The sequence below is a fragment of the Flavobacterium daejeonense DSM 17708 genome, assembly GCF_000425425.1.
Classification (GTDB): domain Bacteria; phylum Bacteroidota; class Bacteroidia; order Flavobacteriales; family Flavobacteriaceae; genus Flavobacterium; species Flavobacterium daejeonense.
This window is the reverse complement of the sequence record NZ_AUDK01000006.1, coordinates 1-57,671: the sequence shown is the minus strand read 5'-3', so window position 1 is coordinate 57,671 and position 57,671 is coordinate 1. Positions and strand designations below refer to the sequence as shown.

Sequence of the window (57,671 nt, the reverse complement as noted above, 5' to 3'; positions counted from 1 at the left end):
TTTTTAGTATACAAATGAAATTCGTTAGTGATATTATGAAGCAACCGCATATCATCGATAAAGAAGGAGATGTCTTCAATGAATGCATCAGTAAGTTCTAAATTGAATTTATTTCTTTTCCTTAATAAAATCTCACTTGAATTAGACGAGTTGATTATAGGTATTACGGGAATAATAAAATCAAAGAATTTGGTACGTTCTTTGTCTGTAAACATATTATCTCTTACAGCGTATATGAATACAATATCTTTTTTCTTTGTTTTTTTGGAGTTGTTTAGTAGTAAGTTAAGTTCTCTTAACTTGGTGAATATTTCGGTTTCTTCGAAACGGTCTAAATCTTCGATAATGACTACATTATAAGGGCAAACTGAGAAAAAATAGAGCAACTCATCAATGTGATGGTTAAGAATTGACTTATTTAAACTATCGCCAATACTTATTTCAGCATTTTGAATTTTAAGTTTACTAATTGTAATAGCGCTTATAAGTCGAATTGATTTTCGAATTATAAAATAGATTCCAATAATAATTATTACGATGCTAGTATAATGAATAATATCGCATACAAAATTGTTTATTGGGAAATCCTTTAGAATGCTTTGAATAAAATAGGGATTAAAATAGTTGTAAATAGCAACTATAAAAAGTAAGTATCCGATTGAAGTTAAAAACAATGTTGTTTTACTAAAGCTTTTTATTTTTTTAAATTGGGAATCGGGAATCTTGCTGTCCTTTTCGTGAAAAAAAATTTGTTCTAGAATACTTATTTCTATTAAACGTAATAAGTCAGCCGTATTACCATTCTTGCCATTATATTTGTTTTCATTTTTATCTTTTTTCTCTTCTGGTTGGTCATCGATTTTTTTCTCTTCCTTGAAAGTAGCTAAAGAAATATTCAAAAATTTTAAATCGCAACCATTATAATTTTTTTGAAAGGTTTTAAGAATACTACTTTTTCCAGAGCCATAGGGTCCTGTTAAGGCAATATTTTTAATATCTTCTTTTTTTCTGTTTTTTAAGGCCCAAAGTAATGCTTCTGAATATTTACCGTCTTCATCACTATTATCAATAGGAGATAATGATGAGTATGCGTTATTTTCCAGTTTGTCATTAGAAAATGAGGAATGAATGGATTGTAACCAAGCAATTGTTGTATCTAAAAAAGTTAGAAATAAAACTTTAAAAGAAAATTTTTTGAAAAATGATTTAACCCATTCGAATATTCTTTTAAAAAAGTTGATAATCTTATTTTTCATAAATTATAATGGTTGGTTAGTATTTTTGTTGGTTCAGCTTTTTTAATTCAACTCTCCCTTAAACGCCCGTTGCAACAAAGACTGAAACAAGGCTTCACTTTTTACCAAAGCTTCTTGGGCTTGTTGTTTTTGGGTTTCTATTAATTGTGCTCGTTCTGCAAATTGGTTTTGGAGGTTAACAGGAGGAAGAATAGTTTCTTTTGATTGCAATTTAGCTTTTGAAATATTAGGCATTGAGCCAGAAGTCCCAGAGGCTAAAGATTGTATTTCAGCACTAAATTTATTGTGATTAAGAAGATAATATAAAAATAAAGGATTTGCTTTTTCTTTTAGATAAATTAGTCGAAATACTGTGTCAGGTAATAATAATCTAGGTTCTGTATCGTATACAAACACAGTTGTTCCCACCATGTGATAGGTGTTTTTTCTAGTAAATAATAAATCACCTTTTTTAACTTCGCAATCTAACTTCGCAATTGGAACTTCAAATTCATATTTTTTGTTCTCTTTTGAATTATAGGTACCGTAAGAAACTGAACCAAGTTTTAGTACTGCCCATTCATTATTGTTATTTCTAGGCTTATTTTCGCATACAGGACTCCAACCACTTTCAATTTTAGATAAAATTTTTGAAAATGTAGTAATCTCCCAACCCTTCTCATTCTTCACAGGATCGCCAAACATCTCCAAAAACAAGCTTTGTGTTAGCGCATCGTATTTCTCGATGAGTTTTTTGTTGTATTGGCGCAGTTCATCAGCTTTGTCTAGGATGGTGGCAATTTTTTGTTGGGTTGGGAGAGGAGGGAGGGGGATTTCTAAGTCTTTTACTATTCCTAATGAAATATTAGCCAAAGCCGCTCCAACTGCTCTGTTTAATAATTGTTCTTTTATTGTTGTAAACCAAAATCTAAGATACCTAATATCCAATTTTGTTTCATCTTGAATGTTTATTCCTAGAATTGCTTGATTTGTAGATAAATCAATTTTAGCAATTGCTGTTTTACCAACAGAACCATACATTGCTAAAAGAAGTGTGCCTTTTTTGAAAAAACGATTATTTATTGATTTTAAGCCTTCGGTAGATATATGTTCTTCAGTTTTATAAATGTAGCCATCATTACTTTTCTCTAAATCACTAATTTTTGACCAAGGAATAGTTCCTTTGTAATATTCTGATTTGCCTCTTGAAGGAGTCCCTCCACTTTGCATATTACAAAGTTGATTTAGTTTAACTTTCTGCATTAATTCTATATTTTGTATATTCGTTTTTGTTAATCTACTCAAGATTAATTAAAATTTCTTTGACTTGGAGCATTCCTGTTTATAGCGGAATTGTTGGTCGTAGTTTCGAATCCTTCTGGGATTACAAAGGTTAGCGGTTTGCCCATTGACAAGCTCAGGGTGACTGTCAAGATCACCAACTAAAATTAGGGTTTCTGTTTCGAACCCTGCCGCGGTCACCGCTAGTATTGTACTACCAGAGGCGCAGGATTCATAACCCTGAGGTTATCTTGGATTCGAATCCCTTCTTCTCTGCTATTTCCCGGGGTGGAGAATCCCTCTTACTCCGCATCACTATCCTAACATTTTTTCTAAATCCAACATCGCTTCCATGCGTTTTTGGTCGATTGCCTTGATATCTGCAATGAGCGTTTGTGGTTTTTCATAAATTACTTCGTCATAAATGATTTCCTTGTATCGATTGATGCTTAAATCATAGTCATTAGCTGCAATGTCAGCTTTTGGTATCAGGAACGATTTTTGGGTTCTGTCAGCAAAGTTGTCGGCTGGTCGTTTTTCATTGATGCTTTTCCAATCCAACAAAATGTTTGGGATGTCACATTTTCCTTTAAACTCTTTTAATACACTTTCAGGGTTAGTAAAGCATTGCTCAAAAACTTCTTCTGAAATTTGAGCGTTGCGTTTGTCGTCCAGACTGAACCCATCGGTTTGCATATCGTAAAACCAAACCTTATCGGTACCGCCTGAGTTGGTTTTGGTAAAGAGTAGGATAGCGGTACTTACTCCGGCATAGGGTTTAAAAACCCCACTAGGTAAGGATATAACACCTTGTAATTGTTGATTTTCTACCAATTCTTTACGGATGTTTTTGTGTGCGCCTGAGCTTCCAAACAATACACCATCAGGTACGATTACGGCAGCTCTTCCTCCTAATTTTAACATACGTAAAATCAGCGATAAGAACAATAATTCCGTTTTTTTGGTTTTGGTAATTTGCAACAAACTACTTTCTACTTCATCATAATCTAATGCGCCTTTGAAAGGTGGATTGGCTAGTACTAACGAATACTTTCCGTTAATGGTATTGTTTTCCGCCAACGCAGAACCGCCCACTAATTGTGGGGATTCGATACCATGTAATTGCAAGTTCATAGAAGCAATACGCATCATCGAAGGGTCAATTTCCAGACCGTTAAACATGTTGGTATTGTAATGCTCACGGAAGGATTTGTCTAAAAATAACTTATCGTGTTTATCGTGAAAGTATTGTCCAGCCGCTACTAGGAAACCTGCTGTACCTAATGAAGGGTCACAAATCGTATCGTCTGCTTTGGGTTGGGTTAGTTCTACCATCATGCGAATGATGTGTCTTGGTGTACGGAATTGCCCGTTGGTACCCGCTTCGGCAATTTTGCCCAGCATGTATTCGTATAAATCGCCTTTAGTATCGCGATTGCTCAACGGTAGTTTGTCAATTTGTTGTACTACTTTGTCTAACAACTTAGGCGTGTCTATCATAAAGGTAGCACCTTTGATGTATTCGGTAAACTTACCGCCATCAGCCCCCAAGGTTTTCATAAAATCAAAGGCTGTTAAATCGTTCAAATGGCGTTGTGGCTTTCTGAACAAATCAAACATCACCTCTGGATCTTTGTCTTTGAAATAACTCCATCGCAATTCCTTTTGGCTTTCGGCATAAATCATTTTCTTGGTAGTTCCTCCAAGCATTGCAATTTCTTTCTCGATAAGAATTTGCTTGTCGTCCAATTGTTTTAGGAAGATGAGGTAAGTAAACTGTTCGATTACAGTCAATGGGTTGGAAATTCCTCCTGTCCAGAAGTCGTTCCATATACGGTCAATTTGAGATTTTAAGTCGCCTGTTATCATGGGATGTTGATTTATTTTGTAAAGTTATGGTTTATGTGTGCAGTGGAAGTGCGTTAATCTAATTTTATGATTTCTTTGATATGTAATTTAGATTTATCAGGACTTGGTTCTGTTCTAACTTTCAGTCTATCTTCCTCTTTGATATTTTCATTTCGAACTGTGCTATGATGGATAGTTATTGTTTTAAAACTATTATCAGGTTTGAATGTACCAAAATTGTCTTCAGAAATTCTTATTACAGTACCTTCAAACCATTCACTTTCACTTGAAGATGATTGATTTTCATTAATATCATTCCAGAAGCTTTTGTTAATTGAACTATCATTATTTTCTTTTATGTAGTTATCATACCAAACAAGTAAGTCACAAACTACAAAAGTTAATTGATATAATAGATATGGTGTTTTTACACTTTTTCTATACTCCTGATAATCCATATTCTCTGCTGGATCAACATCAGAAGTATGTGAAGCTGCTCCTGTTATAAAAATAAGATTTTTGATATTTTCAGCCATTATTTTAGAAAAGTGTGCCTTAGTGCATCTTACATTTAGACGTTTTGTGTTTTCACCGGCTAAAAACAAACTTGATTCAGCCAAATTTACTTGGCCTTTTTCATTTATGCATTTTTCGTGCAAAATATTATATTTAGCAGCATCTCTAAAGACATATTCAATATACATTCTTAATTGTGTAAAATACAGTGATGGTTCTAGGTCATTTGCATAAGTTTGAATTGACTTGAATATATTTACTAAATTATTTATGTCCTCATGTGGAACATTAATTTTGTTAGCAATTTGGAAAACGTGCTTATGCTGTAATTGAATTTGAGAATTTTCAAGATTATCAATTTCGGTTTTGATATCTTGTAATAACTCTTTCTCATGCAGGGTTTTAGTATAATAACAAAGTTCAGTTCTTCCAAATTTATAATCTTCCTGGTAAACAGATATTTTTTCTAAGAAGTCTTCATCACTCAAGTTTTTAGGATGGCCTGTATAAACAAACCAAGGTATGACTCTACTAGATTTTAATTCACTCAATGTTTTTAAAGAATAGTATAATCCTGAGTTTGTCATTTTATCTTCATCAGTATCAGAATTTTTGAAACCAAAGGCATCTAAAATAACTGCTTGAAATTCAAAACTAGAATCTTTTTGCAACATCTCTATTCCTTCAATATGGTATTTTACACCAACTAATTCAATATTCCCCATTTTAGCCATTTTTTTGATTGCTTCCAATGAAGCATCAGTATGTCTATCATCTATCAATAAAACTTTATAACTCATAAAACAATTTGTAATTAAATTGAATAGCTACTTCAAAAGTATAACCACCTGCTTCCTCTACGGTGTAATTATTTTGAAACACTTTACCATTATTACGTTCTGCTAAAACTTTAATAATGTGACCTCCTTTTCCTGAATTTGACGAAGAACCTGCTTTACCACCATCAGCAAAATAATCTAATTCACTTATTTTTGATGGCTTACCATTATTTAAAATTGCAATTGAAATAATCTCTTTTTTATGATCTAATGACAACTCAATTTTAATTTTGTTAATTTGACTAGATTCTCCAAAACCACTATGTCTTACAGCATTTTCAAAAATGTTCGTAAAAATTCTATTCAAGTCGTTTCTATTTACCAAAACAACTAAATCAATTATATCAAAATCAATCTTAATTTTTTCAATATCAGAATAATCTATTTCGAATAAATTACCATTATTTCCTAATTGTTGTTCGCAGAAATCTTTCAGAAAAATAAGTATATCAATATCTTCTTTTACAGAAACATTATCCGAAGTATCATATAAATCCGATAATATTACAGCCAACTTTTGAACGCTATTATATATCTCTTTAATTGAAGAAACTATTGTTGTATCACTTTCTTCATCAATTATATGATTAAAAAATTGAGGATTAGCATCTGCATACATTTCCAAGGCAATAATCTGACCTTTTAAATTCAATAATTCACCATTACGAAGATCATGTAATTTCCATTGGAAATCATTCATTCTTTCTTTAAGTAATGTGTCTATTGTATTTTGAAGTTGAAAAGCTTCAATTTTACCTTTATCCGATTGAATTTTGGCACCTTCAGCTAATGCCTTTTGTCGTATAATAGACTCTTGAGTACTTAAATTAGGGACAATTACTTTTATTTTTAAAATATCTTGTCTTGACAATGATGGCATAGTAGAACCTACTGAGAATGATTCTGCTTGTTTTGAAACATAATCAGTATTTAATTGTAAAATCAAATAGGATAAATCAATTCTATCATTTGAAATACAAAATGCTTCTATGTCAGGAGAAATAAATACAGGATTATCAACACTTGCATCACAGAAACTTGGTTTCAGTTTGTTGAATCTTTTGGATAATAACAATGTAGGTTTTACAATCTTGTAAAAAGTTTTATTTACATCAATTTTAGTAAGACTATCCAAAGAAATTTGATACAAAAATGTATTGTCAGACAAATCAGAAATTCTAACAACTCGTCCAAAATCATTTTCAGTTCTAATCTTTGGAACTGAAACTAACAAGTCATTCAACTCTACTAATTTAGAATCTTCTGGAATTTGAAAATCATCAGTATTAGATAAATATCTAGGGATATTTAAGTTATAATCATTTTCAATTATTTCCGCTTTTGAAATAGATTTTGAAAATTCAGGTAATTGAATTTGATTTGACCAAGTCTCAATTATTTTATTAACACCATAAGCTGTTAACTTATTGGTGAAATTATCTTTTACAAATTCTGAACTTGCATCAATAAGAAAAACACCATCATTTTTATCAATTTCACTTTTTTCTAAAACCATCATACAAGAAGGTATTCCTGTACCAAAATAAAGTTTACTTGGCAATCCAATAATCCCTTTTAAATAGCCTTTATGAATTAAATGTTTTCTAATATTTAGTTCAGAACCACCTCTAAAAAGAACACCATGTGGAATAATCACTACAGCTTTGCCTCCAACTTTTAAAGATTCTAAAACGTGTAATACAAATGCTAAATCTGCATTATTATTTGAAGGGATCCCTGTATTTGAATTCCAACGATTGTAATCATCAAATTCATTATTTCTGTTCCAATTTTTAACCCCAAATGGAGGATTAGAAACTACATAATCAAACTTTTTCAGTAGATTATCCTTTTCTAAGAATTTAGGATTATTTAAAACGTCTCCTTCTAAAATTTCAAAAGATTCAATTCTATGAATAATTAAATTCATTCTAGCAACACTAACTAATTCATAATTGATTTCTTGACCAAAGAAATTAAAATGATTTTTATAATTTTCAGCAATAGAAATAAATGAATTACCATTTCCACATGTTGGATCATATATAGATATATTATCCTTAGTTTCCTGTATATTTAATAATTTTGAAATTACTAAATTTACTTCTTTAGGTGTTGTCAAGTCCAAGAACGACTTACCACTTAGCTCTGCAAACATTAAAACAATAGAGTCAAACAAATTTGCCCAAATGTTAGTTTCGTATGAATTATTTAAATCAAAGATCTTATTTGATGAATTTATTAATAATATCAAATCGTAAAGAGCTTCAGTGTTTGTTCTAATATCTCCTACACTAGTAATGTCATTAAAATCATTGAAATCAATAACATCTTTAAGTGTTGGGTGTAACTCAACAATACCTCTCAGCTTATTATTAATTTCGTTTCCTAAATATTGATTATTTGCTAATTCAATTAAAGAATCAAAATTCAATTCAGCAGGAAGATTATATTGAAAATCTTCATTCTTTTTTGTTTCATCAGTAATAAATTTTAAAAACACTAGAGTCAATAAATAGTTTTTTAATCTACTTATTTCAATTATACCTCTAAAATTGTTTAACGAATTCCAAAAATAACTTTTCACTTTACTTGAAGTATTTAACATAAAAAATTGCTTAACTAATTATTCTGCAAATGTATTTTTAATTAGTGCATTACAACTGCACTAATAGTTATTTTTCATTTTTTCAATTCTCATTCTCATCTTTTCTACAAAAGAAGCAGGTTCTAAAACCTGTAAACTTTCACCATAGGAGAGTAGTAAGGATTCTAATTCATAATTCGGAATTACTTTTATGACAATACGATGCATATTGTCTTCAAATTGGTAGGCTTGGGTAGGGTGTAATGGTTTAGTTTTGATATAGGGAACTAAACTTTCAGCGATTTTAATTTTTATGATTTCGATTGGTGCATCTGGAATAGTAACCCCCACAATATCATCGAAATATTCATTAAAATCTATAGTACTGCTTACATAAGCTTTATCTGTTTCTTTTATTGAAATAATTCTATCTAAAGCTAAGTTGGTAAGTGTTTCAAAATTGAGTGATTTTCCAAAAAGAAACCAACGCTTGTTATATTGTTTCAAATGATAAGGACTCAACTCGTAGGTTACACTGTTTTCATTTTTAAACGTTTTGTATTCAATAGCTACTACTTTTTTATAAATGATAGCGTTGTATAAGTCAGAGATATAGGGTTTACCTTCTAAGAACTCATTTTCTTCAAAACTCATCACTTTTTCAGAGTTTTTATTTAATTTGAATTCGGCATCTAATCGTGTCTCTAATTCTTCAATCCAATCGTATTGTGGCATTCCTTTGAATCGACTCAAAGTGAGTAAAGCTTCTTTTAGCTGAATCGCTTCGGTTTCATTTAATGGTTTATTTGATATAGAAAAAAGAGGATTTGCATAACGATAATACACTTTTCTACCATCTTTTGTTTTCTCTAATTCAATGGACCATCCTTGTTCGCTTTCCATGAATCGGATATCGTCATATAATTGTCTTTTCTGGATACCTTCTTCTTTACCAGTAAATTCATAAATAGCCTCATTGCATGCAGCCACTAAATCGGCAATAGCAAATCTTTTTCCAGAATTTCTAAAACACTTATCAAGTGTGTTATATCGAATTTGTGCGTGCTTATTAGTTGCCATTTAATTGTTTATTGAAGTTGAATTATCTTTTTTTATTAATTCAATATTCTGGTAAAACTAAATATTTTAGGTATTAAAACCTATTCATTTTTGAACTAGTTTATAGGAATTTATCCGCTTACTTTTAAATCATTAGTCGTATTATTTAGTCTTTGATGATTTGAAATCTTTCTTCTCCAATCGCATATTGCGATTTGCGATATTAAAATGTTTGTTTGCTCAAATTGAGTTTTTTTATTATCAAAAAGTAAATTATCACGTCTTCTTCTGCCAAATAACTCCACTTAAGGACAACTCATTAATAGGTTCCTATTTCCATAAGACATTTGCTCCAAAATCTTGCAATGAGCAGGAATGTCTAACAAATTAATTCATTTTAATCATGGAAAAACAAAAAAAGAAAGTTTTGCTGATGGCTATGTCCATGCTGTCAGCTTTTAGTGTGATGGCACAAGGAAACGGTGCTGCAGGAATCAATGAGGCGACTCAGATGGTCACCTCTTATTTTGATCCTGCCACACAATTGATCTACGCCATCGGAGCGGTAGTTGGTCTAATAGGAGGGGTAAAAGTGTACAACAAGTTCAGTAGCGGTGATCCCGATACCAGCAAGACCGCAGCGAGCTGGTTTGGAGCCTGTATCTTTCTGATTGTATCAGCTACAATCTTGCGTTCCTTCTTTCTTTAATCTTTTGGCTGATGAATAATTACAACATCAACAAAGGCATTGGGAGGACGGTAGAATTTAAGGGTTTGAAAGCGCAATACCTGTTACTCTTCGCTGGTGGATTGCTTGGGATTCTTATTCTAGTAATGATTTTGTACATGGTCGGAGTCAATTCCTTCATCTGTCTATTTCTGGGAGCTGGTGGTGCTTTGCTAATTGTATGGCAGACTTTTTCGCTGAACAAAAAGTATGGAGAACATGGATTAATGAAAATAAGTGCTTATAAACGGCATCCTCATTACATTATCTGTCGCAAGTCAGTACGCCGCTATTTCAAGTTTAAAACTAAATCCAAACGAGCATGAGGAATAAATCAAAAGCGACTACGTTGGAAAGTAAGTTTCCATTGTTAGCGGTAGAAAATAATTGCATTGTCTCAAAGGATGCAGATATTACAGCTTGTTTTCGGGTTGAGCTTCCAGAGCTTTTTACGGTGGCTTCTGCGGAATATGAAGCGATTCATTCTGCCTGGTGTAAGGCTATCAAGACTTTGCCCGATTATACTGTGGTACACAAACAGGATTGGTATATCAAAGAAAATTACGCTCCAGATATTGCTCAGGAGGATTTAAGTTTTTTGGCAAAATCCTACCAACAGCATTTTAATGAACGCCCATTTCTGAATCACTATTGTTATTTATTTCTAACTAAAACGACTAAAGAGCGTATGCGAATGCAGAGTAATTTCTCTTCGCTTTGCAAAGGGGTACTTATTCCCAAAGAAATAAGGGATAAAGTAACTATTCATCGTTTTATGGAAGCCGTAACACAGTTTGAACGAATCGTAAATGAGAGTGGTTTTGTAAAACTGGAACGATTAAGTGAAGAAGACATCATCGGAACAGATGATAAGCAAGGAATATTGGAACAATACCTGACGCTTTCAAGAGAAGCAGGAACGCCCATGCAAGACATTGCTTTGGGAGCAGAAGAAGTACGCATTGGAAACAAAAGACTTTGCCTGCATACTTTGTCAGATACTGATGATTTGCCTGGAACGGTTTCGGCAGATACTCGTTATGAAAAACTGTCCACAGACAGAAGTGATTGTCTTTTGTCTTTTGCCGCACCAGTAGGATTGTTGTTAAGTTGCAATCACATCTACAACCAGTATTTGTTTCTGGATAACAGTGAAGACAACCTGCGTAAGTTTGAGAAATCAGCAAGAAACATGCACTCGTTGGCACGTTATAGTAGAGCGAACCAAATCAATAAGGAATGGATAGAACGCTATTTGAACGAAGTACATTCTTTTGGGCTTTCATCTATTCGGGCTCATTTTAATGTGATGGCCTGGTCAGAAGATCCTGCTGAACTAAAACAGATAAAGAACGATACAGGAAGTGCTTTGGCATTAATGGAATGCAAACCAAGGCATAATACCACAGATGTAGCCACACTTTACTGGGCAGGAATGCCAGGTAATGCAGGAGATTTTCCGAGCGAAGAAAGCTTTTACACCTTCATAGAACCCGCACTCTGTTTTTTTACCGAAGAAACCAATTATCAAAGTTCACTATCACCTTTCGGGATTAAGATGGCTGACCGGTTAACAGGAAAACCCATCCATTTGGATATTTCCGATTTGCCAATGAAGCGAGGCATTATCACCAATAGAAACAAGTTTATATTAGGGCCTTCAGGTTCAGGAAAATCATTTTTTACCAATCACATGGTTAGGCAATATTATGAACAAGGTGCTCATGTGTTGTTGGTAGATACCGGGAATTCTTATCAGGGATTATGCGAACTCATCAAAGGAAAAACAAAAGGAGAAGATGGTGTTTACTTCACTTATACGGAAGACAATCCTATAGCCTTTAACCCTTTCTATACCGATGATGGTGTGTTCGACATAGAGAAAAGAGAAAGTATCAAAACGTTGATATTAACCTTATGGAAACGGGATGACGAGCCACCAACCCGCTCAGAAGAAGTGGCATTATCCAATGCCGTGAGTGGTTACATTGAACTCATCAAGCAAGAGGATAAATCTCCTTCTTTCAATGGGTTCTATGAATACGTGAAGGTTGATTACAGAAAGGTACTGGAAGAAAAGCAGGTAAGAGAAAAAGACTTTGATCTTGCCAACTTTCTCAATGTATTAGAACCTTATTACAAGGGCGGTGAATATGATTACTTATTGAATTCCGAAAAGCAACTGGACTTGCTTTCCAAACGATTTATTGTATTCGAAATTGATGCCATAAAGGATCATAAAATTCTTTTTCCAATTGTAACCATCATTATAATGGAGGTTTTTATCAATAAAATGCGTCGTTTGAAAGGAGTGCGAAAGTTAATCTTAATTGAAGAAGCCTGGAAAGCTATTGCAAAAGAAGGAATGGCGGAATACATCAAATACCTTTTTAAAACAGTAAGAAAGTTTTTTGGAGAAGCCATAGTAGTAACTCAAGAGGTAGATGACATTATTCAATCACCTATTGTAAAGGAAAGTATTATCAATAATTCGGATTGTAAAATACTGTTGGATCAGCGAAAATACATGAACAAATTTGATGAAATACAAGCCATGCTTGGCCTCACTGAAAAAGAAAAAGCACAGGTACTTTCCATCAACATGAATAACGACCCCAGACGATTATACAAAGAAGTTTGGATTGGGTTAGGAGGTACTCATTCGGCAGTATATGCTACAGAAGTAAGTCTTGAAGAATATTTAGCATATACGACAGAAGAAACCGAAAAGTTGGAAGTGATGCGACTTGCTGGAGAACTCGATGGAAATGTAGAACAGGCTATCAAACGGATAGTCCTTCAGAAAAAAGAAAACAAATAGTAATCATTTTAAAAATTGAAAACAATGAAAAAGTTAATGTTTATGGTGTATACAGCGTTGCTATTTGCTGTCACACCAACAGCGAAAGCACAATGGGTGGTAACAGATCCTTCTAATTTGGCTCAGGGGATTGTCAATACTGCGAGACAAATTGTACAGACTTCTACCACAGCGACCAATATGATTAACAACTTTAAGGAAGTCCAAAAAGTGTATAATCAGGGAAAAGAATATTATGACAAGCTAAAGGCGGTAAATAATTTGGTGAAAGATGCCCGAAAAGTACAACAGACTGTACTACTTGTTGGAGATGTTTCTGAGATTTATGTAAAGAATTTTGGCAAAATGATGAACGATCCTAATTTCAATGCTCAGGAACTTTCAGCAATTGCTAATGGATACTCCGTCTTATTGAATGAGAGTGTATCACTTCTGAAAGAGCTTAAACAAATTGTAAATGCTTCCACTTTATCCCTGAATGATAAAGAGCGTCTGGATATTATTGACGGTGTGTATAAGGAAGTAAAGGAGTACCACAATCTGGTTCGCTACTTCACCAACAAAAATATTTCAGTCAGCTATCTCAGAGCTAAAAAAGCCAATAACAGTAAAAGAGTATTGGAACTTTATGGAACAGCTGACCAAAAATATTGGTAATCATGGAATTCAGTAACCTTCATGAAGTATTACGCACCCTCTATGATGAGATGATGCCATTGTCAGCTGATATGGCAGCAGTAGCTAAAAGTCTGGCAGGATTAGGCGCATTGTTTTATGTAGCATTAAAAGTCTGGCAGGCACTTAGCAGTGCAGAACCAATAGATGTCTTTCCACTTCTTAGACCTTTTGCTTTGGGACTTTGCATTATGTTTTTCCCAACGATGGTGTTGGGGACACTCAATGCAGTATTGAGTCCTGTGGTTAAAGGGACACATAGTATCTTAGAAAATCAAGTTTTGGATTTGAATGCCTTACAGCAACAGAAAGACCAACTGGAAAGAGAGGCAATGCTTCGCAACCCTGAAACCGCTTATTTGGTTTCAGATGAAGAGTTTGATAAGAAACTTGATGAACTGGGTTGGTCTCCTTCAGATTTGGTTACCATGTCTGGAATGTACATGGAAAGAGAAATGTACGGAGTCAAAAAAGAAATTCGTGATGGTTTTCGGGAGTTTTTGGAAATACTGTTTCAGGCTGCTGCGCTGGTCATTGATACGATACGGACTTTCTTCCTGATAGTCTTATCTATATTAGGCCCGATAGCTTTTGCCATTTCAGTCTGGGATGGATTTCAGTCCACACTGACGCAATGGCTTACCCGATACATCAGTGTATATCTCTGGTTGCCTGTTGCTGATCTTTTTAGTGCGATGTTGTCCAAGATACAATCCTTAATACTACAAAAGGATATCGAAAGTTTATCAGATCCCAATTTTATTCCTGATTCATCCAATACGGTGTATATCATTTTTATGATTATTGGAATCATTGGATATTTTACAATTCCTACCGTAACGGGTTGGATAATTCAGGCTGGGGGAGCAGGTAATTTTATGCGAAATGTAAACCAAACCACTACAAAAACAGGAAATATCGTAGGGGCTGGTACAGGAGCAGTTGCAGGCAATATTGGAGGCAGACTAATGAAGTAATAATATTAAATAGCAGTAAAATGGAATTTAAAACCTTAAGAAATATCGAAAATAGTTTCAGGCAAATCAGATTGTATGCCATTGTATTTGCATTGTTATGTATTGGAGTAACAGGATATGCGGTTTGGCAATCCTACCACTTTGCAGAATTGCAACGCCAGAAAGTGTACGTGTTGGACAACGGCAAATCGTTAATGTTGGCTTTGGCACAGGATGCGTCGGTCAATAGACCCGTTGAAGCCAGAGAACACGTCAGACGTTTTCACGAACTTTTCTTTACTCTGGCACCCGACAAAGATGCTATCGAAAGCAATATGAAAAGAGCCTTTAATCTCGCCGACAAAAGTGCTTTTGATTATTACAAAGACCTGTCTGAAAAAGGATATTACAATCGTATTATTTCAGGAAATGTGCAACAGCGTACAGAAATAGATAGTGTGGTATGCAATTTCGACAACTATCCTTATGCTGTAAGAACTTATGCCAAGCAGTTTATTATTCGATCCAGTAATGTAACCAAGCGTAATCTGGTAACCTCATGCTATCTCGTGAATTCAGTTCGTTCGGATAACAATCCACAAGGTTTTAACATAGAAAAGTTCAATGTAATAGCCAATAATGACATCGAAATTATGGAACGTTAAAAACAGCTAAGATGAAAAAACTACGAGAAAATATGGATACTTGGTTTAATAAGTTAGATATGCAATGGCGTACACTTCCTGTGCAGCAACAGTACAATTATCTTTTATACTGTTTTCTTGGGTATCTGATTCTAACTATAGCTGTTATTCTAAAAGTTTGGTATGATACAGGGAAATCCAATCACAGCCTGGTTATTGAGCATATTGAAAATCCAGTTGTCAAAAAGAAAGAATCAGCTGGATTGTGGCAGGATTCATTGTGAAAAATTATAAAAAATAAAAGACATGAAAGAAAATGAAAATAAAAAAAATACCGTCTTTGTAACAGATGGTACTCAAAATAAAACTTCGGATGTACTATTGGAAAGTAGTCTGAATAAACGCGATAAATTTAAAAAGCCAGTCATCTTTGCGTTGATGGGGATTGTATTTCTGGGATGTATGTATTTGATATTTAAACCATCTGAGAATATCAAAGTGACAGAAGATATAGGTATAAACGATTCGGTTCCTCAAGCTACTGATAACGGTTTGCAGGATGATAAGCAGGAAGCTTATGAAGAGGCCATGTTGGAGCAAAAGAATCTGGAAAAACGTAAATCACTACTGTCTCTTTCTGATTATTGGAAAGAAGACGATAATGATAGTACAACTTTAGTTCTTTCTGAAGATAGGAATGAAGCGTCTAATACTATTGCAGGAAACTCAAATCCTTCTTTAGATAGTTATCGTAATGCACAAAATGCAATAGGTACTTTTTATCAGAATGATAATTCGGAGACATTACAACTGCGTAAACAACTCAATGAGCTAAAAGAACAATTGGCTAAAAAAAGTGAGACACCGATTGATCCCGTGGAAAGCCAATTGGAATTAATGGAGAAATCCTATCAGATGGCGGCAAAATACCTTCCAACTAATGCGGTTTCAGGGGAACAGCAAAAAGAACAAAAAATAGTACTTTCTGGTTCATCAAACCAAAAAGAAACTTTTGTTGCGGTTACTCCAGCTCATAAAAATGTAGTTTCTTCTTTATATAGAGTACCCACGGATAGCACATTTATAGCTAATTGGAGTAAAAATCACAACAGTGTATTTTATATGATTGGGAAAACCGAGCAACAAATACAACCTAAAAATAGTATCCGTGCAGTTGTGCAACAAACACAGTTGCTAACGGAGGAGAGTAGTGTACGTTTGCGTTTACTAGAACCTGCCAAAATAGGAAATCATATTATTCCTCAAGGAACAGTATTGACTGCAAATTCAAAATTTCAACAAGGACGTCTCCAAATGAAAATTACGTCAATAGAACAGCAAGGTAATATTATTCCGGTTACTATTATAGTGTATGGACTGGATGGACAAGAAGGTTTGTTTGTGCCTTATTCTCCCGAAATGAGTGCTTTCAAAGAAATGGCTGCTAATATGGGACAGACTTCAGGAAGCAGTATTATGATGACAAATTCTGCCGGACAACAAATAGCAGGAGATTTGAGTCGTGGGTTGGTACAAGGTGTTTCGGGATATTTTTCTAAAAAAATGAGAACTCCAAAAGTAACACTCAAAGCAGGACATCAAGTATTTCTTGTTTCTAAAAAATAAATATTCAATTCTTTAAACTTTATGCAAGATGAAAACAACAATGAAAAACATACTAATAGTTTTAGCCTTAGTATTAGGTTATGCTACGCCATTTCAGGCACAACAGACTGTTCATAATATCACAAAGCTGGACTTGGGAAAAATAGAACCGTATAAGATAGAAGTAACTTACAGTAAAACTTCGCACTTGATATTTCCTGCTGCTATCCGCTACGTGGATTTGGGAAGTGATTATCTGGTTGCAGCCAAGGCGGAAGATGCAGAAAATGTATTACGAGTAAAGGCAGCTGTTCGTGATTTTGATGAAGAAACTAACTTTTCGGTAATTACCGAAGATGGACGTTTTTATAATTTCAATGTGCTTTTCAACTCTTTTCCAGTTACTATGAATTATAATCTTTTGGAAATGCAAAAGGGGATAAGTAGGGAGAACGGTAATGATGTTCTTTTTGAGGAATTAGGAAAAAATGCTCCATCATTAGTAGGTGAATTAATGGAAACGATTTATGAAAAAGACAAACAATTCATAAAAAATATTAAGATTAAAAGTTTTGGGATTCAATTTTTATTAAAAGGAATCTATATCCACAACGATAAATTCTATTTCAATACCGAGGTTCGTAATCTTACCAATGTGCCGTTCCGAATTGATTTTATTGATTTCAAAGTAGTAGATAAAAAGCTGGCTAAACGTACTGTAATACAAGAAAGAATGTTAACTCCATTGCGAATATATAAACCGCTGGATGAAATTATAGGTAATACAATAGAGCGAAATGTATTTCTGTTGGATCTATTTACTATTGCCAATGACAAAGTACTCCTTATAGAAATTTTCGAAAAAAACGGTGGCAGACATCAGGTATTAGAAATTGAAAATTCTGATTTGGTTAAAGCAAAGCTTATCAAGGATATGAAGTTAAAGATTAATTGATTTTAATAGAAAACATAAAAGGGGCTGTTTCACCATTTGGTGAGGCAGCCTCTTGCTATTTGTTGAATATATTTATTTCTTAACCTTTTAAAAACAATAAGTTATAGCTAAGAAACGTTTTTTAAAATTAAAAGAGTGAAATATAAACGTACTCATTATGAATCCAACATTGTTTTTAAGCATCTTAGCTTTGTTAAGTGGTTTTGGTCTTCGTTACTGGATTAACAGAAGAAAATTTTATCGAAGAAGCCCAATGGGAGCAGAAGGTTTTTCGAGTTATGAAAAATCAGTATTGATTTCTTTTCTGGAGCGTACCGGAAAATGGATTGCTTTTATTCTGATTGTTTTTGGACTTTTGTTCTTCTGGAGTTATTCAAGACAAAAGAAAGAAAAAGAAGAAGTGGTTTTAATTGAAAAGCAAAATCCAAAATAATCAAGCGGCATTCTTTTGCTTCTTTTCTTTGGCCGCTGATGTAGAAAGAAAAGAAGTTAAACCAAACCAATAAAGAGGATAATGAATATTCTCATGCAAAACCCGCAAGCTTTTTGGTAAAGTGGGAGTATTCACATTTTACCAAAGTGCTTGTACCTTTCTTCTGCAAAAAGACTTTCCTGACCATAGAAGGGAGTGTCTTTTTACTTTCCTGTCCTGAAAGAATGATATACAAAAAGATCTTCATAAAGAACACACTAACGTACCAAACGTGATTACAGTATCTCTTTAAAGCTTTAAAATTATTAGATAAATAGAGCTGAGTTTATAATGATTTTAGTTCTGTCAAATTATACTCCGAATCAGATTTACTTTCAAAATTTAATTAAAAAAAGAACATATAAACAAAAAAAAACAGTAGTAAACATGAGCTTACTACTGTCTAAAAATGATACTTTTTTCTTTATTAATCCTGTATCTATTTTTCAGAACTAGACATATTAATCATATCCAATGTTTTGATCGTATAGTTCTGGAGCAGCTAGAATTTCTTGTAACGGAATAGGATATATTAATGAGTTTTTGTTTATAGTGCCTAAATCATTTGAAGTATCTTCTAAATCTTTCCAAGCATTCATAATAGTTAAAGCATTACCGGATCTGATTAAGTCAAACCATCTGGTTCCTTCAGAGAAAAATTCTTTCCTTCTTTCATCAAATAATTGGCTTAAAGTTATATTTGAAGCATCTCTTGCTAAACCGGCGCGTTCTCTCACGTCGTTAACAATATCGTCAACATCGGCCTGAGTGCCACCTCCCCCATGAAGAGTACATTCAGCCATTAACATCAGTACATCTGTATATCTCATAACCATGAAATCTACACCCCAGTCTTCTCGACCAGCTGTTCCATATCTACTTGGGTCAATGTATTTCTTAAAAACGGGATAGTTGTGTATGCCTACATAAGTGCCTGAAGGAACAGTATAGGTGTCAGCAATTCCAAATATTGCTCTTTCATCATTACTACTAAACATAGCTCTAAATCCTTCAGATATAGGTCTTCCTTCTAAAGACCCTTGTTGAGATAAATTTAAAGATGCAAAATAAGGTTCGTAACCTACTTCTACCATAAAATTTCCACCAGCATTGTTTCCTGTACTTTGTGTATAAGGGATAGTTAATACATTTTCTTTGTTTGAATTACCTTCTGTTCTGAATATAGGGCTATAGGTTGGTGAAAAAATAAACAAACCACTCGTTTTTATGTCATTCAATTGTTGATATGCTTTGTCCCATTCGTTAAGCCCCAAAGTAGCTCCGTCTATATCATAAGTAGAACTAGAACGAGTCATGTAAACTAGAGCAAGTAATCCTTTTGCTCCATAGGTAGTTACTCTACCGAAATTTGCATTATCATAGGATGGTGGAAGATTAGGAATAGCTGCTAATAAGTCTGATAAAATTAAATCATAAACTTCAGTAACTGGAGCTCTTTCATAAGTACGTGCTTCCTGAGGGCTTACTGTTTTGTCTATCAAAGGTACTCTACCAAACCATCTAACCAAATCAAAATAACAGAATGCTCTAAGAAAACGAGCTTCGGCTATCATAGTACTCTTGTCTAATGGGTTAGTAAAAATTACATCTCCTTTTTCTGCTATTTTCTCTAGTAATTGATTGGCTTTGTAAATAGCATTGTAGTTACTATTATATGCTTCTCTAATGAATGAATTTGAACTAATTCCAGTTGAAAAGTTATTGATTCCTTCCCATTCTCTTGAAGCTTGAGTGGTTGCTAAGAAATTATCGGATCTTGTTTCACTCAAATTTAAGATTCTATTGGCATAGCCATAAGTTCCTGATCCATGAAAAGCTACCGCATAAGTGGCATTTCTGGCCTGAATAAATTCGCCTGATGTAGAATAAAAATTCTCTATAGTTCCTGTAGATAAAGGGATTTGATTCAGTTCATCATCGCAAGAAACCAGAGTAAATAATGCAAAGATATTTACTGCTATATATATATACTTCTTCATTTTATTTTAATTAAAATTAATATTTAGTCCTAAAACTAATGATTTAGCCATTGGTGCTCCACCGTAATCTACAGGAACAGAAAAGTTTGAATCGTTACTTCCTGCATTGTTTACCGCCTCAGGATTGTAGCCTACTTTATACTTATCCCAATAAAACCAGTTCTCAGCACTCACATATAGTCTGGCATTATCAATTCTTGAAACGGATTTTACTAATTTGCTAAGATTGTACCCCAGAGTTATATTTCTGATACTGATATAATCAGATTTGTATAACCAGTCAGTATTAGGTTGGAATCCAAAGTTCGTTTTCCAGTTTCCTCTTACAGCAGGATCTAAATCAATTGTGTTTTCGCCATAAGACATCCCTGTACGATCTATAGCTCTACCTATTAATCCATATACATAACCTCCGTTTTGACCTTGAACTAAAATATTCAAATCAAAGTCTTTGTATTTAAAATTATTGGTTATTCCCCATGTGTATTTTGGAGTAGGATTACCAACATCAACTCTATCGTCTGCATTAATCTTTTTGTCTCCATTTTGATCTATATACCTTGGGTCTCCAAGTACTAATGGATTTCCTCCAAAAGTAGTTCCTCCATTATCAATATCAGCCTGAGTAATAACACCATCTTGAACAACAGTAAAAATAGTATACATTGGTTTTCCTACTTCTAATTTTATAAAAGGAGTTCCACTATGTCCTGATGTAATTTCTATTTTATCTTGATTAGGTCCTAAAGCCAAAACTTTGTTTTCATTAAAACTTATATTCGCTGAAGTTCTCCATTGGAAATCTTTAGAAGCAATATTTATAGTATTCAATTCAAATTCCCATCCTTGATTTTGAACTTTTCCAATATTAGAAAGATAGCTGGTAAACCCAGATGCTGCCGGAACGGGTACCTGCATTAGCAATTCACTATTTTTCTTTCTGTAATAATCAAAGGTTCCTGAAATTCTATTTTTTAGTATGGCAAAATCAACTCCAACACCAATACTCTGGGATTCTTCCCAATGTAACTCAGGATTAGGAATAGAAGTATTTCCTTGACCTAAACCTGTTCCACCTCCTAGTGCATAATTAAAAGGTCCTAGTTTTGAAAATTGATCATAATTACCAATGTTGTTACTTCCGTTGATACCACCACTTGCTCTAAGTTTTAAATCGGTTAGCCAATCTACTTCTTTAACAAAGTTCTCTTCTTTTATTCTCCATCCTAATGACAAGGAAGGAAATAAGCCCCATTGCCTATCAGAGCCGAATCTTGAAGAACCGTCACGTCTGATACTGGCTGATAGCAAGTATTTCTCTTTATAATCGTATTGAACTCTTCCAAAATAAGAAAGTAGAGTATTCTTTTCTGAATTGGTAGAGCCTGTCGATCCGTTAGGTAAAGTTTCAATAGTAGGACTAGTATATAAGTTTCCAGAAGTAAGTGAAGATCTGGTAATTTGATTTGCACTGAAAGATTGCCCAATGAGGAAATTAAGATTATGATCCTTAATTGATTTAGTATAATTTAAGGTATTTTCATTAACAATATTTTGCCTTCTATAGGTGCTATAAGCCCCACGAATACTTAATAGAACATCGTTTGGAATATAACTTTCAGTCGTATTATCTGAATTATCAAAATTAATACTACTCTTAATACTTAATCCATCAATTATTTTATAATCAACAAAGGATGAGATAAGGTTTCTAAACATTGCATTTTTTCCTTTTCTAGCCAAATTGCTAAGCATATCAGTTGAACTGCCTCCCCAAGCGTATCTTGTGGTATATTTTTCTCCAGCACTATTTGCAGCACTTTCAAATACAGGAGTAGTAGATAGTACTCTGTGTAAGGTATTGTCTTTTCCTTCAACTCCGGGATCGTTTTTTATAGAATATGATGGAGCTATATTGATTCCTATTTTAACATTCTCTGATAATTTCAGTTCAACATTAGCTCTTGCAGAAAATAGTTCATAATCAGTTCCAATAATGTATCCTTTATTTTTTTGATAACTTCCAGATACATAATAATTTACGGCTTCTGTAGCTCCAGAAGCAGACAATTGGTAATTATTAAATTCCCCAGTTCGGAAAATTCGATCTTGCCAATCTACAAAATCCAATCCCGGATGTCCTGGAATATCCCATCTAGGGTCGTACATGTAACGAATATCAAAAGCCCCAGTAGCAATATCAGGATTTCTATTTAAATTGTATAAATCTCTTCGCTCATCAATTGTCTGCGAAGCTGTAGCACCTGGTATACCCGATGTAACCCATTGATTGTCGATGACTGTTTTTGCTCTTTTAATCCATTGTTCACCATCTAATACATCTACTCTTTTTCCCTCCTTAGATAATCCAGAATAGGTATTGAAAGTGAATTTAGGCTTCCCAGTTTTACCTCTCTTAGTAGTAATCAAGACCACTCCATTGGCTGCTCTAGATCCATAAATAGCTGCAGCCGCAGCATCTTTCAAAACCTCAATAGAAGCAATATCGTTAGGATTCATATTGTCTAAAGGACTTCCGTTTGCAAAATTTCCGTTGCTATTAGAGCCTTCTGTGGTAATTGGGAATCCATCAATAACATATAAAGGTTCATTTCCTGCGGAAATTGATCCAGTACCTCTGATGTTGATGCTAAAAGGCTGACCTGGTAAACCTGATGTTTGTTTTACCCTTACCCCAGATATTTGACCAACCATCCCTTGGTCAACTCTAGATATTGGTCTTTCCACAAAATTCTCAGTTTTTATAGAAGACAACGAACCTGTGGTTAATTTTTTCTTTTGAGTTCCATAACCAATTACTACCACTTCATTTAATTCTGATTGAGCTGGTACTAAAGAAATGTTGTAAGTGTTTAATTCTGTTACTTTTTGTTCAATGGTCTTGTAACCTACATAAGTAAAAATCATCGTATCGCCAGGTTTTGCCGATATTGAATAATTTCCATCCATGTCTGTCGTACTTCCCTTAGTAGTCCCTTTAATTACTAAAGAGACACCAGGAACAGGAAATCCTGATTCGTCAATAATCTTCCCTTTGACTAATTTTTCTTGAGCATAAGATGTAGTGCTAAGAAAAGCAACTAATATAAAACTCAACAAATAAAAAATTTTGTTTTTCATAAATTATAATTTAAGTTGTATAAAATATATTTGAACAATTAAAAAAACATCTGTTTTTTTTAATCATTTTAAATACATTACATTCATTTTGGTTAATATTTTCTAATTCAGTCGATTAAATTCAATAAAATGGTTTTTATTGTAGAATTTATAAATATGGTTTTTGCTTAAATTTGTTTTATAATTAAACCTTTTAAACTTTGAAAACACCGAAAAATTTTTTCAAGTGAAATTCATTTCATTCAATTTTATCTTTCATACATCGCCAAACTTTTCTATTGCATTGATTAAGGAGGAATTAATATCATTACAATATTTTGTGACAATGCAATATCTTTTATAGATAGAAAAATAGCATTGTCGATTAGCAGAAATTTAAATTTCTCTGACATATACTTACTGAAATATTCTAAATATTTAATGACTATTTTTTTGCTAACATAATTAGTATTCAAAAGGAAACTTTGAATTGTTAATACTGTATTTTTTTTCATAACCATCCATATAAATAACTACAGTTGTGCTCACAATAAGCATGATAACTTTTGTGAAACAACGGATCCAATTGATAAGTATTTTCAAAACGATTTTTAAGCGGATTTTTACAATATTTGACCGCTATCACTGATTTGCTTCTAGGTCAAACTATTTGGTTTTGAACAATTCAATCTTAAACTCTCCTACAAAAGGTTCTCCTGTATCTGTTTGAAGTTGTGGTATGGAGTCATCAGCTTTGCGCCCTTTTTCTGGTCTTCCTAAAACACCTGATAAAATATATACTGTTTCGGGTTTAACAGTATCATGTTCCATATAGCCTAAATTCGAAATGCGTACGCTACCAATTGTACCACTTTGTTCTAGCCAACGCATCGCCTTGGTTCCGGAAGTTTCTACATCTGTATTATGTCCTCCCCATACTCCTAAGATTGGAGCAGACTGCTTGTTAGGATAAGCGTCGTATGGCCCAAGTCCAAACCAATGCAAATTGTTTAGTTCTGGCACAGCATCGGCTGCCATTCCAACAATTGGAAGACAGGGCACCGTTACCTTGGTTTGAATTTGATAATGAACATCTAATTTCCCATCAGATCCAATTGAATAACTATAGATAATAGTGAATTGATTTTCAGTATCAATAAAATATTTTACAGTTGTACTTATAACGACGTTCGATTGGCTTTCTTCAATATTCCAAGCTATTACTGATTGGGTATAGCGATTTAGATCGGCTGCTTCACTAGTTTCTTTTTTACCGACTACCATAAGTTCGCTTCTATCCAATTTGCGCCATATTATAGGTCTCAAATCGTTAATTAGTACTTTGTCCTGAAAACTTGCTGAGATTAACTGACCCGTTTTAGGATTAAAAATGTAACAAGCTTCTCCAGCAAGAATCTTAACTGTTTCTCCTTTTATAACAGACAATTTCCCTTCAGAAATACTTTTTGGTAAAGACTCTAATCTTGGACAAAGTTCAACTGCTTTACGGTTTATCTCCATCCCTTCTGCATTGATAAAAATAAACCAAGCATAATATGTTTTTCCCTCGCCAATAGAAGTCAGTTTCTCTAATGGCAATTTAAAAATTGATTCAGCATGTGGTTGCCCCTCGATTATACCAGAACCTGAATCCAGTTCTTTTTCATCTTCTCGAATAGACCAAGCAATTTTTATGTTATGTAAATTCGTGAAGTCAAAATCATTTTGAATAGGAATATTTACCGAAGTCTCACTTGGAGTAAAGAATACCTTATTCATAGCAGGATAAACTTGAGCATAAACCGCTTTTGTTTCCCAATAGTCACGTGTGAAATTACGGTAGGAATCTACAATTCCATCCCAACCCGCTTCATCAATCCGAAGATAATCATTACCATCACTCAACTTTGATAACTTATCTTTAGTTCTCAAAACGGGTGTTTTAATTCCTTGGTCGGCCCACATCCAAATTGCAGCTCCAGCTCCAGAGGGATGTTTGGTCAATGCTTTCCAGCGAGCTTCTAAACCACCAAATCCATCAATACCAAAGGCATGTGTGTATTCGGTAGAAATGATTGGACGATTTGATCTGCTAGCCAATTGGTCATATTCCTGTGGTTTCCAATAATGAGGTGCTAAAATATCAACTTCTGTAGGAAGCCATTCTTCCGCACGCCAAGGCAATAAAATAGGACGAGTGTTATCTAGATTTTTAATTAATTTTATCGAAGCCATGTGCAATGTAGTCAATGCATCCTCATTTCCTATAGACCAATAAATAACAGAAGGTCTATTGATATCACGAACTACTGTTTCATACGAACTTTGTAATACCTCTGCTGAAAAAGAAGAATCATACATTAGTTCTGCTGCACCACCGAGTGAGACCTCTTCACCAACATACATACCTAATTCATCACATAATTCTATAAATCCTTGTGCATGGGCATAATGAGCCATACGAATATAATTAATATTTGCAGCTTTCATTAGTTTGATATCTTGCAACCAGTGTTCACGCGTGGTCGCTCTACCTACATCTGGGTGTTCGTCATGTCTATTCACACCACGAAGCTTGACCGCTTGTCCATTAATCCTGAAAACACCACCATCGGTCGAAATTTCACGAAATCCAACACCTTCAGTACGAGAATGTACTATCCTATTTTTCTCAATAAGATCAATACGAAGATTATACAAATAAGGAGTTTCAGCCGTCCAGTGTTGGGGACTTTTCACACGCATAGTTATCAGAACTTCTCTATTTGTTGCCGTATGAGCTGGTACTGAAATTTCTTGAGAACCTAATTCTTTTCCCTCATTTGTAGTTAATGTAGCTCGAAGACTATAAGGCTCCCCTGGACTTGGGTAATTTCCGGGTAGTGTTTCCTTATTTCTATCACCCACCATTGTGCTTATCTTCAAATCAGCATCTTGAAATAACTCATCAAAATCTGTCTTTACAACAACATTATCTAACCATCTACTTTTGGGTGTAGCCTCAAGAATGACATCACGATATATACCTCCTAAAGTCCAATCGTCATAAACATCAAATTTATAATTTTGATTAACTTGACGAACTCGAACAGCAAGTAGATTAGATTCTCCTATTTTAATTTTGTCAGTAACACTAAAGGCAAACGAAGTATATCCTCCGTGGTGTGTGCCAATCAAATTTCCATTGAGCCAAACTTCTGCTGATGACCACACTCCACCAAAATGAAGCTGTATGTTCTTTTCCTTCCAATTAACGGGCACTTTGAAATCGAGCAAGTAGAATCCTTCACTGGCTTTATCGCCTTCGAATCCACGATACACAGGTTCTTCGTAACCAAGAACTGCCCAGTTTGATGGCACAGGAGTTGGCTTAAAATTACTGGCATCAAATTTATTACTATAAAATTTTGATAATTGATTAGCCTCTTTCTCCGTTTTTGCCAGCGCAAAACGCCAAGTCCCTTTCAAATTAATTTGCTCTTGAGCTAAAATTTGGGAACTTATTAATAGCCATATAACTGCTAGAAATGCACGTAAGTTCATAATTAAAATTGGTTATGTTGATAGGGCATCAAAACTAACCGAATTTAACCTAAAGACTGATTTATGAACTTAACCAAACTTTATCCAAAACTATGGACAAACTAAAAAACGCTTAAAATCAGTATTTTACAAACAAATAAAATCTAATTAATTTTAACTAGAAATGATATAGTTTTTTTCCTTCTAAAGATTTTAAGCTACATTTTTTGATGTATCCGTTACCTTTAAATTCAACAAATACACCTCTTATATCTCCAATGGACTGTTTATAAATGCCTTGAAAAAATAAAGTACCGTTTACAAACAAACTTAATTTTTTATTTCTATTAATCAGTTTTATATTATTCCATTTATCTAAATCAAGAACAAATTTTGATAAATCGTTTTGTGTCCCTGTAAAAATCTGTTCACTAATAACATTTAATACTCTTGAACTGCATCCCGAATTCACAAAATTAAAACGAATCATATTGTCAATACCAGAAATTTGAAATTGCATACTATTGCAATAAATTCCTTTTTCTTCTTTTGCTGTTTTAAAAGTAGTTTCAAAAATAAAATTATCCGAATGATGATTTATTGGAGTAAAATTACAAAGTCTTGTATAATGATTTTTTAAAGTATCCAATCCCACCTTTTGCAGTTGATTATTGGAAGCATAAAAAAGGCTATCCTTACTATTTTTTAAAGCAGGAAAAGCATAATAACTATTAGGTATATCTCCTTGCCTTAAAAACCTTATTCCCAGCCATTTGTTTGAAGGAACATATACGGTAGTTCTTGCAAGAATACTATCAGTACTTTTGAAATTAACTTTAAAAACCGCTGGAAATAAATAAACATGAGATATTTTTGTTTGATAAGGATCCAAATAAATTAGAGGTGATTTATCTCCAAAATCCATAAAAATACTGTCCTCAGATTTTGGTAATTGTAAATCAAAAAAAACGGTCTTGGGCAAGAGACCTTCTGCATTGGAAACTGTAATTTTTCCTAAATTGTTATTCCCATTTTTAGTGAAAATATATAAACCAAATAAAACTATCGAAACAATTAAAACACTCCACACAAAACGAGAGTTCACAATAGGATAAATATTACTGATAATTGTGGATTCTGAATTAATTAACTCATCATCTGACGGAAGATAGCCACTATATTTTTTAAGAGCATCAATTGTAGCTTGCTGTGGTAAATAATAATCGTCTACAGAAATTTTTCCAAAAATTCGCTTAAGCGTATTAGTGCTTATATTGATTTTAGTCTCATTTTGAATTTCACGACTAAAATCATTAAAATCACTATGTTTCCATGCGTATGATGCTCCACGATTAAAACGGGTTTCGCAACTTTTAACAATATTCTTAAGCTCAACTTTTTTATCCATAACACAAATATATAGAAAAATAAATGTTAAAGTAAAACAGATGAATAATTACGATAATTGGTGTTTTCTTTTCATAACAATCTATTTTGTGTATTGTTATTTCAGGACGAGACATACGCTGACTGGTATTACTAAATCAGTATTAATACCCAAAATAAATAGATAAAAGCTTTTATACAAATGGTATAAATAATAAAGCGACGTTCTTTTGCTTCTTTTCTTTGGTCGCTTATGTGGAAAGAAAAGAAGTCGGACAAAATAAATAATGAGGATAGTGTATATCCTCACGCATAATTTTAGAAGCTTTTTGGTGAAATGGGAGGATTCACATTTTGACAAAGTGCTTGCACCTTTTTTTCTGCAAAAAGACTTTCCTGACCATCGGAAAGGAGTGTCTTTTTGCAGCCCGCCCCAATAACTATCGGAGTTGGGTTAGCCAACTGGAATGGGCTGTGACCTAAAGTCTTTCAAATTGAGAAAAAAACCTCTGTATTGCGTTAGTCCGTTGCGAAACAAACCCCATAAAAGAGAACTTCCCATTTGTGCTAGTGCGGAATTGATATATAAATCTTGTTTTTCTAATGCTTCTGCAAGGGAACAACTTGGAGTGTCATCTGTAATTTCGGACTGTTTCAGCAGTTCGGGAAATTCTTCGGTTACAAATGGTAAGTTAGCAACGGTTTCGTATTTCTCTGAATTGGGTTGTTTAATAGTACCTATAGACGATAGTATAACTTGTCCTGTGTGTTGGCTATTGCCAAAGTCCATCCAATAACGAGGACGATTAGCATAAGCTCTACTGTTATTAAGTTGTTTCAAAATATCAGCAATTTCAAAACGAGCTTTCACGCTATCCACACAGCTAATAAAAATAGTTGCTCCCGCATTTTCGGGTAATCTATCCAAACTGTCTTTTTCAAATTTTATGGTTTCCGCTTTCCAGTTTGTACCCGACCAACGGTTGGCACGGTTTATCAGTGCTACCGATTTGTATAATCCTGTTTCAGAATCTGCAAATCGTTGTCTGCCCAAATTGGCTTCCGTTATAGTATCATCATCCCAAAGACAAACGTTTAAACCTGCATGACCTAATGCAATAAGGCTATGATTCATTTCCATAAGGCAAGTCAATACTTTTGAACCTGTGCCACCTGCACCGATAAGATTTACCCCTATTGGGTTTGTGGGATTTATTAAATAGTTATCCGTAAAATGGACTTTTGTTTTTTCGATATTCATGACAATACATCTTTTAAGGTTTTACCATTCTTTTTTAATACTTCTTTTGGAAAAGTGTTGTTTGTATTGACAAGGCTTTCCCAAAGTATTACACAGTTTCCGTTTATCGGATTATAGTCCTGCATTAAGTGACTGAAATAGCTGTTGAAGAAATAACTTTCCCATGCAATTGTAAACTCTTCTAATGAAGCAATTTTCTTAATTTGAACATCTACCGTTCCCATACAAACATTACCATTTTCATATACATTAAAAAAAGGAGCATTGTACAATTTTGTATTTTCGTTTGGTCTGCGGCTGCTTCCCAAAGCAAAAACAGAAAGACTATTTTTGTTGGCAATCCATAACATAGGAGGGACATTTGCCTTGCCATTTGGAATACCTAGATTTTCTGTAAAACACAGTTCTCTTTGCATGGCTTTGGTAAACCAAATTACCTTATTTTGATTAAGGTTAATATGTAAAATAGCATTGCTAATTATTCCGTCTGATTTTAAACAAGGTTCTTTTTCTTCTTTGGCTGTCTTTAATGTTTTTACCAGTTGGTTTGCTTCTCTTACAGTCAAGGGATGGGCATTAATAGGATTTCCATTTTTATCCATATCAAAAGATTCTACATAGGTGTCTGAATTCATTCCTTTAGTCTGGTAGAATACTAATGCTAATTTAGGATGGTATAGCGTTCCAAAATTTTCTGTAATGTCTTTCATCACTATTGTTTTAAAAATTGTTTAATAGGTAAATTAATTCTCCGATAAGGGCAAACAATCTATTCTCAAAATCAAGATTGTTTGCTGTGATGTCACTTCCATCGAAACGCTTAACGATACTAGGCTCTTCAATTTGTCCGTATTCTTGTAATTCGTTATTTACGCATTGAATAATATTTTCATTTAGCCAACCTTTTCCATCAGCATAAAAAGATATGTAGTAATCCATTGTTAAAATGTTATCTGTTTCTTCTTCGTTTTCGTCTGCTTCATCGCTGGGTCTTGCATTTCGAAATACATTTTCATTTGGATATTGTTCTAAAAGGATATAGGTTTCTTGAGCTAATTTTAAACAATCCTGTTCAAAAATGTTCGTACATTTAAAGTGGTTCAATCGTTTTTTGAAAAAAGTTAAATTGGCAGTATTGAAGATTTTTTGTTCCATTTTGTCACCAATACATTCCGCTTGTTCGAATTCACTCAAATAAATGGATGTTTCATCGGAATCATCATCAGTTAGTTGCCATTCTTTTAACATCTCGTATTGATAATACAGAAAACTATTTTCCTGTCTGTAATAAGGGATGTTAACACTATGATAGAGATAACTACAAACTGATAATAAAAGCTGTGCACTGTATTTTTGTTTTCTGTTTTTCAGTAATCTGTACAGCGGTACTACAGGAATATAATATAGTGTAGAGTTAGTATTGTATCGTTCTTCACTTGTAAAAAAGGTTTTTTTACTATCCTTTACGAGTTTGATTTCTTCCCAATCCTTAACTTTATCTTTTAGTTTTTCTTTGGTGTCCCATAAAGCCAAAGCGATATTATATGGAAAACCAAAAGAATGGGTATGTATGGGGTTAATGTTATAATGCGTTGCAAGTTGGGAAAGAGATTGGTAAAAATCTCTTTCCGTTTTTGCTGTTTTCTTACAAGCCTTTACCGTTTTCGTTTCTGCCAAAACTGGCAGGAATGAAGTTCTTAAAAAACCATTGGCAACATTGGTACTGGTACGGACTGTTGTTTGTCCTTGCGAATTTCGTTTGCGTCCTTTGTTCGTTTCATCCAGTTTGCGAACTCTCCTAATTGGCGGTGTAATTGCTTTTGTTTGGATTCTTTGGGTAGCTGTATCGTACCTGCTATGATATATGATTGCATAAGTCATGTTTTATTGTTTTAGGTTTAACCTTTCGTACCTATAGCACTTTCAAAGCGGTATTGTACTGTATCATCCTTTATTGTAGGTGCGCCAATTTTTGCGGTTGTAAGTATGGGATAAGTATTGGAATAAAAATTTAATACCGCTTGTACACTCCATTTTGGTTCGGGATCTGTGAGTTTGATTTCTTGTCCTTTATCGTTAAACAGAAATACTCTTTCTAATTGCGTGGCTAATAACATAATGATTCAATTTAGATTAAACATTTTCTTGCTCTGCTGCGAAAAGACTAGGCGAAGCGAATTTATCGGACAGTTCCTTTTTACGTTTGTGTATTGCTTCGGCATATTCAGGATAATCGTTAGGATTAGGTACTTTCATCCAGGCATCACGGGGTTTGCCATCGTTGTCCAATTCATCAGCCTTTGCCATAGCTTCTTTGTATTTCTTTTCTTTTTCGTCCTTCGCTTTTTTCTCCTTATCGGTTTTTTCTTTTTCCATTGCCGATTGCTTTTGGGCGTTTTCCAATTGCTTCATGTATGCTTCCATGTTGACCATTAAACCCGAGGCAGTTTGTAAGGGTACTGCAATACTTTCAAAAAATCCCTCGTCTAGTTCTTCTGCTGTCCCTCTAAGATTAAGAGGGGGGATTAGTTGTTTGGCATTGTCTCCACATTGTTCGTTTTGGATTAGAATAGAAACAACCAGTTTGTTTTCTGCACCTCTTGATATGGTTAGCTGTAAATTGCCTGTGATTTCTAATTGTGCTATCTGATTGAAAAAATTAGTGTTCATCTCTTAAATTTTTAAAGTGTTATTTAATCCGTTTTTAATTGCCGTTAATTTTTCGTACATATCCATCCAATAGGCTTTTTGTCTTTCATTGAAATCTGAAAAATCGTTACCCTCCTGTTGATAGTCTTTGTATTCTGCCGTTATTTTGATGGCTTCATCAAGGTCGGATACCTCAATAGTGCAACCGTTCAAATCAATTACTTCCATTCATCAAAAAATTTATGTTGATAGCGTTCGCACCAATTTTTGCAAATGAACTACACAGTTCAAATGCTTTTTGTGACTTTATTTGTGCTGTACCCCCTAATACAATGGATTGTAGTTTGGCTTCATCATCCTTATAATTGCGTACATTTTGGTAGTAGCCAGTCACAGCGTTATAAGCCCCAAATAAAGTTCCTTTTGTGGTTTCCATTTGTTGGGTCTCATTAGTCATAGCATAAGCAAAAGCACTTTCAACAGTATTTTTGAACACGGTGGAGATTTCGTCATTATTCCCCTTTTTGATATGCTCTAGGGTTTCTTTATTGGGACAAAGTGCCAACTGTATCAATTTTTCTACCTCCTTATCACTTACTTTTACTTTCGCCCAGTCATTGAAGATGTTTTCCAATTGATTGCTAAATTCGTTTGCCAATCCCATTACTTTGTGGGCATTGTCCAAACGTTGTTTAGCTCCCGAAGTATGGCGGATGCGTACCACGTTACTCATATTGCGAAGTGAAGCATTAAGCGTATTTTGGCAAACAATTCGAACAGGGGTAAAAGCTGCGGTAATACTTCCGCTACCATCGTGCGAAGTGGTAAGGAAAATATATTTTTCTGTTACGTCATTCCCATTACCCACACGGATATAATCAGGTAGTTTTGCAGTTATGAAAATGCGTTCTCCATTACCTAAAGCTCCTGCGGTCTCGTATAAGATTCCGTCAGTACCTCCTACGATAGCATCAAAAAAACTAAAAGCCTCCCGATTTTGTACAATATGGTAGTCTTTACCTACTACACCCAAAACGGTGTTGTTATCAGTGCGCATAGTAGCAAAATAATTAGGTACGTTTAGTTCGTTGTCTCTAATTTCTATGTTGTTTGTGTTTTCAATGATATTGGAGCCTTTTGTGTATAGCGGACTTTTGATTACCTCATAATCCAGTCCTGCATGTTGGATTGCTTCTGCACTTGTGGGATAATCTTGTACAATTTGTCCTAAACCGTGCCATGCTTTTTCCTGAACGCTTAAAAAAGAATAACGTCCAGTTCTTTCGTTGAAATTTAAATTATGTGCCATGATATTGAGATTTTAAAATTTGAAAAAAAATAAATGAATTGTGTTAGAATGGTAAATCGTCTCCATCTTCCTGATTTGGAGTTTTAGTTTTCTGTTCGTTGGTGCTTGTCTGAGCGATTTCTGTTTTTTTACCGCCTCCGTGCAATTTGATAGTTGAGGTATGGAAGTTTAAACTTGCTCTTAATTCTCCGTTACTAGCTGTCCACGGTCTTGTGCTAACTCTACCTGTAAGCTCTACCAAAGTGCCTTTGGTTAGCATCTTTACTACGTTTGGGCTTATCCAGTAAGAGCAATCGAAATAGGTAGTTTGCTCTATGCGTTCGCCCTGTTTGTTGCGATAGCTGTCATTTGTAGCTACTGAAAAGTTGACTACTTGTTTTTCCTTTGACGTTGTGCGTACCTCTGCATCCCTTGTCAGTCTTCCGATGATGTTCATAATCTTTACTTTTTAGAGTTAAATTTTATTTTATTTATTCGGCAATGAGAGGAGGAGCTGTTTCGTTTCACTCTATTACCATTTCTAATGCTTTTGTTTTCCATTATTGACATTTTTTTTATTCGTCTAAAGAGCCGGAGTATGCTTTGTTTCGTTTCAGGAGCATAAAAGGTTAGTGTTTAGTAGGAGCAAGGTTTTGTCAAATAAATACGACCCGAATGGGTGGAGATTTTTTGACAAACCCGTAGGGCATGACCTTGCTTCTGCGTTAAGAACACTAGAATACCTTTGCTCTTGAAATGGGACAAAACAGCATACTGGCTCTTGAATTAAAAAAGCAGTGGAAGTGATTAAAAAGGCATTGAGTAAATGGTTCAATGTGATTTGAAAAAATCAATTAATGAGATAGAATTTCTAAAAACGTTAAGTGTCATTATTTTCTAAATATATGGCTATGAAAGCCCTATAAAAGGATCTTGAAAAATACTGTTTGGGTGAAGATTTGGATTTTTCAAGATGCTTTTATTAGGTATCCGATTAAGCTCTTTTATGAAGTAGAGTAGCGGATGAGTAAATGTGCTTTTAGGATTTGAGTTTATATGTTGGATAAACATTATTGTAGGAGTCAATTAAAGCCAAAAAACTCCATTCAGAACACCATATCGATTATTTATTTGTTACTCTATTACATTAGCTATATGAATGGCTGATAAAAAAGCTATTGTTCCAAAAAAGAAAAAATAAAAACAATAGATATGTTATGGGGGAGATTGTAACTAAAGAAGATTTAAGACAGTTTGGTATATTATTAATTGATAGTATGCGAACTATTATCCAAGAAAATAATAATGATAAAACCGAAATATTAGAGCTTGAATGGCTGAAAAGTAAGGCTGTGAGAAAGCTTCTGGATATTTCTGCAGGTTCAGTACAGAATTTAAGGATGACGCAGAAAGTCCGATTTAAGAAAGTTCTTGGTTCCTATTACTACAATAAAAAAGATCTGCTAAAACTTTTTAAAGATGAATCAAACAAATAGTAAAACAGAAGACCAAATAATAGATCAATTATCCATTTATATGGATGATCCGCAGCTAAATGTTTGGCATTTGGCTATTTTAACAGCAATTTTAAGTTTGGGATATAGGCAGAAGGAGAGACATAGGATTAGAGTCAGCCGACGTAAGATTATGTTATTGTCACATATTAATACAATTCCAACTTATCATAAATATTTTAAACAGCTTCAGGAGTTGGGGTATATTAAGTATAAACCTTCCTACCATCCAGGTTATAGAAGTGAAGTTGAATTAAATCAAAAGAGGTTATCGATGAGATAACCTCTTTTCTTTTTTAGGATAGTGTCGAAATATTATATTTCTCTTTAATTAATTCTATTTCATTCTCCAATCTGTTAAGTGTACTTAAATCTTCCTGTGATATTTCAGTTTTTTCAAGCTTTAGTTTTTTATTCAGAAGTGTCATTTCCCGACCTATAGTAGCTTGTTCTGTGATAGCGTAAGCTTCCGTCTGTTTCACTGATGAATGCCCTAACATTTCCTTTACAACATTAATAGGGACGTTATTATTTAATGTTACTGTACTCCCAAATGTTCTGCGTGCCATATGCGTATTGAGCGTGAAGGGAAAACCGCATAAATCAGCAATTTCTTTAAGGTATTCATTCATTTTCTGATTAGAAGAAACAGGCAGTACGGTTCCGCGCTTAAGGCATAAGGGATGGTCTTTATATTTTTCAAGAATTTTGATAGCCTTTGGAAGAAGCGGAATTCTTGCCGTAGAATTTGTTTTCTGTCTTTCATATAAAATCCATTGATTTCCGTCAACACCATCTTTTATGTCGGCTCTCTGAAGCTGAAAAGCGTCAATGTAAGCAAGTCCTGTATAGCATTGGAAAACAAAAATATCACGCACAGTATTAAGTCTGTCTGTTGAAAATTGATGTCTTTCAAGTTCAGCTAATTCTTTAGCAGAAATAGGCTTCTTTACAATTTTAGTTTTCTTTCCTTTAAAACTCTTAAATGGATCTTTGATAATGATTTCTTTATCTATGGCTCGTATTACAATTTTCTTGAAGTTAGAAATGTATTTAAGTGTGGTATTATTTGAGCATTTCCTTACTGTACGAAGATAGAACTCAAAATCTTTTATAAATTCAAAATTTAAATCAGCAAATTCAAAATCACTGGCATTGTATTTTAATTTAATGAAAGCTGTAACGTGGTTTTTAGTGATACTGAATCTCTCTAGTGTGGCTTCTGTATATCCGTTACCAATTAGGGCTTTCATTTCATCATTGTGTTTTTGAAATTCTTCAAGTACCCGAGCTCTGGGGGTTATTCTTCCCATAACATGATCCATAATTTTTTGGGAGGTTATGGGTTTTCCTGTATACATAATTTCTGTTTTGATTTCATGGATTTTCGTAGTGAGTGAATCCAGGAAAAAATTCAGCGATTTTGCATCTTCTTTTGTTCCTACTGCTCTCTCAGTTTTCTGATTCCAGCGCTCAATGTCCCACTGGCGTCTGGTTGATGCTTCTTTTGGGATACCATCAACGGTAATCCTGAAATAAACGGTTCTAATGTTACTTTCATGGCGGGGTACTTTCAAAAAGAAAATTAGCCCAAAGCTTTTCTCTAGCATAATTCAACTTATTAGATTAGTAAATGTAGAATTATAACTTAATTTAGACAAGATATAAACCTGCTTAACCCCTATGATAACAGGACTTAAGATGAAATTTTGTGGCACAATTTTAAAATTTCACGCTGTGCCACGAATGTGCCATAAAGATTTTGCGTGATTTTATAAATATTGAAAAGTGATATAAAAGAAAAAACCCTGCAAATCGTTTGATTTGCAGGGTTTACCGCTTTTTTTGGGCTTTTTTGAAAACTTTGAAAAGTCTCTTTTTAGCCTTTAGCGGAGAAAGAGGGATTCGAACCCCCGGACCTGTTACAGTCAACAGTTTTCAAGACTGCCGCAATCGACCACTCTGCCATTTCTCCAATATGTCGCTATCATTTTGTGATTGCGAGTGCAAATATAGAATGTTTTTCCTGATAAAAAAATATTTTTTCAGAAAAAAAATGACTCTATTTTGAGTCGTTTTTTAAGTGGTTTGTTTATAGATGATTATCTGTTTTCTTTATAAGATATTCGAATTAATAATTGATGTATTCAGTAATTTCTAATCCGTAACCAATCATTCCTACACGTTTTGTTTGAGCTGAATTTGTTAATAAACGAATTTTAGAAATGTCAAGATCGTGGAGGATTTGAGCTCCAATTCCGTAATCTTTCGTGTCAATAACTACTTTAGGGGCTTTCATTGTTCCTTCTGCCTGAAGCGTTTTTAATTCTGTGATTCGGTTAAGAAGATTAACGGCTGTCATATCCTGATTGATGAAAATCACAGCTCCACGACCATTTTCGTTGATCATTTGAAACATCGAATCCAATTGTTGGTCCACATTATTAGTTAAAGTTCCCAATAAGTCGTTATTCACCTGAGAAGAATGAATTCGGGTTAAAATAGGTTCTCCTAAATTCCAATTTCCTTTTGTTAGCGCAATGTGTATTTGCTTGTTGGTTATTTGTTCGTAAGCTCTTAAACGGAAAGTTCCAAAACGGGTACTAATGTCAAAATCTTCTTTTTTAACAATAATACTGTCGTGCTGCATTCGGTATGCGACAAGGGCTTCAATTGAAACCACTTTAATATCAAATTTTTTAGCAATTTTTACCAGTTGAGGTAAGCGAGCCATGGTACCGTCTTCATTCATAACTTCGACGATTACACCTGCTGGTTTAAATCCGGCTAAGCGGGCAAAATCGATTGCAGCTTCAGTGTGACCGGTTCTTCTTAAAACGCCTCCTTCTTTAGCAATTAATGGGAAAACGTGTCCTGGTCTGGCTAAATCGTGCGGTTTAGTTGATGGATCAGTTAAAGCTAAAATAGTTTCGGCTCTGTCTGAAGCAGAAATTCCTGTGGTAACCCCTTTTCCTCTTAAATCAACCGAAACGGTGAAAGCGGTTTCCATTGGGTCGGTATTGTTGCCCACCATAACATTAAGACCAAGTTCTTTACAACGGCTTTCTGTTAATGGAGCACAAATTAATCCACGTCCGTGAGTAGCCATGAAGTTGATCATTTCTGGAGTTGCTTTTTCGGCAGCAGCCAAAAAATCACCTTCATTTTCTCTGTTTTCGTCGTCAACAACTAAGATAATTTTTCCCTGACGGATATCTTCAATTGCTTCTTCAATGGTGTTTAATTGTATTTTATCTTTAACCATTTTAGGTAGTTTTATTTTTGTTAGGTATTAGTTTTTGAAATAGTTTTTGCAGAGGAGCCAGAACAACATCCATGTTAATCAGACCAATGTCATTGGTAGCTCTGTATGTTAGTAAAATGGCTAACGGAGTTAGTACGAAAGAAGACATCCAGGCTCCCATAAATGGCGTCATTCCGTTTTGTTGAGCAAATCTTTTTCCAAAAGTATTAATGAAGTGGAAAGTAATAAAGATTAAAACAGCAAAAATGATTGGTAAGCCTAGTCCTCCTTTTCTAATAATAGCCCCTAGTGGTGCTCCAATAAAAAACATCATTAAACAGCCATAAGCAATCACAAATTTGTCGTATAAAGCTAATAAGTGACCGTTAATGTTTTTTTGTTTGGATTCTAAATTTGTTTTGCTGCCATCAATGCTATAACCAATACTGCTCAAATTGCTGCTGACAGTGCGAAGTATTTCGGCTTTTTTACGATTATCAAATAATGATAAGATGTCTGACGGTAGTTCTTTTCTTTTTTTAACCAATTCTTTATTGGCTAAATCATTGAATGTTTTATTTTCGATAATAGTTCGTAAATTGATGTTTTCAGAATAAGAAGTTACTTCGGTTTTGTAATTTTTTTGCAAAGAATCCAAGGTGTAGCTTAATTCGTTTACAGTAAGCATTGTATTGGAATTAGCCACTTTTTCTTCGTCAACATCTACATTGTTGAGCTGTGATAAATCGATGTTGATAGTGTATTTTTTGAACGAACTTTTGGCAAACGGAAATTTCTTTCGGTCGGTATATTTTTTAGGAGTAATGTCTTCATAGTAGTTTCCGTTGTTTAAAACCAACTGTAATATACTGGATTTTTCGCTACTAATCAGTTCGCCGTTTTTGGCTTTAATTACGGTTTTGCTACCGTCGCCATTAACCGATTTTTTGTGAATCGTAATTCCGCTTAGCTTGTTACCGTTCTCTCCTGATTTTTTATTGACTTTGATATTGTAATATCCTACATCGCTAAATTGTCCTTCGGTAATCGCCATTGCCGGTTTTAACTGGGCAATATTTTTACGAAAATTAATGAATTTGTATTCGGCGTAAGGAATCACATTATTGGCAAAAAAGAAAGCAATTACGCTTAGAAAAACAATGAAAATGATAAGTCCTCTCATGGCTCTTTGTAAAGAAATTCCGGAAGATTTCATAGCTGCAAATTCATAATTTTCGGCAAGATTACCAAAAGTCATGATGGACGCCAGTAATACCGAAAGGGGTAATACTAACGGGACAATTCGGGGCATGGAGAAGAGCAGGAATTTAATAATTAAAGGTACATCTAAGTCTTTTCCGGCCAGCTCAGCAATAAAAAGCCAGATGGTTTGAAGGATGAATATAAAAAACAAGATTACAAATACCGTGGTAAATGTAATCAGGAATGTTTTTAATAAGTATTTATCGAGGATTTTCACGTAATGAATTAATCTAATTTATTGATGTAGTAATTTGGGTATTTATTAGCTACAAAGGTAAATTGATTTTTTGATAAAGGCTGATTCGTTTTAAAAGAATTAACGGTTAAAGTGGTTTTAGTTCCTTTTTTTCCGGTTTCAATTAAGTTGTAAATGTGTTTGGTTTGCACATCTATTCCTAATAAAATTTCTTTTCTTTGATCTTTAGGATTCGTAGGGATTAATTTTACGTATTGAATTTTTCTTCCTCTTACATTTTGTAAAATATCCATCGAATATTTGTAGCCTTTGTTAAAAAAAGTAAGCATTTTTGAAGGAGTAACCGCGCTATCGTCGTTTTCGTTTACGGTAGAAATATTAATTTCTTCGTCTTCAGGAACAATAGTGTAAGTTTTTTTTCCGTCATAAATTTTAGTCATTCCCATAAAATTCAATACATATTGATTGCCTTTCAGGGTTACGTTTCCTTTACTGTCCTGATTGATATTTTCTTTACTGTTGTTTAGCGAGTATTTAAAGTCTATTACAATATTATTATAACTTTTTACTTTTGCAGTCACCTGATCTAAAAGGCTTTTGGCTTTTTTGTCTTGTGCCTGAACAGCAAAGGAAATTAGTAAGATAAATGTAATTTGGATAAACTTTTTCATTGTATTAATTATTTTCTTCATTATTAAAAAACTGATCAAGAGCCTGCATGTCCAGAATATTAACCGCTCTTGCTTTACTTCCTTCAAAAGGACCTACAATACCGGCGGCTTCTAATTGATCAATTAATCGACCGGCGCGGTTGTAACCCAATTTTAGTTTTCGCTGCAGCAAAGAGGCCGAGCCTTGTTGCGCGTTAACGATAATTTCGGCAGCTTCTCTGAACAAGGTATCTCTTTCAGAAATATCAATATCAAGATTGATGCCATTCTCTTCGCCAACATATTCCGGAAGTAAATAAGCAGTTGCATAAGCTTTTTGTGAACCAATAAAATCAGTGATTTTTTCTACTTCGGGGGTGTCAATGAAAGCACATTGTACACGCACCACATCGTTTCCGTTAGTGTACAGTAAATCCCCGCGACCTATTAGCTGGTCAGCTCCCTGTGTATCCAAAATAGTTCTGGAATCAATTTTAGAAGTTACTCTAAAAGCAATTCGGGCAGGGAAGTTGGCTTTAATCAAACCTGTAATTACATTTACCGATGGTCTTTGCGTAGCAATAATCAAGTGAATTCCAATGGCACGGGCTAACTGAGCCAAACGTGCAATAGGAACTTCGACTTCCTTTCCGGCGGTCATAATCAAATCGGCAAACTCATCGACAACCAATATGATATAAGGTAAAAATCGGTGTCCGTTTTCCGGATTCAATCTTCGGGATTTGAATTTTTCGTTATATTCTTTAATGTTACGCACCATGGCGTCTTTCAATAAAGAATAACGGTTGTCCATTTCCACACAAAGGGAATTCAGCGTGTTGATTACTTTAGCATTATCGGTAATAATGGCGTCCTCCACATCCGGAAGTTTCGCCAGATAATGTCTTTCAATTTTATTAAAAAGTGTTAATTCTACTTTTTTAGGGTCAACCAAAACGAATTTTACTTCAGCAGGATGTTTTTTGTATAACAAGGAAGTTAAAACCGCATTCAATCCAACCGATTTTCCCTGTCCGGTAGCTCCTGCCATCAAAAGGTGAGGCATTTTTGCTAAATCTACGACGAAAGTTTCGTTGGAAATGGTTTTTCCAAGTGCAACCGGAAGTTCCATTTCAGCTTCCTGAAATTTAGTCGAACCAATTACTGATTTCATCGAAACCATAGTTGGAGTTTTGTTTGGAACTTCGATACCGATGGTTCCTTTTCCGGGAATAGGAGCAATGATACGAATTCCAAGAGCCGAAAGTGATAAAGCAATATCATCCTCTAAACTCTTAATTTTAGAAATTCGGATACCTGCTTCAGGAACAATTTCGTATAAAGTTACCGAAGGTCCTACGGTAGCTTTGATTTGGGCAATTTCAATTTTATAATTGCGAAGCGTATCAACAATTTTGTTTTTGTTTTCTTCTAATTCTTCCTGATTGATGGTGATTCCGCCGGTTGAATATTCTTTTAATAAATCAATCGTCGGGTATTTATAATTGGATAAATCCAAAGTTGGGTCGAATAATCCAAAATCAGAAACCAAACGGGCGGCTAAGTTTTCTTCTACCACTTCTTCTTCTTCAGCAGCTTCGATAACAAAGTCATTATTTGCAACAGCTTCTGTTTTTTCAACAGTTAAGGGCTTTGAAATTGGATTCAGATTAATTTCAGAAGCATGACTAATAGTTGGTTTTAATGCTTCTTTGTTAATTTCGAATTGAGAAGGCTTGAACTCGGGAATTTTTTCGGCAACGGCTTCTGCTGTTGGTTCTTCCTCTTCTTCGGTTACAGCAAATTCTTCCAGATTGTAAGCGCTGTCAGTATTTGAAGCAACTACGGGATTTTCTGTTGAAATACTTTCTTTTTTCTTATTTTCAAAATAAGACTGCACCTTTTCAGGAGATAATTTCATTTTGAAAATAACATAAATAAGAATTCCAAAAGTTAGTAACAATAAAGTACCGGTTTTTCCAATGTAATCCTGTAAAAATAAGTTGAGTTCGTAACCAATAGTTCCGCCTAATTCTGGTAATGAAGTAGCAAAAAAGCCAAACAAAACCGATAAATTAATCATTACGAATAAATCCCAAAACCAGATGTTTTTGAGTTTTCGGCTTGAAAGACCTAAAATTAAAAAGATTCCGCTCAGGAATAATAAGCGAACAAATAAGAAAGATGCCAGTCCAAATCCTTGATAGACTATTAAATTGGCTAAGAAAGCACCAAACTTTCCCAGCCAATTTTTTACAGTTTCTGTTCTGTTAGTAATTTCCAGAACAGCACTTTGATCTTCCTGTCCATAAATATAGAAAGAAACAAAAGCAACTAATAAAGCAACAGAAAATAAAATGAGCAGGCAACCTAGGATGGTTTTTTGCTGTTTGCTTATTTCCCATGATTTTAAAACCTTAGTTTTGGAATTGTTGTTCGGGTCTAAAGTCTCTTTTTTTGTTGTTTTTGCCATTCTGTAAATGTAACTAAACCTCTTAAATAAAGTGAGGTACGTATATGATTAAACCAATGATTATTGCTGTTAATGCTGCAAAAAATACAGATCCGGCAGCGATGTCTTTTATAAAACCAATTCTTTCGTGGTAATCCGGATGAATAAAATCGGCTACTTTTTCAATAGCGGTGTTTAAACCTTCGATACTTAAAACTAATCCGATAGCTAAAGTTTGAAAAAGCCACTCTGTTTGATTCAATCCGATGATAAACCCGGTAATAGTAAGGATTACTCCTAAAGATAACTGAACCATTACACTGTGTTCTGTTGTGATAAGTTTTATTGCGCCTTTTACAGCAAAACCAACACTTTTAAATCTTCCGGTAATGAAGGTATTGTCTTTTTGAAATGCCATTAATTAAATATTAAAGTACTGCCAATGCAGCTTCGTAATTTGGTTCATTAGCAATTTCAGAAACCTGTTCTGTGTGTAAAATAGTACCGTCAGCATCGGCAACAATGATTACTCTGGAGTGTAATCCTTTTAAAGCGCCGTCAGCGATTTCTAATCCGTTCGTTTTCCCGAAAGCACCATCCTGAAAATCAGATAAATTTTCTACATTTTCAATTCCTTCGGCTCCACAAAAACGTTTTTGAGCAAAAGGCAAATCTCTTGAAATACATAAAACGGTTGTGTTTTCTAATTTTGCAGCTGTTTCGTTAAATTTTCTAACAGATGTAGCACAGGTTCCTGTGTCAATACTTGGGAAAATATTTAAAACTAATTTTTTTCCGCTGAAATCGCTTAATGAAGCAACAGAAAGATCGTTTTTTACTAATTTAAAATCGGCAAGTTTTGAGCCTACTTTTGGTAATTCACCTACAGTGTTTATTGGATTTCCTCCTAATGTGATTGAAGCCATAATTAAGTTTTTTAATGAGCTTCAAAAGTATGAAAATTATTTAAGAATTGGGATTTATGATTTAAGATTTTAAATCAATAAGGGAGGAATTTAACTCAGTGAAGGATTGAGAAATAGGAGTAAACGCAAAAAAATGCAACTGTCCGAGATGCATTTTTGAGCTGCTTTTTAGGGTTTAAAAAAGTCTTATTTGTCTATAGAACCTAATACTCTTTTCATAAAAGTATTGAGCGCTTCTTTTTTATCGGTTCCGTTTTTAATGAGTTTATCAACTTCCAGAGCGCCGTACATATTTGAAATTAATTCGCCAATTACATCCAATTCTTCGTCTTTAAGTGAAGAAACTTCGGTTAAAGCTTCCAGCACTTCGATAGTTTCGATGATGTAATCCTGATCGTTTTCTTCGATAAACTGAGTCAGATGTTTGATTACAGGTAGTTTCATTTTCTAATTGTTTATTTGTTGAATCGTTTAATTGTTGAATCGTGGATTGTTATTCGATTGAACAATTAAACGGTTAAACGATTTTATCAAATTAAGCGATTTCGTTTACTAATTCGATTAAAACTTCCTGTTTGTTAGTTTGGGTTTCGTTTACCAATTGTCCGTTTACGAAAGTAGCAAAAGTGGGCAGGTTGCTTACATTGGCTAATTTTCTGGATTCCGGAGAATTTTCAGCATCTACTAAAACAAAAGTCATGTCTTCGTTTTCAGTTGCTAATTTTTTGAATTTTGGTTTCATAATACGGCAGTTTCCACACCAGGAAGCCGAAAATTGAACTACCACTTTATTGTTTTCAGCCACTAAATTGGCTAAAGTATCTTCGTTTAATTCGATTAACATATTTTTATTTTTAAGTTACTAAGTCGCTGAGATTCTAAGTTCCAAAGTTTTAGTCCTTAGAATCTCCGGACTTTAAAAGTAGTATTTATTAAGAATTGAAATTCTTAGAAGCTTTGCAACTTTGAACCTCTGTAACTTAATAAAAAATTAGTTTGCGCTCAAGTAAGCAGCAGTACTGTTTCTGTCAGCAGTCATTGCTTCTTTACCAGCTTCCCAGTTAGCAGGACAAACTTCACCTTTTTGTTGGATGTGCGTGTAAGCGTCAACCATACGCAAGTATTCGTTTACGTTACGTCCTAATGGCATATCATTAACACTTTCGTGGAAAATTTTTCCAGTTTCGTCAATTAAGTAAGTAGCTCTGTAAGTTACGTTTGAACCTTCAAGAAGTACTGTATCAGTTTCTTCATTGTATTCAGAAGATTCGATATCTAAAATTCCTAAGATACTTGATAAGTTTCTTGTTGTATCCGCTAAAAGTGGGTAAGTTACACCTTCAATTCCACCGTTGTTTTTTGCTGTGTTTAACCAGGCGAAGTGTACTTCGTTAGTATCACAAGAAGCTCCGATTACGACAGTGTTTCTTTTTTCAAATTCTGGTAAAGCAGCTTGAAAAGCGTGTAATTCTGTTGGACAAACAAAAGTAAAATCTTTTGGGTACCAGAATAAAAGTACTTTTTTGTTGTTGTTTACTGCTTCTTCAAAGATGTTGATTTTTAAATTATCACCCATTTCAGAAATGGCGTCAACTGCAATGCTTGGAAATTTTTTTCCTACTAATGACATAGTATTTGTTTTTTAAGTTATTATTTGTTGGTGCAAAAATAAGTTTTAAAAAAAACTAATTACAATAATACCTGATTATTAATATTTATTTAATAATAATTTTTGATTATTGTTTGCGCTGATTTGTCTATAAGTTATTGAATCTCAATTTGAACCGGAAGTTGTCCGTAGTATTCGGTATCGGATAAAAATTGATGTGCCGCCAAAATTTGAAATTCTTTAAAGTCCTGATAAACTTCAATCACTCTTAATGCCTTGGATAAATTGGGAATTAATGGCAACGCATAAGGATTTCCAAAAACATAAATCAGACATTTTTTGGTGGCTAATAATTTTTCTAAAGTATTTAAAACAGTTTCGTCAATTTCAAAACGATTTAAAGGTTTGGCTTTTGGAACAAACAAAGAAATGATAAGGTACTCAAAAGAATCAAGTCCGTCTTCAATTGCTGAAAAGTCAAAATCATCAACCGAAGTCACGTTGCATTCCGCACAGTTTAATGCCGCCTGAATCATGGCAGAAAAATCATTATTTGTGGGTTGGTAAAACGAAAGTAGCGCAATATTTTGTTCCTGACTTGCATTTTTTATGGTTTCAAAATCAATGTGATCCTGAATTTTTGTAATACTGTATTGGGCAATTTGTTTGTTTAGTTGAGAAGCTTTTTCAAAATTCAGACTAAAGTTGTTAGTCGTTCCTGAATTGAACAAACCTGTTTTTTCCTTGCATTTCCAAATTCGGTTGAAACTTTCGTTGATGCGTTTTTCAGTTGCATTTTCTAAAATCGCCTGAATCCCTTCAGGGACATTTTCGGCAAAGCAAAGTACATCATTTCCGGCGTGGAAAGCTTCCCATTCCAGTTGTCCTTTGGTATCAAATAATTTCGAAACGCTGTGCATATTCAGTGCATCCGAAATGACCAAACCATCATAACCTAATTGTTCCCGGAGTAATTTTTGAATAATGTTTTTAGACAAAGTTGCCGAAGTATTTTTCCCTTCATTCAAAGCCGGAACTGCCAAATGTCCAATCATGATCGAATCGATACCATTTTTAATTCCTTTGATAAAAGGATATAATTCGTTAGCCAATAATTGCTCTAAGTTTTCTTCTAAAACAGGCAATCCCAAATGCGAATCCACACTGGTGTTTCCGTGTCCCGGAAAATGTTTCAAACAGCCTAAAACACCGGCATCGCTCATTCCGCGTAAATATTCTAACGCAAAATCGGCTACTTTTTCTTTGTTTTCACCAAAAGAACGATACCCAATAACAGGATTGTCAGGATTATTGTTGATGTCAGCCAAAGGAGCCAAATTATAATGAATTCCAGCCGATTTTAAATCGTAGGCAATTTGTTTTCCAACTTCGTAAACCAAATCCTTTTTGTTTTCCGGCAAAGCTCCCAATGTAATGGCATACGGATATTGCGGTGTTTTTTCCACACGCATGGCAAGTCCCCATTCGGCATCAATGCTCATCAAAAGAGGAGTGGAAGCGCATTTTTGATAACGGACAATTAATTCTTTTAAGCGGTTGTAACTGTCATCGTTAAAAGTTATTTTTTGCTTGGCTTCATAATTCGTCGCAGCACTGGCGCGACTGTGAAAAAAAGTCAAACCACCTATGTTGTATTTCCGAATCAATTCTTCAGTTGCCTGAATGTTTTCTTCAGTATCATTGATAAAAACCGCAGGGAAAAAGAATTGTCCTATTTTATGTTCTAAGGTCATAAGATTGAGAATTGTTGGTACACGGATAAAACGGCTTCGCAAAAGCGAAAACGCAGATAAAAACGGATTTTTAAAATTATTTTTATTTGTGTAAGTTGAGTGGTTTTAATTCCGTTTTTATCAGCGTCTTTACGAAGTAAATCGGGATCATCAGCGTGCTATTTTTTTTCTTCTACTTTCTTCCCAAAATCCTTTGGGTAAATCAAAAATCTTGATAAAATTAATCCCGGAATGGTTGCAATAAAAACCCAGATAAAGAAATTACCATAACCTAAATATTCCTGAATATAACCGCTTGCCATGCCCGGCAACATCATTCCTAAAGCCATAAATCCGGTGGCAATAGCATAATGGGAAGTTTTTGATTCTCCTTCGGCAACATAAATCAGATACATCATAAAAGCAGCAAAACCAAAGCCGTAACCAAATTGTTCCGCTACAACTGTAATGTAAACGTAATAAATAGAAGTCGGATGAAAATGAGCCAACGAAACAAAACCAAGAATAGGTAAATGCATGGCCAAAATCATAGGCAACATCCATTTGCCTAAACCGTGTTTAGAAATGGCAATTCCGCCCAAAATTCCTCCAATGGTTAGGGCTAAAACGCCAAAAGTTCCATAAATTACCCCAACATCCTGAGTGGTCAGTCCGAGTCCGCCCACTTTGATGTCATCAATCAAAAAAGGAGTCAGCATTTTTAATAATTGTGATTCGCCTAAGCGAAACAACAAGATAAAAGCCAGAACTAAACCGATTTGTTTCTTTTGAAAAAAACTGGAAAAAACCGAAAAGAAATTAGCTTTTGAATGTGTTTTTGAAGTTTCAGTTTGAGATGCAGTTTCTGTTTTTGGCGTAGCAAAAAAATTATAGACGGTAAGCAAGGTCATTAGTAAGCCCACAATAATCATGGTATAAGACCAGGCTTTTTGTGGGGTGCCATATTGCTGTTCTAAATAACCGCCAATGATAACAATCAATCCGTTTCCGGTAAGCATTGATAGTCGGTAAAAAGTACTGCGTATTCCCAGAAAAAAGGATTGTTGGTCTTTGGTCAAAGCTAAAAGATAAAAGCCATCACTCGCCACATCATTAGAAGCTGAAGCAAAAGCTGCTACCCAAAAAATAGCCAGACTTACTATGAAAAAAGAATTGGTCGGGATGCTGAAACCTACAGCTAAAAAAGCAATTGAAATCACTAATTGCATGGCTAAAAACCACTTTCTTTTGGTTGCATACAAATCGATAAACGGACTCCAAAGTGGTTTGATTACCCAAGGCAGATAAAGCCAGCTGGTATAGAGACCAATGTCTTCATTGCTGATGCCGAGATTTTTGTACATAATGACCGAAACCGAAATAATGATGGCATAAGGTAAGCCGGAAGCAAAGTTTAGCACCGGAATCCAGTACCAGGGTTTATTTTCTGTATTCATTTGTTTGGTGGTAGTTTGGTTATTTTGCTTTTAATAAGGTTGCCTGACTTTCGTTTCCAAAATAATCCACAAAAGTAACCGCGCAATTGTTGTGTTTTTCCAGGTATAATTTAGGAATGCTAATCGCAATACTGTCCTGAGTTTCTTTGAAAGCAATTTTGTCAATAATTTGTTTTGGATTGCTAGTGTCAATTAATTCTTTATTGGTACTTCCGTAAACCATTACGTAACGGATTTTGCTTTGAACAGGATATTTTATAGTTACAATAGTGTTAGCACTTTGGTTATTGATATTGGTGATGTTTGGGATATCTAAAACTTCTCTTCTGGAATTAGGTACTACATAAGGTAACGCCGGATATTCGTATTGGTTGTCTTTTAATAAATTGGTTACCGCCTGATTTTTGTTGACAAATGATTTGGCGCTGAAAAAAGCATTTCCGTTGATGTTCGAAAAGCTTCGGGTTAAGTCAATTTGATTCGGAATTTCATTTGGATTAAACCATTTTTTATCCGAATCGGCATTGATTTTATAACTGCCGTTTCCAATGTAAAGTGCGGTGTTTTTATTAGTGTTTTCTGACCACCATTTGCTTAATTTGGCATAAGAAGCGGTTTTGTGGTCAATACTCCAGTATAATTGTGGTAACAGATAATCGATATAATTTCCATCCATCCACGCCATTGGATCAGCATACAAATCATCATAATTGGTTTGTCCGGCCTGTGTGTCGGAACCTTTTGGATCTACTGATTTATTACGCCAAACGCCAAACGGACTGATTCCAAACTGTACCCAGGGTTTGATTTTTTTGATGGAAGCATAAGTGTTTTTCAAATAGGTATTTACGTTATCACGACGCCAGTCCTCACGATTCATGCCGTTTCCGTACTTTTTGTAAGCGGCAGTATCGTTAAATTCTTCTCCTTTTACGCGATAAGGATAAAAATAATCGTCAAAGTGAACCGCATCGATGTCGTATTTAGTCACAACTTCATTGATTACGTTAATTAAATGTGTCTGAACTTCCGGAAGCGCCGGATTGTAATAATATTTTCCGGCATATTTAATCATCCAGTCCGGGTGTTTGATAACATCATGGTTTGGACTCAATTCGGAAATATTCAAATCCATCGTCGCACGATACGGATTGAACCAGGCGTGAAATTCAAATCCGCGTTGGTGTGCTTCCTGAATCATCCAGTCCAAAGGATCGTAAAAAGGATAAGGAGCGAGTCCCTGTTTTCCGGTTAAATATTTTGACCAGGGAGCTAAATTAGTAGGATACATCGCATCTCCGCAGGAACGAATTTGCACAATAACTACATTATAATTAAGACGTTTGTAAGTGTTTAAAATTTCAATGAAATCGGCTTTTTGTTTGGCAACCGAATCAGTGTTTTTAATGGGCCAGTCAATGTTGGCAACCGTTGCAATCCAAACGGCTCTGAATTCGTTTTTAGGTTTTAACGGTTTCATTTGAGCCTGACTGTAGCCAAAAGACATTAGAAAAACCGTAATAAAAAGGCAGAAGATTTTTTTGGGATTCATTGAATAAAATGTTTTACAGCTATCAAAAATAGTTTTTTTAGCGAAGTTTATCAGATAAAATAGGATTAATTTTCCTGTAGTTTTAGTACAACAATTTTTTTGCCAAAACAAAAAGTACTGCTTTTTCTTTCTTTATAATTCGATTAAATAATTAAAATATTAAAAATAGAGCTCGTTGGGTGAAAATTATCAAAAACGTCAGTTCGAGTGTTTTTTGCGTAATGCAATGAAGTAAAAAATGTATCGAGAACCGTTTCTGCTGATAAATTTTCTCGTTCTCGATACAATTTTCTTCCCGAGGCTTCGGGAGAAAATCACTCGAACTGACGAAAATTTATCAGCAAAAAACAGTTTCACCCGATGGGTATATTTATATTTGTCAAAATAAATTTAGAACTTTATTAAATACACAAAAGATAATTCTGTTATGTCGCATTCACAAGCTTTAGAGCAATTGGCCGATTCGTTAGAAGGAACACTTTTATATGATAATCTTCATAAAACTTTATACGCAACGGATGCCTCGGCTTATCGTATTATTCCTTTGGCGGTAGCCTTGCCTAAATCGGATGAAGACATTGTTCGATTAGTAAAATTTGCCAACGAACATAAAACGACTTTGATTCCCCGAACTGCCGGAACTTCGCTTGCGGGACAAACTATTGGGGACGGAATTGTGGTAGATGTGTCTAAATATTTTACTCAAATTATCGGTTTTGATGCCGAAAAGAAGATTGTAACCGTGCAACCGGGAGTCATTCGGGACGAACTGAATTTGTATTTAAAACCACACGGAGTTTTCTTTGGACCAAATACTTCTACTTCAAATCGTTGTATGATTGGCGGAATGGTTGGGAATAATTCTTCGGGGACGACTTCTATTCGTTACGGAGTAACCCGAGATAAAATTGTGGAAATCAAAGCCGTGCTTGCTGATGGTTCGAAAGCGGTTTTTAGCACCATTACTTCAGCAGAATTTTTAGAAAAAACCAAAGGCGATTCTTTAGAAAGTGCCATTTACAGAAAATTGTATGAAGAATTATCTATTGAAGCACAGCAGCAGGAGATTAAAAATGAATTTCCAAAACCGGAAATTCACCGTCGTAATACCGGATATGCAGTAGATATTTTGTTGCAATCGGATTTGTTTGGCGGAACAGAACCTACGATAAATGTGGGCAAATTGCTTTGCGGAAGCGAAGGAACCTTAGCCATTACGACCGAAGTTACATTGAAAGTTGACGATTTGCCACCATCGAATAATATTATGGTGGTGACGCATTTTGACAGTATTCAGGAAAGTTTGGAAGCAGTTATGGTGGCCATGAAACACCATTTATACACCTGTGAAATGATTGATGATACTATTTTGGATTGTACCAAACATAATAAAGAGCAAAGCAAAAACCGCTTTTTTATTCAGGGCGAACCCAAAGCGATTATGATGTTTGAGGTTGGTTCGTACATCAGTATGGAAGAAGCCGAAAAGCAAGCGGATGATTTAATCAGAGATTTAGAAGCGAACAAATTTGGATATGCTTCGCCAAAATTATACGGCGCCGATATTGAAAAAGTAAACGAATTGCGTAAAGCCGGATTAGGACTTTTAGGAAGTATTGTAGGTGATGACAAAGCCGCCGATTCTATTGAAGATACCGCTGTTGAATTGAGTGATTTACCGAATTATATAGCCGATTTTTCGGCGATGATGCAGCGTCACGGACAGTCGGCGATTTATTATGCGCATGCCGGAGCGGGCGAATTACACCTGCGTCCGGTGTTGAATTTAAAGACCAGAGAAGGTGTTTATCAGTTTCGAAATATTGCTACCGAAGTAGCACATTTAGTCAAAAAATATCGTGGTTCTTTGAGTGGGGAACATGGTGACGGAATTGTGCGAGGCGAATTTTTGCCTTATATGATTGGCGAAAAAAATTATGAATTGCTCAAAAGACTGAAATTGGCTTTCGACCCAAATTCGGTTTTGAATATGGGGAAAATTGTCAATGCCTTAAAAATGGACGAAAATTTCCGTTTTGAAGCGGGCAGAGTAGAACCGGAAATTGAAACCATTCAGGATTTCTCAGATAGCTTAGGAATTTTAAGAGCTGCCGAAAAATGTAACGGTTCGGGTGATTGTCGCAAAATGCCGTCGGCGGGAGGAACTTTATGTCCGAGTTATCGCGCTACAAGGAACGAAAAAGATACTACCCGCGCCAGAGCGAATGCTTTGCGGGAATATTTAACGCATTCGGACAAGGAAAATAAATTCAATCATAAGGAATTATATGAGGTTTTTGAGTTGTGCGTGAGCTGTAAAGCCTGTGCCAGTGAATGTCCGTCTAATGTGGATGTGGCGACTTTAAAAGCGGAATTTTTGTACCAATATCAAAAAACGAATGGCTTTTCATTGCGTAATAAATTGTTTGCTAACAATGCCAAGATGAATAAAATGGGAAGTATGTTTCCTTCGTTGACGAATATTGTTTCGAATCTTTCATTGGTAAAAAAAGCGATGGGAATTGCTCCTGAGCGTGAAGTGCCACATTTGGCCAAACAAACATTTAGAAAGTGGTTGAGCAATAATAAAGTCAATAACAATGGCAATGTCAATAGCAATTCTAAAAAAGTAGTGTTATTCTGCGATGAATTTACCAATTATTATGATGTGAATGTAGGGATTGATGCTTTCGAATTGTTGAATGCCTTAGGTTACGAAGTCATTACCGTGGAACATGAAGAAAGCGGAAGAGCCTATCTTTCAAAAGGATTTTTAGAAGAAGCCAAAATGCTGGCAGTGAAAAATGTGGCGACTTTTGCTCCGATAATTTCAGAGGATTGTCCGTTGATAGGAATAGAACCATCGGCGATATTGACGTTTAGAGACGAATATTTGCGTTTGGCTGAAGATAAAACCGCGGCTCAGGAATTAGCCAAAAATGTACTGACGATTGAAGAGTTTTTCAAAAAAGAAATTTTAGCTGGACACATTCATGCCGGACAATTTTCGACTAACGAAAAACAAATTAAAATTCACGGTCATTGTCACCAAAAATCACTGAGTGCTGTTGAAGCTACTTTTACCATGCTGAATGTGCCAAAAAACAATACGGTGACCATTTACAATTCCGGTTGTTGCGGAATGGCGGGCTCTTTTGGTTATGAAGCCGAGCATTATGATATTAGTATGAAAATGGGGGAAGACACCTTATTCCCCAAAATCAGAGCTACTGATGAAAATGTAGCGATTGCCGCAGCAGGAACTTCCTGTCGTCATCAGATTTTTGACGGAACCAGCCGAAAAGCACAGCATCCGGTGAGTATTTTAAAAAGTTGTTTGAAGAATTAAATTTCAATAACAAATACAAAGCTATGCTTCGATATGGAGTATCGTTTATTTTTTCAAATGAGTATTAAAATAATCAGCAATTTTAGCATACATGTGAATTCTGTCGTAGCCCATTACATTATGCTCGTGGTTTGGGTATAAAAAGTAATCCACTTGTTTTCCGGCTTTGATACAGGTTTCGATAAAGTTCATGCTGTGTTGTTGCACCACAACCGGATCCTGGGCGCCGTGAATAATCAATAATCGGCCTTTTAGGTTTTTGGCTTTGTCCAACAAAGAAGTTTTAGCATAACCTTCCGGATTTTCCTGTGGCGTATCCATGTATCTTTCGCCATACATGATTTCGTAATATTTCCAGTCAATTACCGGACCTCCGGCAACACCTGCTTTAAAAGTATCTGGCTGACTGGTCATTAAAGAAGTAGTCATGAAACCGCCAAAACTCCATCCAAAAACTCCAATTCGGTCAGCATCTACAAAAGACTTCGATTTCAGGAATTCGATCCCTTTCATTTGGTCAGCCATTTCGTTGACTCCCAATTTTAGGTGGTTGACATCACAGAATTTCTTTCCACGGTTATCACTTCCACGGTTGTCTATCGTAAATACCACATACCCCTGTTGTGCCATGTATAAATCAAAATAGCTGGCTCCTGTTAACCATTTATTATTAACCAATTGTGCGTGCGAGCCGCCATAAAGATATACCATTACCGGATATTTTTTAGTCGCATCAAAATGAGCCGGATAAATGATTCGGCCATGTAAAGGTGTTTTTCCATCTGCTGAAACCAAATCAACCATTTTTATTTTAGGTAAATCGATTTTGTTACTAAACGGATTTTCTGCTTTTACCAACACCGTAGATTTGGAAGGATTTTTAGTTTCTAAAACGGCTATGACATTTGGCGTTTCAAGGTTGCTGTATTGGTCTAAAATTAAAGTTCCATCCGAAGAAATCGAAGCAGCATGAACTCCGGCAACCGAAGTCAATTGTGTTGTTTTTCCTGATTTTAAATTTACTTGAAACAATTGGCTGTCCAAACCGGAATTAGTCACTCCGATGTAGTTGATTTTTGTTCCGCTGTTGTCAAATCCAAGCATTTCTTTTACAATAATCTCTTTGTGACCTAGGTTTTTAAGCAATTTTCCGTCGGTATTGTACAAATACATTTGGTTGTAACCCAAATTATCGGTTTGGTAAATAAATTGATTCGGATGATTTGGGACAAAAGTCAATGCATGTAAAGGCTCTACCCAGGTTGAAGCTTTTTCTTCGAATAAGGTTTTTACAAATGCACCTGTTTGCGCATTGTACTGGTTTAGTTTCAAATGATTTTGCTCGCGGTTTAAAATCCCGATGTAAATGTATTTTCCGGAAGGATCCCAGCTAACCATTGTCAGATATTGCTCTTTTGGTTCAACGGTTTGCAAGGTTGTATTTTTTTGAGTGGCTACGTCATAAACTACAACAGTTACATTTTCGCTGGTCATACCTGCCATCGGATATTTGATGTTGTTGTTTACGGCTTCGCGTTCGTTCCAGTTAATAATCGGATAATCGCCCACCATAGATTGGTCTTTACGGTAATAGGCCAGTTGGCTTCCGGTTTCGTTCCACCACATTCCTCTGTCGATACCAAATTCCTGACGATGTACATAATTAGAACCGTTAACAATGTCTTTGTTCGTGTCATTAGTTACTTCTAAAATTTTTCCGGAAGGAGTCGAAATACGAATATTGTTCTCTTTTAACCAGGCAACATTATCATTTTGAGCAATTTTGGCTTCTGTTCCTTCTTTAGGATAGCTAATAATATGAGTGATTTTTTTAGTTTCAACGTCATAGCTTACTTGGTAATTGTTGTTTTTTCCTGCAATTTCTGTTTCAAATGTATTGGCAGTTTTCCATTCGATAGTATAAGGAAACATTCGTAGCGCAAATTCATCCGATTTTATTTGTTCTTTTAAAGCTGTTTCCAGTTCAGATTTGCTTGCCAGAGTAGTTGATTTCCAATCGTCTTTTTCGTTTTTTTCCATCAAACGGGTATAATCATTACTTAAAAAAGTAATTGCTTTACTGTCTTTTCTCCATTGTTGGGCGACTAAAGTGGCAGGTGCAAACTTTCTGCTTCCGGTTACGGTTTCTTCAATGCTTAAGTTTTGCCCCATGGCTAGACTTCCCACTAGTAAAAATCCTAAAATGTATTTTTTCATCAATGTGATTTTTTAATATTACTCAACAAAAATAACTAATTGGGATGGAGTAGAAGCTTGTGGTATTCAAATTTTAAGTTTTTGAAAATAATATTCTAAAAGAGGTGTTGTTTGTTAATAAAATAATGAGTTTAAGCTAGAATTAAATATTTTATGCTGTTTAGTTTTATTATTTTGTAACAAAATATCCTAAACTTTAAACTTTAAACAGCGCAGAATTCCCTATTTTTGCTCTTCGACATTTTAAAAAATAATAAAAAACAAAATATACTATGAATTCATTTGACGTAGTCGTTATAGGTTCGGGACCTGGAGGATATGTATCAGCGATTCGTTGTGCGCAACTAGGCTTCAAAACAGCTATTATCGAAAAATATTCCACATTAGGAGGAACTTGTTTGAATGTAGGATGTATTCCTTCAAAAGCTTTGTTGTCTTCTTCACATCATTATGCCGAAATTGCTCATTTTGCCGATCACGGAATTGAGGTTGCCGGAGATGTGAAAATCAACTTAGAGAAAATGATTGCCCGTAAACAGGCAGTTGTGGATCAAACTTCAGGCGGAGTAAAATTCTTAATGGATAAAAATAAGATTACGGTTTTTGAAGGATTAGGTTCTTTTGTAGATGCTACACATGTTGCTGTTGCAAAAGCTGACGGAACTTCTGAAACTATTGAAGCTAAAAATGTAATTATCGCTACCGGTTCTAAACCGTCTTCTTTGCCTTTTATCCAAATTGACAAAGAAAGAATTATTACTTCTACCGAAGCTTTAAAATTAAAAGAAGTACCAAAACACCTAGTTATTATTGGTGGGGGAGTTATCGGAATCGAATTAGGTCAAGTTTACTTGCGTCTTGGAGCTCAGGTTTCTGTAGTGGAATTCATGGACAGAATTATTCCTGGAATGGATGGAGCTTTGTCTAAAGAATTGACAAAAGTATTGAAAAAACAAGGAATGAAATTCTACACTTCTCACAAAGTACAATCAGTAGAAAGAGCTGGTGATGTTGTTACTGTGAAAGCTGAAAATGCAAAAGGAGAAGTAATTACTTTAGAAGGAGATTATTCATTAGTTTCTGTGGGTCGTCGTCCTTATACAGATGGATTGAATGCTGAAGCAGCTGGTGTTAAAATTTCAGAAAGAGGTCAGGTTGAAGTAAACGATCATTTACAAACTTCAGCTTCTAATATTTATGCTATCGGTGACGTTGTTCGTGGAGCAATGTTAGCGCACAAAGCAGAAGAAGAAGGAACTATGGTTGCTGAAATCTTAGCGGGACAAAAACCACATATCGATTATAATTTAATTCCTGGAGTTGTTTATACCTGGCCTGAAGTTGCTGCTGTTGGACAAACAGAAGAGCAATTGAAAGCGGCAGGAGTAGCTTACAAATCAGGAAGTTTTCCATTTAAAGCTTTAGGACGTGCCAGAGCAAGTGCCGATTTAGATGGTTTTGTGAAAATTTTAGCGGATGCTAAAACGGATGAAGTTTTAGGAATTCACATGATTGGAGCCAGAACAGCCGATTTAATTGCTGAGGCGGTAGTAGCTATGGAATACAAAGCTTCTGCTGAAGATATTTCAAGAATGTCTCACGCGCATCCTACATTTGCGGAAGCGGTAAAAGAAGCGGCTTTAGCAGCAACGGATAACAGAGCTTTACACGTTTAATAAGTGTAACTAAAATAATTAAAAACCCGTCCCGATAAACTTATTTTGAACATGCCCCAAAAAGTTAGACACTATTTGGGGCATTTTTTATGAGAGAAAAAAGAAAATTTTCATCAGAATTCAAACTTGAACAAGTTTTAAAGCACACTAATGATCATCGTTCTTATGGTGCTATTTCGAAAGAAGTTGGTATAGATCATTCGCTTCTTAGAAGATGGGTTGGATTATACAAATCCAAAGGAATTTTAGGTTTAAAAATCAATAAGACTAAAACAGTTTTTAGTTTAGATTTTAAACTAAAAGTTGTTAAATATCTTATATCAAATAATTTATCTCTTTTAGATGCCAGTATAAAATTTGAAGTTCCTAGCTCATCTATTTTCCAAT

At 34.7% G+C, this 57,671-nt stretch carries 47 protein-coding genes and 1 tRNA gene (1 of these 48 running past the window's edge); 15 read left to right on the top strand and 33 right to left on the bottom strand.

Features of this window, described 5'->3' with window-relative positions; genetic code table 11:
* The 6 genes from H599_RS0106960 to H599_RS0106935 form a co-directional block, all read right to left on the bottom strand.
* Window positions 1-1,256 carry the start of a YobI family P-loop NTPase gene (locus H599_RS0106960; protein WP_026713468.1) on the bottom strand. 2,539 nt of this gene lie to the left of the window's left edge, so 1,256 of the gene's 3,795 nt are visible here — the first part of the coding sequence; it begins with the start codon at window positions 1,254-1,256; its stop codon lies off the left edge, out of view.
* Between the two features lie 42 nt (window positions 1,257-1,298).
* Complete coding sequence (locus tag H599_RS20265; protein ID WP_155960755.1) at window positions 1,299-2,498, bottom strand: restriction endonuclease subunit S; 1,200 nt, start codon at window positions 2,496-2,498, stop codon at window positions 1,299-1,301.
* Between the two features lie 333 nt (window positions 2,499-2,831).
* Window positions 2,832-4,385 (bottom strand): class I SAM-dependent DNA methyltransferase, encoded by a 1,554-nt coding sequence (locus H599_RS0106950; RefSeq protein WP_026713467.1) that lies wholly within the window; start codon window positions 4,383-4,385, stop codon window positions 2,832-2,834.
* Between the two features lie 53 nt (window positions 4,386-4,438).
* On the bottom strand, window positions 4,439-5,680 hold the full coding sequence (locus H599_RS0106945) for a hypothetical protein (RefSeq protein WP_026713466.1): 1,242 nt from the start codon (window positions 5,678-5,680) through the stop codon (window positions 4,439-4,441).
* Entirely contained in the window at window positions 5,670-8,327 is a 2,658-nt protein-coding gene (locus H599_RS0106940) for an N-6 DNA methylase (protein ID WP_026713465.1), read from the bottom strand. The genes H599_RS0106945 and H599_RS0106940 overlap by 11 nt, the downstream gene beginning before the upstream one ends.
* 60 nt (window positions 8,328-8,387) lie before the next feature.
* Window positions 8,388-9,386 (bottom strand): helix-turn-helix transcriptional regulator, encoded by a 999-nt coding sequence (locus H599_RS0106935; protein ID WP_026713464.1) that lies wholly within the window; start codon window positions 9,384-9,386, stop codon window positions 8,388-8,390.
* A 382-nt stretch (window positions 9,387-9,768) separates the two neighbouring features.
* Here H599_RS0106935 and H599_RS0106930 point away from each other — a divergent pair, with 382 nt between their 5' ends.
* From H599_RS0106930 to H599_RS0106885, 10 genes are all read left to right on the top strand, one after another.
* Window positions 9,769-10,074 (top strand): DUF4134 domain-containing protein, encoded by a 306-nt coding sequence (locus H599_RS0106930; RefSeq protein WP_026713463.1) that lies wholly within the window; start codon window positions 9,769-9,771, stop codon window positions 10,072-10,074.
* Window positions 10,075-10,085: 11 nt separating this feature from the next.
* Window positions 10,086-10,418, top strand: a complete 333-nt coding sequence (locus tag H599_RS0106925) for a DUF4133 domain-containing protein (protein ID WP_026713462.1) — start codon at window positions 10,086-10,088, stop codon at window positions 10,416-10,418.
* A complete protein-coding gene (locus H599_RS0106920; protein WP_026713461.1) occupies window positions 10,415-12,913 on the top strand; it encodes a TraG family conjugative transposon ATPase in 2,499 nt (832 codons plus the stop codon). The genes H599_RS0106925 and H599_RS0106920 overlap by 4 nt, the downstream gene beginning before the upstream one ends.
* A 24-nt stretch (window positions 12,914-12,937) precedes the next feature.
* Window positions 12,938-13,570, top strand: a complete 633-nt coding sequence (locus tag H599_RS0106915) for a DUF4141 domain-containing protein (RefSeq protein WP_026713460.1) — start codon at window positions 12,938-12,940, stop codon at window positions 13,568-13,570.
* A gap of 2 nt (window positions 13,571-13,572) precedes the next feature.
* On the top strand, window positions 13,573-14,565 hold the full coding sequence (gene traJ, locus H599_RS0106910; protein WP_026713459.1) for a conjugative transposon protein TraJ: 993 nt from the start codon (window positions 13,573-13,575) through the stop codon (window positions 14,563-14,565).
* A gap of 20 nt (window positions 14,566-14,585) precedes the next feature.
* The gene (traK, locus tag H599_RS0106905; RefSeq protein ID WP_026713458.1) at window positions 14,586-15,209 is read left to right on the top strand and encodes a conjugative transposon protein TraK; all 624 of its coding nucleotides are present in this window, start codon (window positions 14,586-14,588) and stop codon (window positions 15,207-15,209) included.
* A gap of 11 nt (window positions 15,210-15,220) precedes the next feature.
* The gene (locus H599_RS19310) at window positions 15,221-15,472 is read left to right on the top strand and encodes a hypothetical protein (protein WP_051590665.1); all 252 of its coding nucleotides are present in this window, start codon (window positions 15,221-15,223) and stop codon (window positions 15,470-15,472) included.
* Window positions 15,473-15,494: 22 nt separating this feature from the next.
* Entirely contained in the window at window positions 15,495-16,814 is a 1,320-nt protein-coding gene (gene traM / locus H599_RS0106895) for a conjugative transposon protein TraM (RefSeq protein ID WP_026713457.1), read from the top strand.
* A 40-nt stretch (window positions 16,815-16,854) separates the two neighbouring features.
* A complete protein-coding gene (traN, locus tag H599_RS0106890; RefSeq protein ID WP_394330976.1) occupies window positions 16,855-17,748 on the top strand; it encodes a conjugative transposon protein TraN in 894 nt (297 codons plus the stop codon).
* A 157-nt stretch (window positions 17,749-17,905) separates the two neighbouring features.
* Window positions 17,906-18,181 (top strand): hypothetical protein, encoded by a 276-nt coding sequence (locus H599_RS0106885; protein ID WP_026713455.1) that lies wholly within the window; start codon window positions 17,906-17,908, stop codon window positions 18,179-18,181.
* A gap of 500 nt (window positions 18,182-18,681) precedes the next feature.
* Here the strand turns inward: H599_RS0106885 and H599_RS0106870 are convergent, their stop codons facing one another.
* The 12 genes from H599_RS0106870 to H599_RS0106805 all read right to left on the bottom strand — a co-directional run bounded on the left by H599_RS0106870 (window position 18,682) and on the right by H599_RS0106805 (window position 33,903).
* Window positions 18,682-20,220, bottom strand: a complete 1,539-nt coding sequence (locus tag H599_RS0106870) for a RagB/SusD family nutrient uptake outer membrane protein (protein WP_026713454.1) — start codon at window positions 20,218-20,220, stop codon at window positions 18,682-18,684.
* Between the two features lie 6 nt (window positions 20,221-20,226).
* A complete protein-coding gene (locus H599_RS0106865) occupies window positions 20,227-23,361 on the bottom strand; it encodes a SusC/RagA family TonB-linked outer membrane protein (RefSeq protein ID WP_026713453.1) in 3,135 nt (1,044 codons plus the stop codon).
* Window positions 23,362-24,006: 645 nt separating this feature from the next.
* On the bottom strand, window positions 24,007-26,883 hold the full coding sequence (locus tag H599_RS0106855) for a glycoside hydrolase family 2 (RefSeq protein WP_026713451.1): 2,877 nt from the start codon (window positions 26,881-26,883) through the stop codon (window positions 24,007-24,009).
* Between the two features lie 157 nt (window positions 26,884-27,040).
* Window positions 27,041-28,270, bottom strand: a complete 1,230-nt coding sequence (locus H599_RS0106850) for a hypothetical protein (RefSeq protein WP_026713450.1) — start codon at window positions 28,268-28,270, stop codon at window positions 27,041-27,043.
* A 432-nt stretch (window positions 28,271-28,702) separates the two neighbouring features.
* The gene (locus H599_RS0106840) at window positions 28,703-29,509 is read right to left on the bottom strand and encodes a PRTRC system ThiF family protein (RefSeq protein WP_026713449.1); all 807 of its coding nucleotides are present in this window, start codon (window positions 29,507-29,509) and stop codon (window positions 28,703-28,705) included.
* Window positions 29,506-30,219, bottom strand: coding sequence for a PRTRC system protein B (locus H599_RS0106835; RefSeq protein WP_026713448.1), 714 nt, complete (start codon window positions 30,217-30,219; stop codon window positions 29,506-29,508). The genes H599_RS0106840 and H599_RS0106835 overlap by 4 nt, the downstream gene beginning before the upstream one ends.
* Before the next feature lie 10 nt (window positions 30,220-30,229).
* Complete coding sequence (locus tag H599_RS0106830; RefSeq protein WP_026713447.1) at window positions 30,230-31,390, bottom strand: hypothetical protein; 1,161 nt, start codon at window positions 31,388-31,390, stop codon at window positions 30,230-30,232.
* 17 nt (window positions 31,391-31,407) lie between these two features.
* Window positions 31,408-31,626, bottom strand: a complete 219-nt coding sequence (locus H599_RS0106825) for a PRTRC system protein C (protein WP_026713446.1) — start codon at window positions 31,624-31,626, stop codon at window positions 31,408-31,410.
* Between the two features lie 16 nt (window positions 31,627-31,642).
* Complete coding sequence (locus H599_RS0106820; RefSeq protein WP_026713445.1) at window positions 31,643-32,179, bottom strand: PRTRC system protein E; 537 nt, start codon at window positions 32,177-32,179, stop codon at window positions 31,643-31,645.
* Window positions 32,180-32,182: 3 nt separating this feature from the next.
* The gene (locus tag H599_RS0106815; protein WP_026713444.1) at window positions 32,183-32,386 is read right to left on the bottom strand and encodes a hypothetical protein; all 204 of its coding nucleotides are present in this window, start codon (window positions 32,384-32,386) and stop codon (window positions 32,183-32,185) included.
* Window positions 32,373-33,467 carry a DUF932 domain-containing protein gene (locus H599_RS0106810; protein ID WP_026713443.1) on the bottom strand — a complete coding sequence of 365 codons (1,095 nt, stop codon included), beginning with the start codon at window positions 33,465-33,467 and terminating at the stop codon, window positions 32,373-32,375. The genes H599_RS0106815 and H599_RS0106810 overlap by 14 nt, the downstream gene beginning before the upstream one ends.
* 43 nt (window positions 33,468-33,510) lie before the next feature.
* The gene (locus tag H599_RS0106805) at window positions 33,511-33,903 is read right to left on the bottom strand and encodes a single-stranded DNA-binding protein (protein WP_026713442.1); all 393 of its coding nucleotides are present in this window, start codon (window positions 33,901-33,903) and stop codon (window positions 33,511-33,513) included.
* 760 nt (window positions 33,904-34,663) lie between these two features.
* Here H599_RS0106805 and H599_RS0106800 point away from each other — a divergent pair.
* Together H599_RS0106800 and H599_RS0106795 are read left to right on the top strand one after the other, a co-directional pair.
* On the top strand, window positions 34,664-34,942 hold the full coding sequence (locus H599_RS0106800; RefSeq protein ID WP_026713441.1) for a hypothetical protein: 279 nt from the start codon (window positions 34,664-34,666) through the stop codon (window positions 34,940-34,942).
* Entirely contained in the window at window positions 34,926-35,243 is a 318-nt protein-coding gene (locus H599_RS0106795; protein WP_026713440.1) for a hypothetical protein, read from the top strand. Before H599_RS0106800 ends, H599_RS0106795 begins: the two co-directional genes overlap by 17 nt.
* Window positions 35,244-35,256: 13 nt before the next feature.
* On the opposite strand, the gene H599_RS0106790 is transcribed toward H599_RS0106795, so the two are convergent.
* From H599_RS0106790 to H599_RS19300, 14 genes are all read right to left on the bottom strand, one after another.
* Window positions 35,257-36,570 (bottom strand): site-specific integrase, encoded by a 1,314-nt coding sequence (locus H599_RS0106790; RefSeq protein WP_026713439.1) that lies wholly within the window; start codon window positions 36,568-36,570, stop codon window positions 35,257-35,259.
* Between the two features lie 280 nt (window positions 36,571-36,850).
* A tRNA-Ser gene (locus tag H599_RS0106785) sits at window positions 36,851-36,935 on the bottom strand.
* A gap of 156 nt (window positions 36,936-37,091) precedes the next feature.
* Window positions 37,092-38,225 carry a 3,4-dihydroxy-2-butanone-4-phosphate synthase gene (gene ribB, locus H599_RS0106780; protein ID WP_026713438.1) on the bottom strand — a complete coding sequence of 378 codons (1,134 nt, stop codon included), beginning with the start codon at window positions 38,223-38,225 and terminating at the stop codon, window positions 37,092-37,094.
* Window position 38,226: 1 nt separating this feature from the next.
* A complete protein-coding gene (locus tag H599_RS0106775) occupies window positions 38,227-39,684 on the bottom strand; it encodes an LptF/LptG family permease (protein ID WP_026713437.1) in 1,458 nt (485 codons plus the stop codon).
* Window positions 39,685-39,692: 8 nt separating this feature from the next.
* Window positions 39,693-40,334, bottom strand: coding sequence for a LolA family protein (locus tag H599_RS0106770; RefSeq protein ID WP_155960754.1), 642 nt, complete (start codon window positions 40,332-40,334; stop codon window positions 39,693-39,695).
* Window positions 40,335-40,338: 4 nt separating this feature from the next.
* Window positions 40,339-42,786: a DNA translocase FtsK gene (locus H599_RS0106765; protein ID WP_026713435.1), complete on the bottom strand. Its 2,448-nt coding sequence runs from the start codon at window positions 42,784-42,786 to the stop codon at window positions 40,339-40,341.
* 22 nt (window positions 42,787-42,808) lie between these two features.
* A complete protein-coding gene (locus tag H599_RS0106760) occupies window positions 42,809-43,183 on the bottom strand; it encodes a diacylglycerol kinase (RefSeq protein ID WP_026713434.1) in 375 nt (124 codons plus the stop codon).
* A 10-nt stretch (window positions 43,184-43,193) separates the two neighbouring features.
* Entirely contained in the window at window positions 43,194-43,691 is a 498-nt protein-coding gene (gene tpx / locus H599_RS0106755) for a thiol peroxidase (RefSeq protein WP_026713433.1), read from the bottom strand.
* A 186-nt stretch (window positions 43,692-43,877) separates the two neighbouring features.
* The gene (locus tag H599_RS0106750; protein WP_026713432.1) at window positions 43,878-44,135 is read right to left on the bottom strand and encodes a DUF6952 family protein; all 258 of its coding nucleotides are present in this window, start codon (window positions 44,133-44,135) and stop codon (window positions 43,878-43,880) included.
* Between the two features lie 91 nt (window positions 44,136-44,226).
* Window positions 44,227-44,535, bottom strand: a complete 309-nt coding sequence (locus H599_RS0106745; protein WP_026713431.1) for a thioredoxin family protein — start codon at window positions 44,533-44,535, stop codon at window positions 44,227-44,229.
* A 147-nt stretch (window positions 44,536-44,682) separates the two neighbouring features.
* A complete protein-coding gene (locus H599_RS0106740) occupies window positions 44,683-45,321 on the bottom strand; it encodes a peroxiredoxin (protein WP_026713430.1) in 639 nt (212 codons plus the stop codon).
* A gap of 134 nt (window positions 45,322-45,455) precedes the next feature.
* On the bottom strand, window positions 45,456-47,054 hold the full coding sequence (locus tag H599_RS0106735) for a glycoside hydrolase family 3 protein (RefSeq protein ID WP_026713429.1): 1,599 nt from the start codon (window positions 47,052-47,054) through the stop codon (window positions 45,456-45,458).
* A gap of 158 nt (window positions 47,055-47,212) precedes the next feature.
* Window positions 47,213-48,490, bottom strand: a complete 1,278-nt coding sequence (locus H599_RS0106730; RefSeq protein ID WP_026713428.1) for an MFS transporter — start codon at window positions 48,488-48,490, stop codon at window positions 47,213-47,215.
* 19 nt (window positions 48,491-48,509) lie between these two features.
* On the bottom strand, window positions 48,510-50,042 hold the full coding sequence (locus H599_RS19300) for a glycoside hydrolase family 10 protein (protein ID WP_035141283.1): 1,533 nt from the start codon (window positions 50,040-50,042) through the stop codon (window positions 48,510-48,512).
* Between the two features lie 427 nt (window positions 50,043-50,469).
* On the opposite strand from H599_RS19300, the gene H599_RS0106720 reads away from it, so the two are divergent.
* Window positions 50,470-53,391 carry an FAD-binding and (Fe-S)-binding domain-containing protein gene (locus tag H599_RS0106720; protein ID WP_026713427.1) on the top strand — a complete coding sequence of 974 codons (2,922 nt, stop codon included), beginning with the start codon at window positions 50,470-50,472 and terminating at the stop codon, window positions 53,389-53,391.
* A 45-nt stretch (window positions 53,392-53,436) separates the two neighbouring features.
* Here the strand turns inward: H599_RS0106720 and H599_RS0106715 are convergent, their stop codons facing one another.
* Window positions 53,437-55,608 carry a S9 family peptidase gene (locus H599_RS0106715; protein ID WP_026713426.1) on the bottom strand — a complete coding sequence of 724 codons (2,172 nt, stop codon included), beginning with the start codon at window positions 55,606-55,608 and terminating at the stop codon, window positions 53,437-53,439.
* Window positions 55,609-55,880: 272 nt separating this feature from the next.
* On the opposite strand from H599_RS0106715, the gene lpdA reads away from it, so the two are divergent.
* Both lpdA and H599_RS0106705 read left to right on the top strand, forming a co-directional pair.
* On the top strand, window positions 55,881-57,284 hold the full coding sequence (lpdA, locus tag H599_RS0106710) for a dihydrolipoyl dehydrogenase (protein ID WP_026713425.1): 1,404 nt from the start codon (window positions 55,881-55,883) through the stop codon (window positions 57,282-57,284).
* Window positions 57,285-57,373: 89 nt separating this feature from the next.
* Window positions 57,374-57,671 (top strand): transposase (locus H599_RS0106705; protein WP_026713424.1); only part of this gene is annotated, 298 nt, incomplete at its 3' end.

Excerpts from the sequence above, each read along its gene's own strand:
- H599_RS20265 (WP_155960755.1), bottom strand. The coding sequence starts at position 2,498 with ATGCAGAAAGTTAAACTAAATCAACTTTGTAATATGCAAAGTGGAGGG.
- H599_RS0106950 (WP_026713467.1), bottom strand. The coding sequence starts at position 4,385 with ATGATAACAGGCGACTTAAAATCTCAAATTGACCGTATATGGAACGAC.
- H599_RS0106945 (WP_026713466.1), bottom strand. The coding sequence starts at position 5,680 with ATGAGTTATAAAGTTTTATTGATAGATGATAGACATACTGATGCTTCA.
- H599_RS0106940 (WP_026713465.1), bottom strand. The coding sequence starts at position 8,327 with ATGTTAAATACTTCAAGTAAAGTGAAAAGTTATTTTTGGAATTCGTTA.
- H599_RS0106935 (WP_026713464.1), bottom strand. The coding sequence starts at position 9,386 with ATGGCAACTAATAAGCACGCACAAATTCGATATAACACACTTGATAAG.
- H599_RS0106930 (WP_026713463.1), top strand. The coding sequence starts at position 9,769 with ATGGAAAAACAAAAAAAGAAAGTTTTGCTGATGGCTATGTCCATGCTG.
- H599_RS0106925 (WP_026713462.1), top strand. The coding sequence starts at position 10,086 with ATGAATAATTACAACATCAACAAAGGCATTGGGAGGACGGTAGAATTT.
- H599_RS0106920 (WP_026713461.1), top strand. The coding sequence starts at position 10,415 with ATGAGGAATAAATCAAAAGCGACTACGTTGGAAAGTAAGTTTCCATTG.
- H599_RS0106915 (WP_026713460.1), top strand. The coding sequence starts at position 12,938 with ATGAAAAAGTTAATGTTTATGGTGTATACAGCGTTGCTATTTGCTGTC.
- traJ (WP_026713459.1), top strand. The coding sequence starts at position 13,573 with ATGGAATTCAGTAACCTTCATGAAGTATTACGCACCCTCTATGATGAG.
- traK (WP_026713458.1), top strand. The coding sequence starts at position 14,586 with ATGGAATTTAAAACCTTAAGAAATATCGAAAATAGTTTCAGGCAAATC.
- H599_RS19310 (WP_051590665.1), top strand. The coding sequence starts at position 15,221 with ATGAAAAAACTACGAGAAAATATGGATACTTGGTTTAATAAGTTAGAT.
- traM (WP_026713457.1), top strand. The coding sequence starts at position 15,495 with ATGAAAGAAAATGAAAATAAAAAAAATACCGTCTTTGTAACAGATGGT.
- traN (WP_394330976.1), top strand. The coding sequence starts at position 16,855 with ATGAAAAACATACTAATAGTTTTAGCCTTAGTATTAGGTTATGCTACG.
- H599_RS0106885 (WP_026713455.1), top strand. The coding sequence starts at position 17,906 with ATGAATCCAACATTGTTTTTAAGCATCTTAGCTTTGTTAAGTGGTTTT.
- H599_RS0106870 (WP_026713454.1), bottom strand. The coding sequence starts at position 20,220 with ATGAAGAAGTATATATATATAGCAGTAAATATCTTTGCATTATTTACT.
- H599_RS0106865 (WP_026713453.1), bottom strand. The coding sequence starts at position 23,361 with ATGAAAAACAAAATTTTTTATTTGTTGAGTTTTATATTAGTTGCTTTT.
- H599_RS0106855 (WP_026713451.1), bottom strand. The coding sequence starts at position 26,883 with ATGAACTTACGTGCATTTCTAGCAGTTATATGGCTATTAATAAGTTCC.
- H599_RS0106850 (WP_026713450.1), bottom strand. The coding sequence starts at position 28,270 with ATGGATAAAAAAGTTGAGCTTAAGAATATTGTTAAAAGTTGCGAAACC.
- H599_RS0106840 (WP_026713449.1), bottom strand. The coding sequence starts at position 29,509 with ATGAATATCGAAAAAACAAAAGTCCATTTTACGGATAACTATTTAATA.
- H599_RS0106835 (WP_026713448.1), bottom strand. The coding sequence starts at position 30,219 with ATGAAAGACATTACAGAAAATTTTGGAACGCTATACCATCCTAAATTA.
- H599_RS0106830 (WP_026713447.1), bottom strand. The coding sequence starts at position 31,390 with ATGACTTATGCAATCATATATCATAGCAGGTACGATACAGCTACCCAA.
- H599_RS0106825 (WP_026713446.1), bottom strand. The coding sequence starts at position 31,626 with ATGTTATTAGCCACGCAATTAGAAAGAGTATTTCTGTTTAACGATAAA.
- H599_RS0106820 (WP_026713445.1), bottom strand. The coding sequence starts at position 32,179 with ATGAACACTAATTTTTTCAATCAGATAGCACAATTAGAAATCACAGGC.
- H599_RS0106815 (WP_026713444.1), bottom strand. The coding sequence starts at position 32,386 with ATGGAAGTAATTGATTTGAACGGTTGCACTATTGAGGTATCCGACCTT.
- H599_RS0106810 (WP_026713443.1), bottom strand. The coding sequence starts at position 33,467 with ATGGCACATAATTTAAATTTCAACGAAAGAACTGGACGTTATTCTTTT.
- H599_RS0106805 (WP_026713442.1), bottom strand. The coding sequence starts at position 33,903 with ATGAACATCATCGGAAGACTGACAAGGGATGCAGAGGTACGCACAACG.
- H599_RS0106800 (WP_026713441.1), top strand. The coding sequence starts at position 34,664 with ATGGGGGAGATTGTAACTAAAGAAGATTTAAGACAGTTTGGTATATTA.
- H599_RS0106795 (WP_026713440.1), top strand. The coding sequence starts at position 34,926 with ATGAATCAAACAAATAGTAAAACAGAAGACCAAATAATAGATCAATTA.
- H599_RS0106790 (WP_026713439.1), bottom strand. The coding sequence starts at position 36,570 with ATGCTAGAGAAAAGCTTTGGGCTAATTTTCTTTTTGAAAGTACCCCGC.
- ribB (WP_026713438.1), bottom strand. The coding sequence starts at position 38,225 with ATGGTTAAAGATAAAATACAATTAAACACCATTGAAGAAGCAATTGAA.
- H599_RS0106770 (WP_155960754.1), bottom strand. The coding sequence starts at position 40,334 with ATGAAAAAGTTTATCCAAATTACATTTATCTTACTAATTTCCTTTGCT.
- H599_RS0106765 (WP_026713435.1), bottom strand. The coding sequence starts at position 42,786 with ATGGCAAAAACAACAAAAAAAGAGACTTTAGACCCGAACAACAATTCC.
- H599_RS0106760 (WP_026713434.1), bottom strand. The coding sequence starts at position 43,183 with ATGGCATTTCAAAAAGACAATACCTTCATTACCGGAAGATTTAAAAGT.
- tpx (WP_026713433.1), bottom strand. The coding sequence starts at position 43,691 with ATGGCTTCAATCACATTAGGAGGAAATCCAATAAACACTGTAGGTGAA.
- H599_RS0106750 (WP_026713432.1), bottom strand. The coding sequence starts at position 44,135 with ATGAAACTACCTGTAATCAAACATCTGACTCAGTTTATCGAAGAAAAC.
- H599_RS0106745 (WP_026713431.1), bottom strand. The coding sequence starts at position 44,535 with ATGTTAATCGAATTAAACGAAGATACTTTAGCCAATTTAGTGGCTGAA.
- H599_RS0106740 (WP_026713430.1), bottom strand. The coding sequence starts at position 45,321 with ATGTCATTAGTAGGAAAAAAATTTCCAAGCATTGCAGTTGACGCCATT.
- H599_RS0106735 (WP_026713429.1), bottom strand. The coding sequence starts at position 47,054 with ATGACCTTAGAACATAAAATAGGACAATTCTTTTTCCCTGCGGTTTTT.
- H599_RS0106730 (WP_026713428.1), bottom strand. The coding sequence starts at position 48,490 with ATGAATACAGAAAATAAACCCTGGTACTGGATTCCGGTGCTAAACTTT.
- H599_RS19300 (WP_035141283.1), bottom strand. The coding sequence starts at position 50,042 with ATGAATCCCAAAAAAATCTTCTGCCTTTTTATTACGGTTTTTCTAATG.
- H599_RS0106720 (WP_026713427.1), top strand. The coding sequence starts at position 50,470 with ATGTCGCATTCACAAGCTTTAGAGCAATTGGCCGATTCGTTAGAAGGA.
- H599_RS0106715 (WP_026713426.1), bottom strand. The coding sequence starts at position 55,608 with ATGAAAAAATACATTTTAGGATTTTTACTAGTGGGAAGTCTAGCCATG.
- lpdA (WP_026713425.1), top strand. The coding sequence starts at position 55,881 with ATGAATTCATTTGACGTAGTCGTTATAGGTTCGGGACCTGGAGGATAT.